A 56,651-nucleotide genomic window follows, 5' to 3' on the forward strand; every position below is an offset into this window, starting at 1 on the left:
CTCAGTGTGACGAATGCGCTGACGCTCGTGAGACGAGCAGCGGAGTCAGCCACGGGTAGGTGAGCTCCTCGGGCGCGGGCAGCTGCCTGAACCACCGAGCCTCGGCGATCTCGGAGGCGGGAAGGGCGTCCTGGCGCTCGGGCGCGGCCGCGTAGAGCCGTCCCCAGGCGCCGGGCCGGTCGCCGTCGACCCACACGTCGCAGACGGGGGCGAGGTCGCGGACAACGACGCCGGACTCCTCGTAGAGCTCCCGCGCCGCCGCGGCGCGCGTGGTCTCCCCGGGCTCGACGTGCCCGCCCTGCGTCTCCCAGGTGCTCCGGTCCCGGTGGCGGCTGAGGAGCAGACGGCCCTCGTGCACGGTGACGACCATGACGAAGGCGCAGGCGTGCGCGGCGTCGACGGCGCGGGTCGTGACCCGGGGCCCGGTCACGGCAGCGAGTCCGCGTCCGGGCCGGTAACGGGCCCGGCGCGCAGCGCGTCGAGGCCGCCCGGGTGGACGGCCATGAGTGAGACCGGGACGTCGCCGCCGTAGACGTGGGGGAAGCGCTCGGAGGCGGGGTCGCCCGGGTCGCCGGGTTCGGGGCGGACGGTGAGCCCGGCGTCCGCGAGCGCGTCGACGTCGAGCTCGGTGACGATGACGTCCGGCCTGTCGGAGTAGACGACGGAGTGGACGCGCAGCGCCTGGTCCGCGTCGAAGGAGGTGTGCATGAAACCCTGCTGGGCGATGGTGGTTCCCCGCGTGGAGGCGGTGTAGGTGCCGGTCGCGCGAGCGGCCTCCCAGTCCTCGGGCAGAGCCAGGTGCAGGATCGTCGTCATGCTCGGAGCCTGCTGTCCCCGTCTTGACCCTCACGCGACGTGAGCCCCGAGGCTGGCGCCATGAGCAGCACGATCATCGACACCCGCACCATGACCGAGCGGATCCTCTCCGCCCCGCCCACCGACCGCCCCGGGCTCCTCGACCAGCTCTGGGCGCCCGTCGCCGGCATGTACGCCTTCATCCCGGGCGGACCCAGCTGGCCCGAGGTCCACCGGCGCTCGAGCGGCTTCGACCCCGACGGCGACCCCGCGGCCCTGCGCGCCGGGCTCACTGCCCTGGCCGACGCCGACGCCTGGAACCGGGTGGGGCACGCCGCCGACGAGGCGCTGGTGCGCCTGCGAGAGGCGGCACCCGGTGTGAGCGCGCCCGACCCGACGGTCCTCCTCATCCTCGGCGATCCCGAGGACGAGCACTTCATGGACGAGGTCCAGGGGCTGTCGGCCTTCGGCGGCATGAGCGGCTACGTCACGATCACGCTCTGGCCCACCGCGACGGTCCTGGACCGTCTCGAGGCGATCGTCGCCCACGAGCTCCACCACAACGTGCGCTACTCCCCCGGCGGCGTCGTCTGGGACCCGCGAAGCGTGACGGTGGGCGAGCAGGTCGTGGCCGAGGGGCTCGCCGACCTCTTCGCCGTCGAGCGCTACGGCGAGCGCGGCCGGACGCACTTCGTGGACCCGGCGCTGCTCGAGGACGACGCGGTGCTCGCGCGGGTCGTGAGCGGCCTGTCCGAGTCGGACCCCATGCGCTTCCCAGCGTGGGTCCTCGGCGACGCGACGGCACGGGCCGTCGGGGTCGAGCCGGCCGGTGTCCCGACGGGTGCCGGGTACGCCGTCGGTGCGCGGATCGCCGCCGCCTACCTGGCGTCGACCGGGCTCACGGCCGCCGAGGCCGTCGCGGCGCCGTCCCACGAGGTCATCGCCACCGGCCTGTCCGCCCTGGGCGTGGAGCCGCCCCGGCCCTGACGCGGCGTGACGGGCGCGGCCGGACCGCCGCGGCCCGACCACCGCGGCCTGACGCCCTCGGTCACACGCTCGGTCACACCTTGAGCTCGTCGTGCCCGACCTCACCGGCCTCCGCGACGCGCTGGAGGAGATCGCACAGGGTGACGTACTCGGTCTCGCTCAGCGCACCGAAGTACCGCTCGCGGTCCGGGGCGAGGTCGGCCTCCAGGGCGGAGAGCAGGCGGCCGCCCGCGGCCGTGCGGATCAGGAGCTTGGCGCGCGCGTCCCCGGGGTCGCGGCTCGCCGCGAGCAGCCCCTTCTCCACGAGCCCAGCGACGACGGCGCCGGTGTTGCGCGGGTCGATCCCCGCGGCCGAGGCGAGCTCGCGCTGCCTGGCGCCGTCCTCTGTCGGTGCCGCGATGAGGAGGAGGTACTCGTTCTGAGTGAGGCCGTGGCGCCGCAGGAGTGTGGTCCAGTCGCCCTGGATCCGCGTGCCGAGGACCCCGAGGAGGTAGGAGGCCCCGCGCCGGACGTCGTCGGGGGTGCGCCCCGTCGTGATAGACATACCTCATGTCTATCACTATCGAGGCCACCGCCATCGAGCTCGCCGCCGGCAGCCTTCACGTCCTGCGCTCCGGGCCCCGCGACGCTCCCGCCATCGTCCTCCTCCACGGGTGGCCGCAGAGCGCTCGGGCCTGGACGGGGCTCATGGAGGCCGCAGGAGACGACGTCCAGCTCATCGCGCCCGACCTGCCCGGGATCGGAGGGTCCCGCGTCGAGCGGCCGTGCGCGACGACCGGTGCCGTCGCGGACGTCGTCGGCGACCTCGTCACCGCACTGGGGCTCGAGCAGCCCGTCGTCGTGGGCCACGACGTCGGAGGCATGGTCGCCTACTCCTGCCTGCGGCACGTCCCCGGACTCCGCGCCGTCGCGATCCTCGGCACCGTCGTCCCCGGCGTCGCGCCCTGGCACGAGGTCCTCGCCAACCCGTGGCTCTGGCACTTCGCCTTCCACACCATCCCGGGCCTTCCCGAGCAGCTCGCCTCAGGGCGTGAGGAGGTCTACTTCGACTACTTCTACGAGGCGATCGCCCACCACCCCGAGCGGATCGGCCGCGAGCGCAGACGGGCTCACGCCGACGCCTACCGCGCACCCGGAGCACTGACCGCGGGCTTCGACCTCTACCGGGCTCTGTGGGACGACGCGAGAGTCAATGAGGAGGAGCGCTCTGCCGTGAGCACGCCCGTGCTCTACGCGCGCGGTGAGCACGAGGGCGGCAGCATCGGGGCCTACGCGGATGGGCTCCGGGAGGCGGGCCTGACGAACGTGAGGACCGCCGTCGTCCCCGACTCCGGGCACTTCACGCCCGAGGAGAGCCCGGTCGGGCTGTGGGAGGTCCTGCGGACAGGCCTGCCGGCCGCCTGAGGCTCCTGCCGAGGGCCCAGGGAAGCCGGCCAACGGCGTCCGCTCCGAGGTCCACGGGCGGCCTGCTCCCCGCGCCCTCAGACCTCCCGGCTGAGCACGCCGCCGCCGGGCGCGAAGCCGACCCTGGCGAAGTACCCGGGGTCCGCGACGGTGGCCGGGTCGACGACGAGCCGCCGCGCGCCGGTGGCCGCGAGCGCGGGGTGGGCGTAGAGGACCCGACCGGGCTTGAGGTCGCGGAAGCGGTCGGTCACCCAGTCGACGAGCACGCGGGCGGTCCCCGGGGCGCCCGCGGCGACGTCGTCGGCGGTCTCCATCGCGAAGAGGCCGACGACCTCGTCGTCGCACAGGGTCAGGAAGCAGGTGAGCCCGCCGCTGCGGCCGAGCCGGCCGAGGGCTCCCGGGTACGCCTGCTCGATCCCCGCGCGGTGACGCTCGACGAAGCCGGCGACGACGGCGTCGTCGGGGCGCGCCGGGCACACGCTGTAGCGCCGCTCCCCCGCCCGGCGCAGGCGCAGGCGCAGGAGCCAGTACAGGTCGATGATCGTGATCGCCGCGTTCATCGCCGCGTAGGGCCAGATGCCGAAGACGGCGTTGTAGACGGTGGCGATGAGGCTGCCGGCGAGGTTGAGCCGCCGGAAGCGCCGCACGCTCGGCACGACGAGCGAGAGGACGACGAGCGCCGAGCCCGTCCACCCGATGATCTCCCACCACGGGATGCCTGCCACGGCGGTCTCCTCCGCTGGTCCCTGGGCCGGTCGACGACGTCGCCGGCCACCGGAGCGCCCTCGTCCCGGTGGCCGGTGAGCCTATCGGGCGCACGCCCCCGATGCCCTCAGCGCCGCTCGCGGCTCCTCGCCACCAGGACGAGCAGCCCCCAGAAGACGATCCCGGACAGGGCGGTGCCGCGCAGCACCTCGGCGACGGCGCCCCAGCCGAGCGCCCCGGCGGTCGCCAGCGCCGAGGTCCCCAGGCTCAGGGCGCGGGTGACGAGGGCGGTGGGCCACACGGTCACGAGCGGGCCGCCCGCGTAGGACAGGCCGAGCCCGACCATCGTGCCCAGCAGCCCGAGGGCGACCGGCGCGCCGAAGGAGGCGAGGACCATCGCGAGGAGGGACTGGAGCGCGATGAGCGGCAGCGCGGCGAGGACGCCGAGGGCGCCGTCGACGAGCACCGCGGCGGGCATGGCGCCGTCGAGGTGCAGGACGAGCGCTCCGCTCGCCCAGGCGAGCGCCGTGAGCACCAGCTGCATGACGGCGACGGGCAGGACGCTCACGAGGGTCTTGACGACGGCGACGCGGACGGCGCCGGCGGGCGTCGTGCGCATCGCGTTCCACGAGCTCCCGCGGTGCTCGGGCCGCCACACGGCGGCGCAGACGAGGGCGACCCCGATGGAGTAGAAGAACAGGCCGTAGAAGACGGTCACCTGCCCCATGAAGGCCTCCCATCCGCTGGTGAGGACGCCCTGGTTGCCGCGGTAGTTGACCGTCCCCGTGACGACGGCGAGCAGGGGCAGCAGGACCGCGAAGGCCCAGACCATCGAGCGCCGCAGCTTGATCGTCTCCGCGGCGAGGAGCGCGAGCAGGGAGGCGGGGCGCTGAGCAGGCTGCTCGGTAGAGTGCTGGACGGTGGAGGACACGGGGATCACCTCTCGATCCGGTCAAGTCGGGCGGTGAGCGCGAGCAGGCCGGCTGTCGCGAGGACGAGGAAGCCGACGACCCAGCCCAACGGTGGGGTCGTGTAGGCGACGCTCGCGCCGTCGGGCCCGGCCTGGGCCGCAGGTGTCACGAGAGCCCAGTAGCCCCACGGGACGAGCCGGCACAGCCACGGCGGCATGAGCAGGCAGAACAGGGAGACGAAGGAGCCGAGGAAGCCGACGCCGACGGTGACGATCTGGTTCTCCACGCGGGCCGCGAGGAGCACGTGCCAGCCGCAGGAGACGACGTCGACGGCGAGGAGGGCCAGGACGTACCCGCCCCAGTGGGCGGCGCTGACGGGGGCGGTGGCGCCGAGCGCGCGGGAGGCGAGAAGGACGCCCCCGACCTGGAGGGCGACGACGGCCGCCAGCGGGGCGCTCAGGGCGAGGGTCTTGGCCCGGCACAGCCGGCCCGGCGTGAGCCCGGAGGCGGCGGCCATCGTCCAGCCGCCCCCTGTGTGCTCGACGTCGGTGAGGCGGCTGGCGAGGACGGCGGTGAGCAGCGGGGAGACGAGGGCGGCGGCCATCGAGGTCCCCAGGAGGAGCTGCGGCCACGGGTCGGCGGGGCCGGTGAGCGCGGCGCGGGCCGAGGTCCCGATCGGAACGGACAGGCCGAGGGCCACGAGCAGCAGCGCGGCGGCGATGAGCGGGATGCGCAGGCGGCGGGACTTGGCGAGCTCGAGGCCGACCGCCGTCGTGGCCGGCACGCCGCGGCCGCAGGCGGCGGTGACGACGGGCGCCGGTGCGCGCCCGGAGGCCGTGGAGGCGGTCGACATCAGAGCACCCCCGCCCCGCCGGTGAGGTCCATGAAGACGTCCTCGAGGCTCTGGGCCTCGCGGCGCAGCTCGTGGACGGGGACCCCGGCGGCGACGAGCCGCCGGCACAGCTCGGCGACGGCGTCGGGCGTGAGGCCGGGCAGCCGCAGGCCGTCGGGGGTCCGTTCGGGGGCGGGCCCCGGCTGCGGCACGAGGCCGTCGAGCACCGCGGCGCCCACGCGCCCGGGCTCCGGGGTGACGAGCTCGACCGGCGGCAGCGATCGGGCCATGAGCTCGGTGCGACTGCCCTGGAAGACGAGGCGCCCGGCCGCGAGGATGCCCAGGACGGTGGCCATCCGGTCGATCTCGTCGAGGAGGTGGCTGGAGACCATGACGGTGACGCCCTCGCCGGCGAGGCCGACGAGGAGGTGGCGCACCTCCTCGATGCCGGCGGGGTCGAGACCGTTGGTGGGCTCGTCGAGGATGAGGAGCTCGGGGTCGCGGGCCAGGGCGAGCGCGATGCCGAGGCGCTGCTTCATGCCGAGGGAGTACTCCCGTACGAGCCTGTCCTTGTGCTCGGTGAGGCGGACCAGCGCGAGCGCCCGGTCCACCTGCGCGTCGGCGAGCCCGAGCATCCGCTGCATGATCCGCATGTTCTCGGCCCCGGTGAGGTGGCCGTAGCCGGGCGGCTGCTCGATCATGGAGCCGGTGCGGGCCATGAGCGGTCCGCGGGTGCGGGGCGAGAGCGGCGTGCCGAGGAGGCTCACCCCACCGCTGGTGGGGGCCAGCAGCCCGAGCAGCATCTTCATGGTGGTGGACTTGCCGGCGCCGTTGGGGCCGAGGAAGCCGTAGACGCAGCCGCGCGGGACCTCGAGGGAGAGGCGGTCGACGACGGTGCGGGCCCGGGTCCCGGTCCCGAAGGTGCGTGTGAGCTCGTGTGTCCGGATCGCCGGGCCGGCGCCGGGGCCCGGGGCGTCCCCGGGCGGTGCGGTGAGGGGTTCGTGCTGGCTCATGGGAGGAACGATGCTCGACACCCGCGGGCGCGTCGTCAGCCCCTGGTCCGGTTCCTCGTCGTCGGCCGGGGCCCGGGCTCATACCGGGGTATGACGAGGCGCGGCGGGCGCCGCCGATAGCCTGGCGACCATGACGACGACGGCCGGCCCCGGCACGGGCCCCAGCGCATCCGTCGCATCCGCCCCGTCCGCTCCCCCGGCTCGGGCCGCCCGGGCCGCCGGGGCCACGGAGCCGGCCGAGGCGGAGCAGCCCTCACGGCCCGGTTGGCCCGAGGCCGTCACGGCGCTCGCCCTCCTCCTCGCGGGGGCCGCGAGCGCGCCCGGGACGATGAGCGGCGTCGTCGCCCTCGGGCGCCAGGACGGCGTCCTCGACGCGATCGTCTTCGCGCTGCTCTGCCTGGCAGCAGCGGCGGCGGTCCTCGTCCGCCGCGCCCGTCCCGGAGCCGCCGTCGTCGCCCTCGGCGTGGTGTGCGCCGTCCACTCCCTCGTCTTCACGACGCTCTCGATCATGGCGCTCGGCGCCTGCCTCGCGGCCGTGGAGACCGCCGCCAGCCGCGTGCGCCGTCCGTGGGCCTGGGCCCTCCTGGCGGCGGGCTGCGCGGGCGCCCCGGCGGCCGTCATCGCCGTGGACGCACGGGCGTCGGCGGGCCCCTTGCCGATCGTCGTCGTCCTCCAGGCGGTCGGGCTCAGCTGGCTGTTCATGACGGTGGCGCTGCTGGCCGGGCTCCTGCGGCGCCGCTCGCGCGAGCGGCGCGCGCAGGCCGCCGAGCGCGTCGGGATGCTCCTCGCGCAGCAGGAGATGGAGACCCGGCTGGCCGTGGCCGACGAGCGCAACCGGATCGCGCGGGAGGTCCACGACGTCGTCGGCCACTCCCTGGCCGTCATCGCCATGCAGGCCGAGGGCGCCCGGGCCGTCCTGGCTCGCGAGCCCGAGCGCGCCGACGCCGCCCTGGCCGTCATCGGCGGCACCAGCCGCGCCGCCGTCGAGGAGGTCCGCTCGCTCGTCGACGTCCTGCGCGCCGACGATGACGCGCGCGCCGTCGCGCCGCGCCCGACCGAGCTCGGCGCGGCCGCTGCGGCGCCACCGGACGGACCGGGCCCGGGGCCGGCTCCGGGCGCCGTGGCACCGGCCGGCCTCCTCGACCTCGTAGGCTCGCTCCGGACCGGGGGCGCCCGCGTCGCCCTCGCCGTCGACCTCGCCGCGGACGCCGGCGTGCCCGAGCCCGTCGAGGACTGCCTCCTGGCGGTGGCCCGCGAGGCGACGACGAACGCGCTCCACCACGCCGCCGGGGCTCGGCTCCGCCTCGAGCTGCGGGAGGCGGCCGACGCCGCCGAGGTCGAGGTGCTCAACGGCCCCGGTGGCGCGGACCGCCACCCGTCCACCGAGCGCACCGGGAGCGGTCTGGCGGCCGCCCGCGCCCGCGTCGAGACCCTCGGGGGATCCTTCTGCGCGGGCCCGAGCGCGGACGGAGGGTGGCGCGTCCACGCGCGCGTCCCCGCGACCGGCGATGTCGACGCCCGTGGCGAGGTGGACGCGTGAGCCCGGCGATCCGGGTGGGGCTCACCGATGACGAGCCGCTCCTCACGGCTGGTCTGTCGATGCTGCTCGGGGCCCAGGAGGACGTCGAGGTCATCTGGGAGGCCCCCGACGGCGCGACCGCCCTGGCCCGGTGCGCGACCGACCCGGTCGACGTCCTCCTCCTCGACGTGCAGATGCCCGGGATGGACGGGCTCGAGGTGACGCGCCGGCTCGTCGCGGCCGGGGCGACGTGCCGGGTCGTCATCCTGACGACCTTCGACACCGACGGCTACGTCCTCGGGGCCATCGAGGCCGGGGCGGCGGGCTTCCTCCTCAAGTCGACGCCGCCGGCCGAGCTGCTCGCCGCGATCCGCACGGTGAGCGCCGGCGACTCCGTCATCTCGCCCGGACCGACCCGCCGGCTCCTGAGAGCCGTCCGGGAAGCCGGCGGAGCGGGACCGGGCGCGGCGGTCGGCGTGCGGGGCCCCGCGGCGCAGCCGGACGCCCCGCGGGTCGCACCGCCGAACGACCTCACCGAGCGCGAGCTCGAGGTCCTGCGGCTCATCGCGCTGGGCCTGACGAATCAGGAGCTGTGCGACCGCCTGTGGCTCTCGATGCCGACCGTCAAGACCCACGTCTCGCACCTGCTCGCCAAGACCGGTGCCCGCGACCGCGTCCAGCTCGTCCTCGAGGCGCTGCGCAGCGGCGTCGTCACCATGGACGAGGTCCTCGCCGAGGCCGCCCGCTGACACGCGTTCGGCCCCGCGTGGCGGTGCGCGGCGCGTCCGGGACGGCACGCGGGGGCTCCAGGACGTGACGCGGCCCGCCACCGGCAGGACCGGGTGACGGGCCGCGAGTAGTCGACCGCGCCTCGGGGACGGGCGCCTCAGACGAGGTACCTGAAGACGACCGCGAGGGCCAGGACGAGGAGCAGGGCGCCCCAGACCCACCAGTCGCGACCGCGCGAGACGAAATCCCACAGGCCGTCCGGTGACGGCAGGGCGCCGGTGCGGATGTTGATACGCGTCAGGCCGGCGAAGACGAGCGTCGTCGTCACGGTGATCGTGAGGCACCACGGGCACAGCGCGTGGATGACGAAGAACGACTGCGTGAAGAGCCACAGGGCGAAGAGGATCGCCACCGTGTAGAAGACGTTGATGAGCAGCATGAAGGAGCGCGGCATGCGTGCCCCGAGCAGCAGGGCCACGGTCACGGTGAGGACGACGGCCTCGAAGAGGATGCCGAAGAAGGCGTTGGGGAACCCGAGGAGCGTCGCCTGCCACGAGTGGGCGACGGTCGAGCAGGAGAAGGTCGCATTGAGGTCGCAGGAGAAGGTCTCCCCCGCGTTCTTGGCCCCTTCCCAGGCCTCGATCGACAGGACAAAAGAGGCCGTGAGGCCGATGAGCCCGCACACGAGCATCTCGATGAGCGTGGGGAGCATCCAGCGCCTGTTGAGCGCCTCGACGTCGACCTGCGCCTCGGGGGCGGTCGTCTCCTGGGTTGTCACGTGCTGTCCTCGTGCCGGGGTCGTGGGTGTCCCGAGCGATGACCTTGGTGCGACCCGGGGCATGGGCAGTGTACCGATCGGCTGGGCGCGCTCGGAGGACGGGAGTCACACGCGGGGCAGACGGTTCGGTTCCGACGGCTCGCGCCGTCCCTCCGCGTCACGCCGTCGGCCTGGTGAGCGCCTCGAGCCGGTCGCGCCCCACGGGCTCGTCGACCTGGGTCGGGATGACCGCCAGGCGGCGGGCCCGCGCGCGCACCCGCTCGATCTGCGGGCCCTCCGCCGCGGCCCGGCGGGCGAGCAGCGGGGAGGTCGGCCGGGCTGCGGCGAGTGAGCCGTTAACGACCCAGGCCCACGGGGTGATCCCGGCGCGTGCGAGGTCGTCGCTGAGGGCCTCGGCCTCGGTGACCGGCGTCGTCTCGGGCAGGGTGACCACCACGACCCGCGTGTGCTCCGGGTCCTGGAGCCGCATGAGCGGCGTCGTCGCGGTCCCTCGACGCTCGGGGTCGAGGTGTCGCAGGACGTCGCGGTGGTAGGAGCCGGTCGCGTCCATGAGGAGGAGCGTGTGCCCGGTGGGGGCGGTGTCCATGACGACGAACTGGTGCCTGGCCTGGTTGACGGCACGGCTGAACTGCTGGAAGACGGCGATCTCCTCGGTGCACGGGCTCATGAGGTCCTCGCGCAGCGCCTCCCGCCCCGCCTGGTCGAGGTGGGCGCCCTTGGAGGCCATCACGGAGTCGCGGTAGGCGCGTGTAGCCTCCTCCGGGTCGATGGCGTCGACGGTGAGGTGCTCGAGCTCGTCGTCGAGGGTCTGGGTGAGATGGGCGGCGGGGTCGGTCGTCGTGAGGCGGACGTCGTGACCGCGCTCGGCGAGGGCGACGGCGATCGCGGCGGCCACGGTCGTCTTGCCGACGCCGCCCTTGCCGACGGTCATGACGAGTCCGTGCCCGGCCTCCTCGAGCTCGTCGACGAGGGTACCGAGTCCGGGGGCAGGCAGGTCCGGGAGCAGGACGTCGGGCTCCGTCGTTCCCGTGGCCACTGCCGGTACCGAGCCCTCCTCGGAGAGGAGCTCATCGAGGGCGTCGAGTCCCACGAGGCTCGAGGCGCGCAGCGGCACGAGGTCCGTCTCAAGCTCGCGCAGGGGCTCGGGCACGGCCGCGAGCGCCTTCTGCTCGCGCGCGCGGACGGCACGGTGCAGGGGGTCGTCGCTCCCATCGTCGGACGCCTCGGGCAGGACGGCGTTGACGACGAGGTTGCTCGCGCGGACGCCGATCTCGGCGAGCTCCGCCTGTGTGCGGGCGACCTCGCGCAGGGCGCCGCGCTGAGCCCGGGCGACGAGGACGAGGCGGGTGACGGCGGGGTCGGTGAGCGCCTCGACGGCGGCCCGGTACGTGGCGCGGTTGCGGTCGAGGCCGCTCATGGGACCGAGGCAGGAGGCGTCGCCCTTGCCCTTGTCGAGGAACTCGGTCCAGCTGCCGGGCAGCTCGAGCAGACGGATGGTGTGCCCGGTGGGGGCCGTGTCGAAGACGACGTGGTCGAAGCCGGCCGTCTCCTCCGGGTCCGCGAGCAGTCCCGCGAACTCGTTGAAGGAGGCGATCTCCGTCGTGCAGGACCCCGAGAGCTGCTCCGTGATCGTGGCGATCTCAGTGGCGGGCAGGAGGCGGCGCACGGGGGCGAGGATCCGCTCGCGGTAGGTCTCGGCCGCCGCGGCCGGGTCGATCTCGATAGCCGACAGGCCAGGGACTGCCGTGACGGGGGTGATCCTGTTGCCGGCCGGCGTCCCGAGGACCTGGGCGACGTTGCTCGCGGGGTCCGTCGAGACGAGGAGGACGCGCCGTCCGGCCCGGGCCAGGGCGACGGCCCCGGCGCAGGCGAGCGACGTCTTGCCGACGCCGCCCTTCCCGGTGAGGAAGAGGTGGCGAGGAGGGTCGGTGAGGAAGCGGAGCACAGCGGGTCCTTCGTCGTGAGGCGTGGCGGGGTGGCTCAGCAGCAGCCCTCGGAGCCGCAGCAGCCGCCGCTGGACCGGGTGACGTCGGTGACGGCGAGGAGCAGGGTGCCCGTCCCGGCCACTGCGGGTGCGGGGGCGGCGTCGAGGCCGGCCCACCGGGAGAGCTCCTCGCGGCTGGGGTACCGGCCCGTGAGGACCGTGACGCCGTCGACGACGGTGAGTGGCAGGCCCTGAGAGCCCGCGGTCTGCAGGAAGGCGAGGGCCGTCGGGTCCGCGGTAAAGGCGGCGGGGTCCGAGGCGAGGTTGGCGCGCTCGACGTCGCCTCCGGCGTCCCGAACGGCTCCGAGCGCGGCGGTGAAGTCGATGAGCGACTGGTCGACGTCGGGGCCGCACACCCCGGTGTTGCAGCACAGGGCGGGCTCGAAGACGCGGACGGCGGGCATGGGGACCTCCTGGACGAGCGCCCTGACGCCTCATGGGAGGCAGGCGCCCGAGATCGACGCTGATCGATATCGACTGACGGCACAACGCTAGAAGTCATATCGACGTTCGTCAATATGCGTTAGCCTCGCCCCGTGACAAGCACCCCCCTCGCGCTCGCCGAGGCCCCTCGAACCGCCCGGGTCACCCCCTCGGTGACCCCCGACGCGGACGCGCTCCTCCCCGCCCTCAAGGCGCTCGCGGACCCCGTCCGCCTGCGGATCGTGCTCCACATCGCCGGCACCTCGACGACGGTGTGCGCCTGCTCCATGCCGCAGACCTTCGGCGTCAGCCAGCCGACGATGTCCCACCACCTCAAGCGCCTCGTCGAGGCGGGGCTCCTCGACCGGGAGATGCGCGGGAGCTGGGCCCACTTCTCGATCCGACCCGAGGGCTTCGCCGCGCTCTCCGCGCTCACCGGGGCGCTCACGAGCGCCCAGCCGCAGGAGTGCTGCGATGCGTGCTGAGTCCAGCGCGACCGGCGCCGCCGGCTCCCCGAGGACCGTTGACGAGACACGTCGTCCCTCCGTCCTCTTCGTGTGCGTCCACAACGCCGGGCGCTCCCAGATGGGCGCCGCCTACGCGCGCGTCCTGTCCGGCGGACGGGTCGAGGTCCGTTCCGGCGGCACGGCGCCCGCCAACGCCGTCAACCCGGCCGTCGTCGCCGCGATGGCGGAGGAGGGCATCGACCTCACCGCGGAGCGCCCCAAGGTGCTCACGGACGAGGCGGTCGACGCCTCGGACGTCGTCATCACGATGGGCTGCGGGGACGCGTGCCCCGCCTACCCCGGCACGCGGTACCTGGACTGGGTGCTCGAGGACCCCGCCGGCCGGCCGCTGGAGGACGTTCGTCCCATCCGCGACGAGATCCGCCGGCGCGTCACGGAGCTCCTCGAGGAGCTCCTCGGTCACTGACCGCTCGTACCCGCAGCTGCTGTGGGCCTTCACCGGCCACGTCGGGGCGACGACGCTGCGGGCGCCGCAGCTCCCCTGAAGTGGACCCGGCCGGGTTCGAACCGACGACCGACGCGGTGTAAACGCGTTGCTCTACCAGCTGAGCTACAGGTCCTGACCGGCTCCGCTACGTGAGCCGGACGCGATCGGCGGGGCAGCCGGCGCGGGCTCACCGCCCGCCCGCGACCTCCGCGCCCGACCTCAGTGCCGCTTGGAGACCACCCGGGTCCCGGCCCAGGACGAGCCCATCGCCGCGGCGGAGGTGGCGTGCATGCCGGCCGTCCGGGCCGCCTCCTCGATCTCGAAGGCGTCGACGGCGCCCGCGGTGCGGGCCTTGGGGGTGAGCACCCAGATGAGCCCGTCTCCATCCAGGTTGGCCTGCGCGTCCACGAGGAGGTCGGTGAGGGCGTCGACGTCGCCGTCGTCAGCCCGCCACCACACGATCGCGGAGTCCGCGACGTCCTCGTAGTCCTCGTCGACGAGCTCCGTCCCCGTCTCCGCGGTCGCGGCGGAGCGCAGCGTCTCGTCGACGTCGTCGTCGTAGCCGAACTCCTGGATGATGAGGCCGGAGGCGAAGCCGAAGGCCGCGCCCGGTGTGCTCGTCACTGTGTCCACTCCGTCCCTGGGACCATCGCCCCTATCTTCCGCGCGTGCGCGCGCACCGACCCCTGCGGGCCGACTGGCACTACCCCACCCCAAGGCGGCCGCCCTGCGCAAGCGAACACGCGTAACGCTGCGCGAACGTCACCTCGACCGCAATCCGGTCCGATGACGGTGAGGCGGCCCCGGTGCCCCACCTCACAGACCAGATGGGACTTTCCTCCCCTCTGAGGAAGACTCCGGGCCCGGTGAGCCCGTAGATTGGAGGGGTCAGATCCAGGTGGCCCCGGCGCCGTCAGAGCCGCGGAGCCCGACCACCAGTCCCGGCACCGCCGGCCACCACCGCACAGACGCGAGGAAGAAGGAATCCGTGAGCCCCACAAGCGACTCGGCGCCGCTCATCGACGGCCTCCTGACCAAGGTCAACGACAACGACCCTGAGGAGACCAAGGAGTGGCACGACTCCCTCGACGCGCTCATCCAGGAGAAGGGCGGCCCTCGCGCCCGCTTCATCCTCCTGTCGATGCTCGCCGAGGCCCGCAAGAAGAACGTCACGCTCCCGGCCCAGACGACCACCCCCTACGTCAACACGATCGACGTCGAGGACGAGCCCTACTTCCCCGGCGACGAGGACGCGGAGCGCACGTACCGCCGCTGGCTGCGCTGGAACGCCGCGGTCCAGGTGACCCGCGCGCAGCGCCCCGGCATCGGCGTCGGCGGCCACATCTCGTCCTACGCCTCGACGGCCACCATGTACGAGGTCGGCCTCAACCACTTCTTCCGCGGCAAGGACCACCCGGGCGGCGGCGACCACGTCTTCTTCCAGGGCCACTCCGCGCCGGGCAACTACGCCCGCGCCTTCATCGAGGGCCGTCTCACCGAGGACGACATGGACGGCTTCCGTCAGGAGTACTCCCACCCCGCCGCCACCGGCGGCCGCGGCCTGCCGTCGTACCCGCACCCGCGCCGCATGGACGACTTCTGGGAGTACCCCACCGTCTCCATGGGCCTTGGCCCCTCCGAGGCCATCTACCAGGCCTGGTTCGACCGCTACCTCCAGGGTGCCGGCCTCAAGGACACCTCGCAGCAGCACACCTGGGCCTTCCTCGGCGACGGCGAGATGGACGAGCCCGAGTCCCGCGGCATGCTCCAGCTCGCGGCGAACCAGCAGCTCGACAACCTCACCTTCGTCGTCAACTGCAACCTCCAGCGCCTCGACGGCCCGGTCCGCGGCAACGGCAAGATCGTCCAGGAACTCGAGGCGAGCTTCAAGGGCGCCGGCTGGAACGTCATCAAGGTCCTGTGGGGCCGCGGCTGGGACCAGCTCCTCGCGGCGGACAAGGACCACGCCCTCGAGCACCTCATGATGGAGACCCTCGACGGCGACTACCAGACCATGAAGGCGAACGACGGCGCCTACGTCCGCGAGCACTTCTTCAACAAGGACCCGCGCACGGCCGCCCTCGTCAAGGACTGGACCGACGACGAGATCTGGGCCCTCCATCGCGGCGGCAACGACTACCGCAAGATGTACGCCGCCTACAAGGCCGCGATGGAGCACAAGGGTCAGCCGACCGTCATCCTGGCGCAGACCGTCAAGGGCTACCTGCTCGGCTCCCACTTCGCGGGCCGCAACGGCACGCACCAGATGAAGAAGCTCAAGCTCGACGACCTCAAGGGCCTGCGCGACCGTCTGCACATCCCGTTCACGGACGAGCAGCTCGAGGCCGACCCGTACAAGCCGCCGTACTACAAGCCCGCGGACGACGACCCGGCCCTGCTCTACATGCTCGAGCGCCGCAAGCAGCTCGGCGGCTTCATCCCGGAGCGTCGCGACGTCGGCGCCGAGCTCGAGCTCCCCGGCGACAAGACCTACGTCGGCCTGGCCAAGGGCTCGGGCAAGCGCGAGGTCGCCAGCACGATGGCCTTCGTCCAGCTCCTCAAGGAGCTCATCAAGGACAAGAACATCGGTCGCCGCTTCGTCCCGATCGTCCCCGACGAGTCGCGCACCTTCGGTCTGGAGTCCCTCTTCCCGACGAAGAAGATCTTCAACACGCTCGGCCAGAACTACACGCCGGTCGACGCCGACATGATGCTCTCGTACCGCGAGTCCGAGCACGGCCAGGTCATGCACACCGGCATCAACGAGGCCGGTTCCGCCTCGCTGTTCCAGGTCGCGGGCACCAGCTACGCCACGCACGGCGTGCCGATGATCCCCGTCTACATCTTCTACTCGATGTTCGGCTTCCAGCGCACGGGCGACCAGTTCTGGGCCGCCGGTGACCAGCTGACCCGCGGCTTCGTCATCGGCGCCACCGCCGGCCGCACGACGCTCACCGGTGAGGGCACCCAGCACATGGACGGCCACTCACCGCTCCTGGCCTGGACGAACGACGCCTTCGTCTCCTACGACCCCTGCTACGCCTACGAGATCCGCCACATCGTGCGCGACGCCCTCGAGCGCTGGTACGGCCCCGACTCCGGTCGTGACCGCAACAAGATGTACTACCTCACGGTCTACAACGAGCCGATCATCCAGCCGGCCGAGCCGGACGACGTCGACGTCGAGGGCATCCTCAAGGGCATCCACAAGATCGCCGACGCCCCCGCCGGTGACGGCCCCGAGGTCCAGCTCCTCGCCTCCGGCGTCGGTGTCCCGTGGGTCATCGAGGCCCAGCACCTCCTCTCCGAGGAGTGGGGCGTGCGCGCCTCCGTGTGGTCCGTGACCTCCTGGTCCGAGCTGCGCCGCGAGGCCCTCGAGGTCGAGCAGGCGAACTTCCTCCACCCGGAGGAGAGCCGCACGCCGTACCTCGTCGACAAGCTCGCCGGCGCGGAGGGCCCCTTCGTCGCCACGAGCGACTACGACCACGCGGTGCCCGACCTCATCCGCAAGTGGGTCCCGGGCGACTACCACGTGCTCGGTGCCGACGGCTTCGGCTTCTCCGACACCCGCGCCTCGGCGCGCCGCCACTACCTCATCGACGCCGAGTCGGTGACGGTCAAGGCGCTCCAGGCCCTCGTCGAGCAGGGCAGGCTGAACCGCTCCGTCCTCTCCGAGGCCGTCACGAAGTACGACCTCGAGAACGTCAACGCCGGCACCTCCGGCGACCAGGGCGGCGAGGCCTGAGCCACGGCTCGGACGACCGCACCGGGCCGGGTGACCGGCTGAAGCGACGAGGGGCGGGCCCCGGAGGATCTCTCCTCCGGGGCCCGCCCCTCGTCGTACGCGCCGTCACCGGACGCTCCCCTGGAGCCGTCCGTGCGGCGGGGCCTCACTCCAGGATCGGCGGGCCCCGCCATGAGCGTCAGTCGTCGGCCGCCGCACCACCGGCCGCGGCGGTCACCTCCTCGGCGGCGTCAGGGGTCGTGCCCGTGCGCACCGTCGGGTCGGCGCCCGAGTAGTAGGACATGTCGCGGTAGCGCGGCCGCAGGAGGTTCTCCGGGCTGAGCAGGTCATCGAGGGTCTCCTCGTCCAGGAGGCCCATCTCGAGGACGACCTCGCGCACGTTCCGCCCCGAGCGGGCGCACTCGCGCCCCACGAGGTCGCCGTTGTGGTGGCCGATGACCTCGTTGAGGTAGGTGACGATGCCGATGGAGGACAGGACGTTGTTGCGGCAGACCTCCTCGTTGGCCTCGATGCCGATGACGCAGAGCTCTCGCAGCGTCCGCATGGCGTTGATGAGCAGGCTGATCGACTCGAAGGAGGTCTGCGCGATGACGGGCTCCATGACGTTGAGCTGGAGCTGGCCGGCCTCGGCCGCGAAGGTGAGGGCGACGTCGTTCCCGATGACCTTGAAGCAGACCTGGTTGACGACCTCCGGGATGACGGGGTTGACCTTGGCCGGCATGATCGAGGAGCCCGCGGCGCGCTCAGGCAGGCGGATCTCGCCCAGGCCCGCGCGGGGACCGGAGGACAGCAGTCGCAGGTCGTTGCAGATCTTGGAGAGCTTGACCGCGAGGCGCTTGATGGCCGCGTGCATCGAGACGTAGGCGCCGGTGTCGCTCGTCGCCTCGAGGAGGTTGGTGGCCCCCTTGACGTCGAGCCCGGTGATCTCGCTCAGGTGCCGCACGACCGTGGCCTGGTAGGCGGGCGGGGTGTTGAGCCCGGTGCCGATGGCGGTGGCGCCGAGGTTCACCTCGAGGAGCAGGCCGGAGTTGGCGCGCAGGCGCGGGATCTCCTCGCCGAGGAGCACGGCGAAGGCCTCGAACTCCTGGCCGAGGCTCATCGGGACGGCGTCCTGGAGCTGGGTGCGTCCCATCTTGAGGACGTCCTTGAACTGGACGCCCTTGGAGGACAGGGAGTCGATGAGCCGCTCGAGCTCGGCGATGAGGGCCTCGACGAGCTGGTGCAGGCTGATGCGAAACCCCGTCGGGTAGGCGTCGTTGGTCGACTGGGACTTGTTGACGTGGTCGTTGGGGTTGATGACGTCGTAGCGGCCCTTGGCGCAGCCGAGGTGCTCGAGGGCGAGGTTGGCGACGACCTCGTTCGTGTTCATGTTGACGCTCGTCCCGGCTCCGCCCTGGAAGACGTCGATCGGGAACTGGTCCATGCAGCGGCCGTCCTCGAGGATCTGGTCGCAGGCCCAGACGATCGCGTCGGCCTTCTTCTCCTCGAGCGCGCCGAGCTCCTTGTTCGCCAGGGCGGCGGCCTTCTTGACCTGGACCATGCCTCGCACGAAGGCGGGCTCGTCGCCGATCGTGGCGCGCGAGATGCGGTAGTTCTCCCGAGCTCGCAGCGTGTGAACGCCCCAGTACGCCTCGAGCGGGACCTGACGGGCACCGAGGAGGTCCTCCTCGCTGCGGGTGGCCTGTGTCATCGTGGATCCTCCGTGGATCGGTCGCGTGAACCGTGGTGCGGCGCCGCCTCCTCGTCGAGGCGGGCCGGGCTCGGCCGGACGCGACGGCGTCGGCGCGTGCCCGCCGCTCAGGTTACAGGCATGTTTCGCGTTCGGGGAGTCCCCAGCCCACCGCGAGTCGGACCGACGCGTGCCGCGACCGGGTGACCTTCCCACACCGTCTGAGAGCCCTCCGTGGATAGGCGCGGACTGCCCCGATCACCCACACCGCGGTCACTCGGCATGCCGATACGATGCCGGACATGGACGAGCTGAGCACCCCCGCGGTGGAGGCCCTGCGCCGCGCGCAGACCTCGATCATCGAGCACTCCCTGGACCGCATCAGCGCCAGCCACTCGTGGTACCGGACCCTCCCGGTCGAGCCCCGGAACCAGATCGAGGCAGTCGCCTCGCTCGGCGTCACCATGTTCGTGGACTCCGTCGCCGACCCGAGCGCCGACGTCTCTCCCGGCCGGATCTTCTCCGTCGCCCCCGAGAGGCTGACCGGCACGATCACCCTGGGGCAGACCCTCGCTCTCGTGCGCTCCGTCCTCGACGTCATCGTCGAGGAGGCCCCCGAGGCCGTGCCCGAGGAGGACCACGACCGCGTCGCCATCGCCGCCCTGTCCTTCGGCCGGGACATCGGCTTCACGGCCGCGGAGGTCTACGCCCGTGCCGCCGAGGCCCGCGGCGCCTGGGACGCCCGTCTCGAGTCCGTCGCCGTCGACGCCATGCTCCACGACGCCCCCGAGGACGCCGCGACCCGCGCGGGCACCGCCGGCTGGAACGGCACCGGCCCCGTCGTCACCATCGCCGCGAGGACGCCCGGCCTCGACGCGCTCGGGACGTCCCGGCTGCGCCACGAGTGCCGGCAGGCGACCGCCGACGTCCTCGTCTCCGTGCGCGGGGACTCGGTCATCATCGTCATCGGAGCCGCCTCCCCCGAGGACACCGACTGCGAGCGGGAAGTCGACCAGGCCGCCCTCACCATCGCGAAGCGCCTCGGCGGCCCCGCCGTCATCGGCCCGGTCGTGCCGACGGTCGCTCAGGCGGGCCGTTCGCTGCGCGCCGCCATCGCCGGTCTGCGGGCCCTGCCCGGGTGGCACGAGGCACCGAACCCCGTCCACGCCGACGACCTGCTCCCCGAGCGGCTCCTCGCGGGAGACGAGCTCGCCACGGAGCGCATCCTCGCCCTCGTCACGCGGCCCCTCCACGAGATGGGCGACCCCTTCGAGGAGACCGTGGCCACCTACCTGGCCCTCGGCGGCTCGCTCGAGGCCACGGCGCGCACGCTCTTCGTCCACGCCAACACCGTCCGCTACCGCCTCGGGCGCGTGAGCGAGCAGGTGGGCTGGGACGCGACCGACCCTCGCGACGGCCTCATGCTGCACCTCGCGATCATCGCGGGCCGCCTCGCCGAGGGACGGGAGGCCTGAAGTGCGCGCGGTGTTGTGCCCCGGACAGGGCGCCCAGAAGCCCGCGATGCTCGGGCCCTGGCTCGTCGACGAGGGCGCTCGCGAGCTGCTCGACGCTCTGTCGGAGGCGGCGGGCCTCGATCTCCTGCGGCTCGGGACCGAGGCCGACGCCGACGCGATCAGGCCGACGCAGGTCACCCAGCCTCTCGTCGTCGTCACGGGCCTCCTGTCCGCCCGCGCCGCCGAGCTGCTCTCCGACGAGGGCAGCGACCGGCCGAGCGGCACCGACTCCCCCGACGTCGTCGTCGCCGGGCACTCCCTGGGCTCGCTCACGGCCCTGGCGCTCGCCGGTGCGCTGACCCCCGTCGAGGCGGTCCGGCTCGCCGCCACCCGCGGCCGCGCGATGGCCCGCTGCGCCGCTGAGACCAGCGGCGGCATGGTGGCGCTCGTCGGCGGCGACCGCGACGCCGTCCTCGACGCCGTCCGCGCCGCGGGCCTCACGGCGGCCAACGTCAACGGCTCGACGCAGGTCGTCGCCGCGGGCTCGACGCCGGCGCTCGAGGCGCTCGTCGCACCGGCCGGCGTGCGCCACCTCCCGCTGGCCGTCGCAGGAGCCTTCCACTCCCCTCTCATGGCGGGTGCCGCCCCCGAGATCGCCGACGCCGTCGCCGCGCTCCCGGTCCGGGCTCTCAGCCGACCGTTCATCGACGACGCCGACGGCGTGCTCCACCCCGCTGGAGAGGACTCGGACGGGCTCCTCGAGGGGCTCGCTGACAAGGTGACTCGTCCGGTGCGATGGGACCTCGTCCAGGCTCGGCTCCTGGAGACCGGTACCGAGGCCGGCGTCGAGCTCGCCCCGGCGGGGGCGCTCGCGGGCATGGCACGACGCGACCTTCCTGGCATCGCGGTGACGCGCCTGCGCTCCGCCGAGGACGCCGCTCGTCTGGCCGCCTGAGCCGTCCTGCTCGCCCGCCGCGGACGACTGCTCCGCTGACCGCGCGCACGCCCCTGCGTGCGCCACAATGGGCTCCAGCCGGCGGCGCCCGCCGCCCACACCCCGGACCCAAGGAGCACACCATGGCCGACGAGACCACCGAGGTCCTCACCGCCATCGCAGACATCACCGCCGAGGAGGCCGGCACGGACGCCGCCTCCATCACGCGGGAGACCCGCTTCGCCGACGACCTCGACATCGACTCCCTCGGCCTGCTCACCATCGCCACCCAGGTCGAGGAGCGCTTCGGCGTCGTCCTCGACGACTCCCTCATCCCGACCCTGCCGACGGTCGGGGCCCTCGTCGACCTCGTCACCGAGCAGAAGCAGGCCTGACGTGGGCGCTGCGCCTGACGCGGCCGCCCTGCCGCGCCGCGCCGTCGTCGTCACCGGCCTCGGCACCACGAACCCGCTCGGCGGGGACACGGCCTCCACCTGGGCCGCGCTGCGCGAGGGCCGCTGCGCCGTCACGGCGCTCGACGAGCCGTGGGTCGAGGAGCACGGGCTCCCAGTCCGCGTAGCGGCCCCGCTCGCCGTCGACCCGGCCGGGATGCTCACCCCGAAGGAGCGACGGCGCCTCGATCGTGCCAGCCAGGTCGCCCTCCTCGCCGCGCGCGAGGCGTGGGCGCAGGCCGGCTCCCCCGAGGTCGACCACGAGCGTCTCGCCGTCTCCGTCTCGCCCGGCATGGGCCCGGTCCTCTCCGTCATGGAGGCCTGGGACGCCCTGAGGGAGAAGGGCCCGCGCCGGGTCCTGCCCACGGCCGTGCCCGCGCTCATGCCCAACGCCCCGGCCGCCACCGTCGGCATCGAGCTCGGCGCCATGGCCGGGATCCACGCGCCCGTGTCGGCCTGCGCCTCGGGCGCCGAGGCGATCGCCTACGGCGCGGACCTCATCGCGCTCGACCGTGCCGACGTCGTCGTCGCCGGCGGCACCGACGCTGCTCTGCACCCCATGACGGTCGCCGCCTTCGGCTCCATGCGCGCTCTGTCGACGCGCAACGACGACCCCACGACGGCCTCGCGCCCCTTCGCACCGGACCGGGACGGCTTCGTCCTCGGCGAGGGCGCCGGGGTCCTCGTCCTCGAGTCGGCCGCGCACGCGGCCGCCAGGGGCGTCGAGGTCCTCGCCGTCCTGGCCGGGGCCGCCGTCACGGCGGACGCCTACGACGTCGCCCGTCCTGAGCCGAGCGGCGAGCAGCAGGAGCGGGCGCTCCGCCTCGCCCTCGAGCGGGCTGGGATCGCTCCCGAGGAGCTCGGGCACGTCAACGCCCACGCCACCTCCACCCCGGCCGGCGACGTCGTCGAGGCCCGCGTCCTCGCACGCACCGTGCCCGGCGCGGCCGTCAGCGCGACGAAGTCGGCCACCGGCCACCTGCTCGGCGGTGCCGGCGGGCTCGAGGCCGTGCTCACCACGATGGCGCTGGCCGACGGCTGGCTGCCGCCGACGCTTCTGCCCGGTGGCCTCGATCCCGAGATCGTCAGGACGGGCCTCGACGTCGTCGGCCCCAAGGGCCGTGAGGCGCCCCGGCTGCGGGCAGCCGCCTCGACCTCCTTCGGCTTCGGCGGCCATGACGCCGTTCTCGTCCTCACCCGCTGACGGACCATGGGCCGGGACCACCCTCGCGCACAGCGGAGCGGGGCCCCACCCTCCCGGGTGGGGCCCCGCTCCGCCGCCCCTCGCACCCGGCACCTCGCGGGCACCGGGCTGAGGACCGCTCAGGCGCGCTCGGGCACCTCAGCGACGATCGCCGCAGCGAAGTCCTCGAGGTCACCGGGGGTGCGCGAGGTGATGAGCGTCCAGCCGTTCGCGGGGCTCACCTTGACCGACTGGTCCACCCACGTGGCGCCGGCGTTCTCAAGGTCGGGGCGGATCGACACGTACGAGGTGAGGGTCTTGCCCCTCACGACGCCGGAGTCGATGAGGATCCACGGGCCGTGGCAGACGGCGGCGACGGTCTTGCCCGCGTCAGCGAAGTCCTTGACCAGGCGACGCGCCGTGTCGTCGGTGCGGAGCGTGTCGGAGTTGACCGTGCCACCGGGGATGACGAGGACGTCGTAGTCGTCGGCGGACACCTCGTCGAGGGCGGTGTCGACGCCCTGGACGGACGCCCAGTCCTTGTCAGAGGTGACGGTCTGGGCGGGCTCACCCGTCGTGGACGCGACGGTCACGTCGAAGCCCGCCTCGCGAAGGGCGTCGCGCGGAGCGACGAGCTCGGGCTCCTCGATTCCGAAGTCGGTGACGGCGAAGAGTGCCTTGCGTGCCATAGGTACTGCCTTTCCGGGGGGGGGTGGTGCTGTCGCCGGTGCCAACAGCATCCGGCCGGGAGGATATTCCGACGCGGGCCCCGTGGGCACGATGAGCCGACACCAGCAGCCCGCCTGCGCCCCGGTCGGGGCCGCGGCACGGTGCGGGCGGGGCCCGTCCTCACGGCGAGGCCCACCGGCCACGACGATCCGTCCGGTGGCGCGAGCGGCCGCGGCGTGGTGGAGCCGACGACGGCCGCTCAGCCGACCCTGTGGAGCCAGCGCACGGGAGCGCCGGCACCGGCGTAGCGGAAGGGCTCGAGCTCGTCGTCCCACGCCTGCCCGAGGGCCAGGTCGAGCTCGCGGCGCATGACGGCGGGCTCGCTCGCGTGGAGCAGCGCGGCGCGGACGCGGTCCTCCGGCACGACGACGTTGCCGTGGACGTCCGTCTGCGCGTGGAAGATCCCGAGGTCGGGGGTGTGGGACCACCGTCCGCCGTCGGAGCCGGCGGAGGCCTCCTCAGTCACCTCGTAGCGGAGGTTGGCCCAGCCGCGCAGGGCGGAGGTGAGCATGGCGCCGGTCCCCACGGGGCCGACCCAGCTCGTCTCGGCTCGCATCATCCCGGGGGCCGCCGGCTGCTCGGTCCAGTCGAGGTGGACGCGACTGCACAGCACCTCGGCGGCGGCCCACTCGATGTGCGGGCACAGGGCACGGGGTGCGGAGTGCACGAAAAGGACACCGCGGGTGTAGGCACCGTTCACGATGAATCGCCTCCTGGTCGGTTCGAGATTCGCCTTCCCCAACGGTCTCGACCCGTACCGGGCTGTCACGTGACGCACGCGGCGTGCGGGGACATGGTTGCACCCGTCCCCGGGATGGTCCAGACGGCGCGCCGATGAGCGCACGGCCTGATCCCCAGGCGCGGCAGGGAGACGAGCCCAGCACCGCCGCCGACCGGCCGGCGCCACCCTCAGTGGTGCGGCGCCGTCGGTCTCACAGGCCCTGGGCCCGCAGCTCCTTCATCGCCTTCGAGCGGACCTTGCGCTCGAGGCGGTCGAGGTACAGGTGCCCCTCGAGGTGGTCGCACTCGTGCTGGATGCAGCGCCCCATGAGCTCCTCGCCCTCGACGACGACCTCCTTGCCATCCAGGTCGATCCCTCGGGCGCGGGCGTACCAGGCGCGCTTCGTCGGGAAGAAGAGGTCGGGGACGGACAGGCAGCCCTCGTCGCCGTCCTGGTACTCGTCCCAGTTGAGCTCGTCGAGGCGGGGGTTGAGGACGTAGCCGATCTCCCCGTCGATGTTCCAGGAGAAGGCGCGCAGGCCCACCCCGATCTGGTTGGCCGCGAGACCGGCGCGACCATCGTCGTCGACCGTCTCGAGGAGGTCCTCGACGAGGGCCTTGACGGAGTCGTCGATGTCGGTGATCCACTCGCACTCGGTGCGCAGGATCGGGTCGCCGATGATGCGGATGTCGCGGTAAGCCATGTTCCCATCCTCGCACGTCCGGGCGCACCGTCCCGTCCGCGCGGCGGCTACCCTGCCGCCATGTCCTCGTTCTCACGGCGCCTCGCGCGCCTCGTGCGCCTCGTGCCCGGCTCCTCCCGACGACGCCGCGTACCCGACGCCGAGCTGCCGTCCCGGATGTCGGCCCTCCTCCCCGACGGGGAGCGAGCCCTCGGCGCGGTCCCCATCGAGGAGGACGGGTCGCGGTGGGCAGTCGCCGGCGACCACCGCCTCATCGTTCTCAATGCCGACAGTGTCGAGGACATCCTCGGCTGGGACGAGGTCTCCCACGGCTCGTGGGACCAGGACACCCGGGTCTTCACGCTCGGCCTGCTGCGGCGCGATCCGCAGACGCGCCCGGCCGATCAGGAGGAGCTGCTGCTCACGGTTCCCAGGTCCCTGCGCTACATCGAGGCCGACGGCTCCAACCGCGCCCGCGCGGTCGCAGAGGAGCCCTTCGCGCGCGCCCTGCGCCACGGCGTCGACGGGGCGATCGTCCACCACGTCTCGGGGACCCTCCCCTCGGGGGTGCGGGCGACGGCAAGCGTCCGACGCGACCCCGACGGCGCCCTCTACACGGTGACGGACCCGGACGTCTCTGCGGTGACGAGCGAGGAGGACCGGACGGTGCTCGCGGGGCTCATCCGTCGGGTGAGCGATGGTGTGGGGCTGCCCACACGATGACCTTTCGGCGTCATCCCCGTCGCGGCACGGCGTGCGCCGATTCGACGGCAGCGCGGGGACCTTGCTAAGGTTCTACCCGCGCCGAGCGCGATTCCCGCGTAGCTCAATGGCAGAGCATCCGACTGTTAATCGGACGGTTACTGGTTCGAGTCCAGTCGCGGGAGCCACGGAAGCCTCCGGACCTCAGGGTCCGGGGGCTTCGTCGCGCGCGCGGCCGGGCCGCGCGCCGGCGCTCGGCGGGATCCGCTGTCTCAGACCTCGCGGGCCATCTGCTGGCGGCGGTTCTCGAGGCCCACGATCTCCTCGAAGACCTCGCGGTAGCCCTCGTCGTCGGGGCTCATGCGGCGGTGCCGGGCGCGCAGCTCAGCCAGACGACGGTTGACCCCGGTGCGCGCGAGCGCCCGCAGGACCCCGGAGGCGTAGCGGCGTGCCGCGTCGGGATCGGGCTGCCCGGACCCGGCGGCGTTGCCTCGCGGCACCGGCAGGGGAAGCGGCGCGACGGCGAGCTCGGTGACGGCGGCGCTCACCGGGCCGATGGCTCCGGCACGCACCTCCTCGATCCAGTGGATCGTGGCGCGCTGCGTCGCCTCTGCGGGAGCGATGCCGGCGGCCTGTGCGCGATCGACGAGCCCGGGCACCTCCGCGGCTCCCCCGGCGGCCTCGACGGCCTCGAAGACGGCACGGTGGATGGGCTGCGTGAAGGCGGAGGGGTCGAGGTCGTCCGCCCCGGCCTCGGCCGCGACGACGGGCATCTGGACGAGGACCTCAAGCGCCTGGCGCTCGAGGCGCGCGACCGGGTCGGTGACCGGGGGCAGGCCGGGTCCGGCGGTGGCGCCGTGAGCGCCCTCCTCCTCGTAGAGGTCGCCGCCATAGGGCTCCTCGGCGAGTCCCGGCCGGATGCCGCGGCGCTCAGCGGCGCGCACGGCACCAACCGCCTCGTTCTCCGGCAGGCCGACCCAACCGGCGAGGCGCCGCGTGTACTCGCGTCGCAGGGCGCGGTCCCGGATCCCGGCGACGACGGGGGCGGCGGCGCGCAGGCCCCGCACGCGCCCCTCGGCGGTGTCGAGGTCGATGTGGGCGAGCGAGGTCCTGATGACGAACTCGAAGAGCGGGACGCGCCGCGAGAGCAGCCGCGGGATCGCCTCATTGCCCTCGGCCATGCGCAGGTCGCAGGGGTCCATGCCGTGGGGGTCGACGGCGACGAAGGTCTGGGCGGCGAAGTACTGGTCCTCGCCGTAGGCGCGCAGAGCCGCCTTCTGACCAGCGGCGTCCCCGTCGAAGGTGAAGACGACCTCTCCCCCGCGCGCCCGGTTGCCGGCGATGACGCCGGCCGAGGGGTCCGCGCTGTCACCGAGGAGGCGGCGCACGATCTTGACGTGCTCCTCGCCGAAGGCCGTGCCGCACGTGGCGACGGCGGTGGTGACGCCGGAGAGGTGGGCGGCCATGACGTCCGTGTAGCCCTCGACGACGACGATCGAGCTGCTCCGGGCGATCTCCTTCTTGGCCAGGTCGAGCCCGTAGAGGACCTGGGCCTTGTGGTAGATCGCCGTCTCGGGGGTGTTGAGGTACTTGGGGCCCTTGTCCTCCTCCGAGAGGCGCCGGGCGCCGAAGCCGACCGTGGCCCCGGTGACGTCGCGGATCGGCCAGATGAGACGGTCGCGGAAGCGGTCGTAGACGCGCGAGCCGTTCTGACCGCCCTGGGAGCACAGACCGGACTCCACGAGCTCGCGCTCCGTGTAGCCGTTCGAGCGCAGGTGGTTCGCGAGGTTGTCCCAGCCGGCCGGGGCGTAGCCGCAGCCAAAGTGGGCGGCGGCCCGCCGGTCGAAGCCGCGGCCGGTGAGGAAGTCCCGGGCGGCCTGGGCGGCGGGCGTGGCGATCTGCTGGGTGAACCACTCCTGGGCGAGTCGGTTCGCGTCGAGGAGACGCTGGCGGGTGCCCGGCTCGACGCCACGACGGACCTTGCCCGACCCCTCCTCGTAGTGGAGCTGGACCCCGACGCGTCCGGCGAGGTACTCGACGGCCTCCGTGAAGGACAGGGAGTTGATCTTCTGGACGAAGGAGATGACGTCGCCGCCCTCCCCGCACCCGAAGCAGTGCCAGAGCCCCAGCTGGGGGCGGACGTGGAAGGAGGGGGTCTTCTCGTCGTGGAAGGGGCACAGGCCCTTCATGGACCCGACGCCGCCGCTCTTGAGCGTGACGTGCTCGCCGACGACGTCCTCGATCTTGGCGCGATCGCGCACCGCCTCGATGTCCTCACGCTTGATCAGTCCCGCCATGGCTGCATCCTAAGCGCGCCCCAGGACGTGGACCGACGCCCCGTGACGGCGCCGGCGGCACCGTCGGGACACGTCGTCACAGCGCGGAGAACATGCCGCACAGGCGCGCGTGCCAGGAGGTCGCCGAGGTGTCCGTGAGGGAGGCGATCTGGTCGACGACGGCGCGCTTGCGTCCGGCGCCGTCGGCGGCGTCGCGCCACGCCTGGGCGAAGACGGGCTCGAGGTGGGCGTCGCCCGACTCGAGGAGGGCGTCGGCGAGGTCGAAGATGAGGGTGCGCTGACGCAGGTAGACGGGCTCGTGCTCGCGGGGCGCCATGACGTAGTGCACCGCTGCGCCCTTGAGGACGAGGATCTCGCTGGCCGTCTCCGGCGGGATGACGAGGTCGGCCTCGTACCGGGCGAGGGCGCCGTCGCCGAAGACCTCGCGGGTGGCGGTGGCGACCGAGGAGACGAAGCGTCCGATGAGGCCGCTCGTGAGGTTCTTCAGCGCAGCCGCGGAGGCCATGCCGCCGTCGTAGGAGGTGAGCCAGGCCGGCTGGCGGCGCAGGCGCTCCCAGGCGGCGCCGAGCGCGTCGCGGCTGAGGTCCCCGCCGTACCAGTCGAGGGTCGCGTCGAGGATCGCGTCGACCTCGCCGTCGGCGTCAAGGACCGCGGGGTCCATCCTCCGGAGCGCCACGGCGTCCTCGACGTCGTGGACCGAGTAGCCGACGTCGTCCGAGAGGTCCATGACCTGGGCCTCGAGGCAGCGGCGCCCGGCAGGGGCGCCGGCGCGCATCCACTCGAAGACCTCGCGGTCGTCGTCGTAGCAGCAGTACTTGCGGGCGCTCTTGCCGGTCGGTCCGCCGGGCCCCTCCCCCTTGGCCCAGGGGTACTTGGCGACGGCGTCGAGGCTGGCGCGCGTGAGGTTGAGGCCGACGGAGCGCCCGCCGCCGTCGAGGACCTTGGGCTCGAGGCGGGTGACGAGCCGGAGCGTCTGGGCGTTGCCCTCGAAGCCGCCGATGTCCGCGGCGACGATGTCGAGCGCCTTCTCGCCGTTGTGCCCGTAGGGCGGGTGGCCGAGGTCGTGGGAGAGGCAGGCCGTGTCGGTGACGTCGGGGTCGCAGCCGAGCGCCTGCCCAAGGGCGCGGCCCACCTGGGCGACCTCGAGGGAGTGGGTGAGGCGCGTGCGGACGAAGTCGTCCGAGGAGGGCCCGAGCACCTGGGTCTTGGCACCGAGCCGTCGCAGCGCCGAGGAGTAGAGGACGCGGGCGCGGTCGCGCTCGAAGGGGGTGCGCCGCGAGCTCTTGCCGACCTCCGGGACGAAGCGCTCGACGTCGCGTGCCTCGTAGCCGGGGAGATCGACGGCCGCCTCGCGCCCGAGCACCTGCCCGTCGGGATCCGAGTCCGGCGGGACTGCGCGGGGCGCGGCGTGGACGGCACCCGTCACGCTCTCGTGGCTGATGGACATGGGCCCAAGGTATCGCAGCACCGCGTTAGGATGGCTGGGCAAGACGCCAGGCGGGCGTGCGGGCGATCGGCCCGCCGCGCACCGGGCCGCAGGACCCGGGCCCAGCCCGGTGGAAGGGAGCCGATGCCGTGACCACCACGACGACTCTCGTGCACCGCCCCTACAACGGCCCCCTGGAGTGGTGGCGTGAGGGCCTCGTCTACGAGGTCGGCTCATCCAGCCTCGGGAGCGTCGAGCTCGACGCGCTGCACGGACTCGTCGACCACGTCCTCTCGCTCGGCCTCGGCTCCGTCCTGCTGCGCCCCTCGCTCCTAGACGCCGTCAACGACGTCGACGCCCTGCGCTCCTTCATCGATGACGCCCACGGGAAGGGGCTGCGAGTCCTCCTGCGCGTCTCCGGGGCGCAGGGCCCGGTCACCGGAGCGCGCGCCCTCGAGCACCACCCGATCGTCGTCGGCCACGAGACCGAGGGCGAGGGCATCCTCGAGCGCGCGGAGACCTTCCTCTCCGCCGGCGCCGACGGCGTCGACCTCGGTCTCATCGTCCCGCCGGACGTCGCGAGCGAGACCGACCTGGACCGCCTCAGCGAGTACTTCGCCGTTCTCCAGGGCCTCGTCGCCGAGTACGTCGACGACGGGATCATCGGTGCGGACGTCTCGGCGAACTACCCGGACGCGCTGCGTCACCACCTCCAGGACGACTGGCTCCACCACCTGCGCGACGACTCGCTCACCCTCTCGCGTTGGGACCGCGAGTCCCTCACCCGGCATATCAACCGCTCCCTCGAGGAGCACGACCGCTTCGGCGCCGTCCCCACCTGGCGGTACCTGCCCGACTACCACATCGACGCCGACCGCGACCCGGGCGACGGCCGCCGGTGGTTCGAGATCGACGAGGCTGAGCGCCGGCGCAGGTCACTCGCCCTCCAGGCCCTGGCGCTCGCGCTGCCAGGATCGGTGTACCTGCGCCAGGGCGACGAGGTCGGTCTCCTCGACGCCGACAAGCCGGAGTCCCCCACCGAGCTCGCGCAGACGGTCAACGCTCTCGCTCACGGCCAGGGAATCGAGTTCGGCTCGCCGCTCGCCACGGTCCGGCACGCGACCCTGCAGCGCCGTGAGCACGCGCTCTCGACGGCGCCCCTCGCCTTCGTCGAGGGCATGGAGTGGTGCCCGCAGCAGGCCCTCGCCCTCCTCGCCCGGGACGTGCTCGTCCTCGTGAACACGACGGACGCGCCCATCGCGCTTCCCGAGGGCACGGAGATCATCCTCGCGTCACGCGCCCTCGAGCAGTCCGAGGGCCGGCTCCTCGTCCCGCCGTCGACGACGACCTGGCTCGCCGCCGAGTCCATGCGCTGAGAGGCCCGGCTGGTCGCCGGGGACCGCGACCCACCACTCCCGTGCACTCCTTCCAGCCTCCTCTCCCTCCCACACTGCCAGATGATCCACCTCACCTGAGTGCAACGCTGACCAATTGCTTGCAAACTTTTCACGCGCCGGTTACATTCGTTTGCGCAACGGGTCCATCCCCCATGACGACCCCCTCGATTCGAAGGAGAATCACGGTGACTCTCAACCGCCGGTCTTTCCTGTCCATGACCGCCATCGCCACCACCCTCGCCGCCGCCGCAGCCTGCGGCTCGGACGACTCCAGCTCCTCGACGGCCACCGACGCCGCCTCCGGCGACGCCAGCTCCACCGCGGTCGCCCGCGACGCCAACGCCGACCTCGTCATCTGGGCCGACGAGAAGAAGTCCGACTCGCTCAAGGACGCCGCCAAGAAGTGGGGCGACTCCCAGGGCATCACGGTCGCCGTCCAGACCGTCGCCAACGAGCTTCAGTCCACCTTCGTCACGGCGAACCAGGCCGGCAACGGCCCGGACATCGTCGTCGGCGCGCACGACTGGCTGGGCAACCTCGTCCAGAACGGCGCGATCTCCCCCGTCACCATCGCCGAGGACGCGAAGTCCAACATCTCCAAGGTCGCCCTCGACGCCATGACCTACGACGGCCAGTACTACGGCGTTCCGTACTCCGTCGAGACCCTCGGCCTCTTCGTCAACAAGAAGCTCACGCAGGAGGCCGAGCCGGCCACCATCGAGAAGCTCGTCGAGGCCGGCAAGGCCGCGGGCACCGAGGCGATCCTCTCGCTCCCCGTCGGCGAGGCGGGCGACGCCTACCACATGGAGCCCATCTACACCTCTGCGGGCGGCTACCTCTTCGGGAAGAACTCCGACGGCACGCTCAACGCCAAGGACTGCGGCGTCGGCGCCGAGGGATCCCTCAAGGCAGCTGAGAAGATGGGCGAGCTCGGCAAGGAGGGCGTCCTCAAGACCTCCATCACCGGCGACAACGCGATCTCCCTGTTCACCGACGGCAAGGCGCCGTACCTCGTCTCGGGCCCGTGGGCCATCTCGGACGTCGAGAAGGCCGGCATCGACTACGCCCTGGTCAAGATCCCTGGCTTCGACGGCATGGAGGGCGCCCGCCCCTTCGCCGGCGTCAACGGCTTCTACATCGCCTCCAAGGGCAAGAACGCCGCCTTCGCGCAGACCTTCGTCGCCGACGTCATCAAGGACACGACGATCACCAGGGCCATGTTCGACATCAACCAGCTCCCGCCGGTGCAGACCGACCTCGCCGACGAGCTCAAGGACGAGTACCCGAACATGGTGACCTTCTCCCAGCTGGCCACCGACAACGCGGACCCGATGCCGTCCATCCCGGAGATGGCCGAGGTCTGGACGCCGCTGGGCAAGGCCGAGGCCAACATCATCAAGGGCGCGGACGCCGACTCCACGATGAAGTCTGCGGGCGACGCCATCAAGCAGGCCATCGGCGCCTGATGTCAGCCGCGACGGGGCCGGTGGGACGGCTCCCCCGCCGTCCCACCGGCCCCGTCGCGCACCCCGGGCACCGCCGCCCGTCCCTCCCCGCCCACCACGTCTCCCCAGCCTCTGCCCTCATGCCCCGACGCCCGCGCAGCGCGGCGCGCTGAAAGGATCCGACCATGTCGTCCGCCCTCACGAACGCGAGCGGCCCGAAGGAGAGGACCACGACCATCCGCTCGGTCATCGGTCGCGTCCTCGTCCTCGGCGCCACCCTCGCGGTAGCGATCTACCTCATCCCCCTGCTCATCCAGTTCAAGATGTGGATGTGGCTCGGAGTCGTCGTGCTCAGCGCGCTGGCGATCTTCTTCCTCTACTCGACGAAGCGCTTCGTGCCCGCCAAGTACATGTTCCCAGGCACCTTCTTCCTCGCCGTCTTCCTCATCGTCCCGATCATCCTCACGATCCAGACGGCCTTCACGAACTTCGGCGACGGATTCCGCGGGACGAAGGAGGACGCGATCACCTCGATCACGAACAACTCCGTCCAGCAGAAGGCGGACTCCCCGATCTACAACATGACGGTGGCGACGACCGGCACGGCCGCTGACGGCCCGTACACGCTCTTCCTCGTCGACCCCGAGAGCGGCTCCGTCCTCTACGGAGCCGACGGTGAGAAGGTCCAGAAGGCCAAGAGCTCCGACGTCACCGTCAAGGGCGGCTTCGTCACCGACGCGAAGGGCTACACGGTCCTCACGCCCAAGGAGATCAACACGTCCTACAAGACGATCTCCGCGCTCACGCTCTCCGTCGACGAGAACACCGCGATCAAGGTCCAGGGCGTGCGCAACGCCTTCCAGGGCACGAAGACGATGGTCTACGACGAGAAGACCGACTCAATCACGAACACGACTACCAACACGACCTACACGGTCCAGAAGGTCGGCAAGTCGGAGTACTTCGTCGACTCGCACGGCAACAAGCTCGCCCAGTCCTGGAAGCAGAACGTCGGCCTCGCCAACTTCCAGGAGCTGTTCTCGAACACCTCCCTGGTCAAGCAGCTCGCCGGAGCCTTCTGGTGGACGCTCATCTTCGCGGCCGGCTCGATGCTCCTGACCTTCGTCCTGGGCTACTTCCTCGCCCTCACCCTCAATGACGACCGCGTCCGCGGGAAGAAGCTCTACCGCTCCTTCCTCCTCCTGCCCTACGCCGTCCCGGGATTCATCTCCCTGCTCATCTGGTCGAACTTCTACAACAAGGACTTCGGCCTCATCAACCAGACGCTGCACCTGAGCATCGACTGGCTCGGTGACCCGACGTGGGCCAAGGTCGCGGTCCTCCTCACCAACACCTGGATGGGCTTCCCGTACATGTTCATCGTGTGCACTGGCGCCCTCCAGTCCATCTCGGGCGACCTCAAGGAGGCGTCGAAGATCGACGGCGCCTCCGGCTGGCAGACGACGACCCGCATCACGACGCCGCTCCTGCTCGTCTCCGTCGCCCCGCTGCTCGTGAGCACCTTCGCGTTCAACTTCAACAACTTCAACGCGATCCAGCTGCTCACCAAGGGCGGCCCCTTCGGCGCCGGCGAGTACACGCGCGGCGGCACCGACATCCTCATCTCGATGATCTACCGCATCGCCTTCGGCGGGAACGGCGCCGACTACGGCTTCGCCTCCGCGGTCTCCGTCATCCTCTTCGTCATCACCGGCGTTCTCGCCGCCATCCAGTTCCGGGCCACCGCGCGCCTGGAAGACGTCAACTGAGCGCGGAAAGGACCCACCACCATGGCACAGACCCAGCCCGTCGCCCCCACGCCCGCCCTCGACGCGGACAACCTCGAGGTCGTCAACCCGGACGACCCGGACGCTCCCCGCGAGAACAACAGGATGCCCTTCGGGCGCTGGTTCCAGGAGATCGGGTGGCGCCACCTCGTCGGCGTCCTCGCACTCATCTTCGCGGCCTTCCCGGTGCTGTACGTCATCAGCGCCTCACTCAACCCGCTCGGCACCGTCGCCTCGACGTCGATCATCCCGAAGCAGGTCTCGCTGGCGAACTACCAGACCCTGCTCTCCGGCGCCCGGGGCCCCTTCCTCCGCTGGTACGGCAACACGATCATCGTGTGCCTCGTCGTCGCTGCCTTCCAGATCTTCTTCTCGGTCCTGGCCGCCTACGCCTTCAGCCGCTTCCGCTTCAAGGGCCGCCGCGGCGGCCTCCTGACGCTGCTGCTCATCATGATGTTCCCGACGACCCTGTCGATGATCGCCATCTACAACATGATGTCCGACATCGGCCAGGTCATCCCCGCCATCGGCCTCAACACGCTCGCCGGCTACTGCCTGGCCCTCATGGGTGGCGCGCTCGGCCAGGTCTGGCTCATCAAGGGCACCTTCGACACCATCCCGAAGGAGCTCGACGAGGCCGCCATCCTCGACGGCTGCTCGCACTGGCAGGTCTTCTACAAGATCCTCCTGCCCTCCCTCAAGCCGATCCTCGCGACGACCTTCCTCCTCGCCTTCGTCGGCATCATCTCCGAGTTCCTCATCGGCTCGATCTTCCTCACCGACGACTCGAAGAAGACCCTCGCCGTCGGCCTGTACGGCATGCTCTCCGGCGACCGCTCGAACAACCTCGGTCTCTTCGCCGCGGGCGCCGTCATGACGATGGTGCCGGTCATCGCCCTGTTCCAGTACCTGCAGAAGTACATCGTCGGCGGCGCCACCGCCGGCGCGGTCAAGGGCTGACAGGGCGCGCACCAGCGACCACCCGTGCCGACGGGCGGGGCCCCGACCCGGAGCCCCGCCCGTCGCCGGTTCACCGGCCACGCACCGCGGCCTCGCCCCCCTCATGCCCCCTCTCCCCCATCCCCCCCCAGCTCTGACGACGATGACGACGAAGGACCTGCCCGTGACCTCACCGACGACGGCGGAGCTCCTCACGGAGCCGCACCACGACACCGGTCCCGCGCACCTCGTGGGCGAGCGGCGCGAGGGCGCCGAGCTCACCGCCCGCCTGTGGGTCCCGGCGCCGCGGGCGCCCGAGCGCGTCGTCCTGCGGCAGGTCGTCGACGGCGAGCCCGCCGTCACCGACATGGAGCGCGTCTCCATCGAGCCCGGTGGCTCCTGGTGGGAGGGACCCGTCCGCCTCGTCAATCAGGTGAACCGCTACCGCTTCCTCCTCCTCGAGTCCGGGGCGGACCGGCCCTGGCTCTGGTACCAGCGCGACGGCCTGGCCGCCCACGACGTCCCCGACGCCACCGACTTCCAGATCTCCCCCGAGGACGGTCTGCCCCAGTGGGTCCCCGACGCCGTCGCCTACCAGGTCTTCCCCGACCGCTACGCCGTCGGCGCCGCTAGCGCGCGGGTGCCTGAGGCCCCCGAGGAGGCGTTCACGCGTGCGGACGCCGACGGGCCCCGGACCGCAGAAGAGGCGGCGAGCACGCGCACTCCCCCGTCGTGGGCCGAGCCCCGTCCCTGGCTCGCCGAGCCTCCCGTCCACGGCCGCGTCACGGGCCGTGTCTGGTACGGCGGGGACCTCGACGGCGTCGCCGAGCACCTCAGCTGGATCCAGGACCTCGGCGCCGACACGGTCTACCTCACACCCGTCTTCCCGGCCGACTCCACCCACCGCTACGACGCGAGCAGCTTCGAGCGGGTCGACGAGCTCCTCGGCGGCGACGAGGCGCTCGCCCGCCTCGCGGCCGCCCTCCACGAGCGCGGCATGCACCTCGTCCTCGACCTCACGACGAACCACACGGGCGCCACCCACGACTGGTTCCGGGCCGCCGTCACCGACCCCGACTCGACCGAGGCGCGCTTCTACTCCTTCGAGCACCACCCCGACGTCTACGCCACGTGGCTCGGCGTCCCGTCGCTGCCCAAGCTCGACCACTCCTCGCCCGAGCTGCGCGACCGGCTCGTGCGCGGAGAGGGCTCCGTGACCGCCCGCTGGCTGCTGCCTCCCTACGAGGCCGACGGCTGGCGCACCGACGTCGCCAACATGACCGGCCGGCACGGCATGACGGACCTGGCCCACCAGGCCGCAGCCGACATGCGCGCCACCATGGCGCAGGTCGAGCGCCGCACAGGCCGCGAGACCTGGCTCGTCGCCGAGCACTTCCACGACGCCTCCGCCGACCTCACCGGACCCGGCTGGCACGGCGCCATGAACTACATGGGTCTGACGCGCCCGCTGTGGGCGTGGCTCTCGGCCACCGAGGGCGAGGCGGCCCACCTCTTCGACCGTTGGCCCACGCCCGTTCCCCACCTGCCCGGGGACGAGGTCGTCGCCGGGGCGCGCCGCTACGCGGGCACGATCCCGCCGACCGCCCTCCAGCGCTCGATGAACCTCCTCGGCTCCCACGACACGCCCCGTGTGCGCAGCGTCGTCGGCTCGCACGAGCTGCAGATGGTGGCGGCCACCGCCCTGTTCACGGTGCCGGGCGTCCCCACCGTCTTCTCCGGCGACGAGCTCGGCGCGACGGGCACGACCGGAGAGCACTCGCGCACGACGATCCCCTGGGTGACGGGCGCCGACGGCGTCCAGGGCGACGAGGTCGCGGACCACGGCGCCTGGGGCGAGGTCGACCGCGAGGTCCTCGCCCACTACCGCGGACTGGCCCGACGACGTCGTGAGACGCCCGCCCTGCGCCGAGGAGGTCTACGCTGGGTCCACGCCGGGGCCGATCTGCTCGTCTGGCAGCGCACGCACCCGGACGGGGACGTCATCGTCGCCGTCGCCCGCGACGCCGCGGCCCAGGTGACCGTCCCCCTGGTCGCCCTGCCGGCCGAGGCCGTCGGCCGGGTCGAGAGCTTCGGCGCGGTGGGAGCGGTCGTCGAGGGCGAGGGCACCGACGCGACACTGGTCGTCAGCGCCGACGGGCCCGGATCGGTCCTCATCGACCTCGCCCGCACGACGCCCCCGACTCTGTGACGCCGACGGCGGCGTCCTATCATCAGCAACGGCCCAGCGCAGAACCAAGGAGATCACGTGCAGCAGCGCATCACTCTGGCCGACATCGCCGATCAGGCGGGTGTCTCCACGGCCACCGTCTCACGCGTGCTCAACGGCAAGACGAACGTCGCCGAGGCGACCCGGCGCCAGGTGCTCGTGGCCCTCGACCTCCTCGGCTACGAGCGCCCGGAGAGCCTTCACCAGACCTCGCGCGGTCTCGTCGGACTCATCGTCCCCGAGCTGAGCAACCCGATCTTCCCGCTGTACGCCCAGGAGATCGAGCAGCTCCTGGCCCCCGGCGGGCACACCCCGCTCCTGTGCACCCAGACGCCCGGCGGCACGAGCGAGGACGAGTACATCGAGATGCTCGTCGATCGCGGGGTCGCCGGCATCATCTTCGTCTCGGGGCGTCACTCTGACACGGGCGGCGACGTCACCCGGTACCAGCGGCTGCGCGAGCGCGGCGTCCCGGTCGTCACCATCAACGGCAACGCCCCGACGATCAAGGCTCCCAACTTCACCACGGACGACCGCACGGCGGCCCACATGGCGGTGGACCACCTCATCAGTCTCGGCCACCGGCGCATCGGCCTCGCGATCGGCCCGACCCGCTACGTACCCGCCGAGCGCAAGCGCGCCGGCTACGAGGACGGGATGCGGGCGGCGCTGCCGGGCGAGCCGCTGCGCGTCGTCGAGACGCTCTACACCTACGAGGGCGGCGCGGCGGCGGCCCGGAGCCTCATCGAGCAGGAGTGCACGGGCATCGTGTGCGGCTCGGACATCATGGCGCTCGGCGTCATCCAGGGGGCGCGCTCCATGGGGCGCTCGGTGCCGCAGGACGTCAGCGTCATCGGCTACGACGACTCCCCCATGATCCCCATGACGAACCCGCCCCTGACGACAGTCCGCCAGCCGGTCGCGGCGATCAGCCGCGCGGCCGTCCAGACCCTCCTCGCGGCGATCAACGGCGAGGAGCAGTCGGACGCGGAGATGTTCTTCACCCCGGACCTCATCGTGCGCGGCTCGACGGCACCGGCGCCGAGCGCCGCGGCTCCGCTGCCCGGGGCCTGAGACGACCTGGCACGCGCCCATCCAGCACCATCCGGAACGGCCTCGTCGACCGGTAGTGCCTGCGGGAGACGGGCCGCGCCCCGTCGTCCTCGCTCACGGCCGGGCGCCGAGCGTCGGGCCGGGACCGCGAGGCCGGTCGGGGCCCTCTCAGCGGGACCAGGTCCGGGCGAGCCTGCCTCCCAGCTCGGTGAGCCGCTGCCGGACGGCGTCGGGGCCGCCGTCGTCCCAGGACGAGCCGAGCCCGACACCCATCTCCTCCAGCGCGTAGGAGGAGACGATCCCGGCCTCGGCGAGCTCCCCGCGCGGGACGACGCTGCGCCCGGCCACGAGCACCGTCGGAAGGGCGAGAGCGGAGGCGGCGCTCCCGACGACGGCGGGCACGCAGTCGGCGAGGACGTCGTACACCTCCCCAGAGGAGGTGACGACGAGGTCGGCCTCGGCGACGGCGGCGTCGAGACCGAGCAGGTGCGCCATGACGCGGGCGCCCGGGAAGGCGCCGGCGCCGAGGGCCCGCAGGATGAGCGCGCTGCCGCCGGCCGCCCCGGTGCCCCAGGAGGACACGGAGAGGCGCTCGGCGAGGCTCGGCTGCCCGCCGAGGACCGGCAGTGATCCGGCCCTGGGGGTGGCGAGGTCCGTGAGGGCGCGGGAGGCACGGGCGCAGGCCTCCCGGTCGAGCTCCTGAGCCGTCTCCGGGGCGATGCCGGTGAGCGCGGGCAGGGCCTGCCCGGCACCGGACATGCCACCGAGCGGGGCGTCGTCGGCGAGGGCGAGGAGGAGGTCGCGGCCGTCGAGCAGCTCCCGGGCGCGCACGGCACCCCCGAGGCCCTCGAGCGCGCCGGCCCCGCCGTCGTGGACCGCGGAGCGGGACAGGCCGACGACGAGGGTGTCGCCGGTGTCGATGACGCCGAGCGCCTCGGCGATGACCTCGCCGAGGCCCGTGGAGGTCCCCTCCGCGGCCTCGCGGGCGGCCTGCGCGTGGTCCGCGGGCAGGGCGAGGAGCCGGGCGGCGTCGAGGAACCAGCTGCGCGCACCCTCGGGCGCCGCGCCCGGGCGGGGCACGCCCGGGGCGGCGAGGCGCAGCAGGTCGACCTCGCGGACGTCACCGAGGGGGCCGCGCGCGTGGAGGGCGGAGCGGGCGTCGACGGCGTCGGCGGGCACGGCCTGAGCGGCGCCCGGTCCGCCGTCCGGCACGGGCAGGGCCGTGACGAGGTCATCGGGGCGCGCCGCCGCCCAGCCGGTGGCGAGAGCCTGCGCGACGGTCCCTGCGCCGAGCCCCGTCGCGGGGTCGACGAGGGGTACGCCGCCGGGCTCGGGGTGCATGGCGCCGGTGGCCAGCAGGATCCTCATGCGGTCGCGGCCCTCGTCACTCAGAGGTCTCGGGGACGGCGCCGGCCAGGCGGGCCAGCAGGAGCGCCTCGGCCGTGACGATGTGCTCGAGGTCGCCCAGGTGCATCGACTCGTCCTCGCTGTGGGCGCGGGTGTCGGGGTCCTCGATGCCGGTGACGAGGACCTGCGCGTCAGGGAAGGTCTTCTGCAGGGTGGCGATGAAGGGGATGGAGCCGCCCTGGCCGATGTCGACGCAGTCCTCGCCGAAGGCCTCGGTGAGGGCCCAGTGGGCGGCCTGGCCGGCGGGGCTCTCGGAGGAGCCGTCGAAGGCGGGGCCCTCCTCGCCCTGGGAGACGGTGACGCGCGCACCGAAGGGGGCGTTGTCGACGAGGTGCTGCTTGAGGGCGGCGGCGGCCGCCGGGTCCTGCCCGGGCGCGATGCGCATCGAGAGGCGCGCGGTGCACGAGGGGGCCAGCACGTTGCCGGCCAGGTCGAGCGGGGTGACGTCCATGCCGATGACGGTGAGGGTCGGCTTGGTCCACAGGCGGGCCGTGAGGTCGCCGGTCCCGGCGAGGCGGACGCCGTCGAGCACGCCGGCGTCGGCGCGGAAGGCCTCCTCGGGGTACTGGGGGAAGTCGGGGGCCGCGGTGGGCTCGGAGACCAGGCCGGGGACGGCGACGTCGCCGTTCTCGTCGTGGAGGGTGGCGATGAGGCGGGCCATCGAGGTCACCGCGTCGAGGACGGGGCCGCCGTACTGGCCGGAGTGGAGGGCGTGGTCGAGGACGTCGAGGCGGACGTCGACCTGGACGACGCCGCGCAGGGAGGTGGTGAGGGCCGGGGTGCCGACCTTCCAGTTGGAGGAGTCGGCGACGACGATGACGTCGGAGGCGAGGCGGTCCTCGTAGGTGGACAGGAAGCTCTCGAAGGAGGGCGAGCCGACCTCCTCCTCCCCCTCGATGTACACCGTGACGGAGCAGGGCAGCTCGCCGTCGTTGAGCGCGGCGAGGGTGCGCAGGGAGTGGACGTGGCTGATGACGCCGGCGCCGTCGTCGGCGGCCCCGCGCCCGAAGAGGCGGTCGCCGCGCCGTTCGGCGGCGAAGGGGTCGGCCTGCTGCCACTTGCCGGGGTCGCCGACGGGCTGCACGTCGTGGTGGGAGTACAGGAGGACGCGCGGGGAGCCGGCGGGGCCCTCCTTGTGGGCGACGACGGCGGGGCGGCCCGGGGCGCCGTCGGGGCCGGGCGCGGTGAGGACCTCGGCCTCGAGGCCCGAGTCGCGCAGGAGGGCGGCGACGTGCTCGGCGGACCGCGCCACCTGGGCCTGGTCGTGGCTGGCGGCGGAGACGGACGGGATGGCGACGAGCTCGACGAGGTCGGACACGATTCCCTCGAAGGAGTCGTGGACCGCGGAGCGCACGGAGTCAACGGTGATCATGGTTTTCAGGGTATCGCGGCTCAGCGGCTACCCTGTCACCGTGAAGCTCTTCAACAAGTCGGACAGGGTCGGCGACGACGCCGCGCAGGCCGCCGGGGCGACGGCGTACACCCAGGCTCCCGGCAAGCAGGGTGGCAAGGGCCGCGCCACCCCGAAGCGCCGCGACGCCCAGGCACGGGGCCTGCACCCCGTGGTCCCGGCGGACCGCAAGGCCGCCAAGCGGGAGGCTCGCGCCAAGCAGGACGCGGCCTGGGAGCGTCAGCGCCGCGCCATGGTCACCGGCGACGACCGCTACCTGCCCGCGCGCGACAAGGGCCCCATCAAGCGCTACATCCGCGACTACGTCGACGCGCGCTGGTCGATCGGCGAGCTCTTCCTGCCGCTGAGCATCCTCATGCTCGTGCTCGTCCTCGTGCTCTCGCGCAGCCAGAGCCTGTGGAACATCTACCTGCTCTTCGGCCTGTACGCCGTCCTGCTCCTCGCGCTCATCGACACCATCGTGTGCTGGCTCATCCTGCGCCGTCGCCTGTACAAGAAGTTCGGCGAGGAGGAGGTCAAGAAGGGCGGCACGATCTTCTGGTACATCTTCAGCCGCTGCTTCAACCTGCGCCGCTGGCGCCAGCCGTCGCCGCAGAACCGTCGCGGCGAGTACCCGGCCTGACCCGGGGTGCCTGCCCGGGGCCCGACGGCGGCCCGGGAGCACCCCCACCCACGACGTCCCAGCGGGGCGGGCGGATCCGGTGATCCGCCCGCCCCGCTGCCGGCCGCGCCCTAGGCTGGGCGCATGGTCGCGTACCGTCATCTCGGCAGCTCCGGTCTCAAGGTCACGGAGATCACCTACGGCAACTGGCTCACCCACGGCTCCCAGGTGGAGGCGGACACCGCCATCGAGTGCGTCCGCACGGCCCTGGACCTGGGCATCACGAGCTTCGACACGGCGGACACCTACGCCAACACGAAGGCCGAGGAGGTGCTCGGCCGCGCGCTCAAGGGCGAGCGCCGGGACGGCCTCGAGATCTTCACGAAGGTCTACTTCCCCATCGACGCCAAGGGCGCCAACGACTCCGGCCTCTCCCGCAAGCACATCCTCCGCGGCGTCGAGGGCTCCCTGAGGCGCCTCGGCACCGACTACGTCGACCTGCTCCAGGCGCACCGATTCGACGACGCCACCCCGCTGGAGGAGACGATGCAGGCCTTCGCCGACGTCGTCCGCTCCGGCAAGGCCCTCTACGTGGGGGTCTCTGAGTGGAACGCCGAGCAGATCCGCGCCGGCCAGGAGCTCGCCACCCAGATGGGTTTCCGCCTCGTCTCCAACCAGCCCCAGTACTCGATGCTGTGGCGGGTCATCGAGGATCAGGTCGTCCCGACCTCGAAGGAGCTCGGCATGGGGCAGGTCGTCTGGTCGCCCATGGCCGAGGGCGTCCTGTCCGGCAAGTACCTGCCCGGGTCCCAGCCGCCCGCCGGCTCGCGCGCCACGGACGAGAAGGGCGGGCGGGAGATGATCGCCCGCTGGATGACGGATCCGGTGCTCACCGCGGTCCAGCGCCTGCGCCCGATCGCCGAGGATGCCGGCCTGACCATGGCTCAGCTCGCCGTCGCCTGGGTCCTGCAGAACGACAACGTGTCCGCGGCCCTCGTGGGAGCCTCGCGGCCCGAGCAGCTCGTCGAGAACGTCAAGGCCTCCGGGGTGCGCCTCGAGCAGGACGTGCTCGACGCGATCGACGAGGCGCTCGGCGACGTCGTCGAGCGGGATCCCTCGCTCACGCGCTCCCCGAGCCGGCTCGAGGACTGATCAGGCGTGGACCGAGGCCGCGGCGTGCGGCTCAGCGGTGCGCCGCGGCCTCCGCGGCGTCCGCGACCTCGTCGTCGATGACGCCGTCCGCGCAGGCCCGCCACCCGGCCCAGGCCATGGGGAGGGCCGAGGCGATGAGGAGGGCCAGGGGGACTCTCCAGCCTCCGGTCAGGCCGTGGACCCAACCGACGACGAAGGGCCCGGCCGAGGCCAGGGCGTAGCCCACGGACTGGGTGAAGCCGGACAGGGCCGCGGTCACGCGGTAGTCGCGGGTGCGGTGGGTGACGAGGACGAGCGCGACCTGGAAGCAGAAGCCCGACACGCCCAGGGCGCAGGGCCACAGCCAGGCGACCGTGAGCGGCGCGACGAGGAGCCCCGTGTAGCCGACGACGAGCATGGAGACGAAGAGGATGACCCAGGTCTGAAGGTGCCGCGAGCGGGTGACCAGCGGCGGGATGATGAAGCCGCCCGGCACGCCCCACACGGAGAAGGCCGCCAGGAGCAGCGAGGCCCGGTCCAGCGGCGCGCCGGCGTCGCGGAAGATCTGGGGCAACCAGCCGAAGGCGACGTAGGCCTGCATGGACTGGAGCCCGAAGAAGAGCGCCATCGCGCGGGCTCGGGGGCTGCGCGCGACGTCCACGAGGCCGACGGCGCGGCTCGCAGCGCGTGCCGCCGTCGCGTCGGCGGTCGTTGGCGCGTTCTCGACAAGCCGGGCCGCACCGAGCTCCCCGTCCTCGTCGCCTGCCCCCATGGACTCGTTGCGCACCGGGTCGTGCGAGCCCCGCCGACCACCGAGCGCCCGCGCGACGAGGATCCCGGCCCACGGCAGGACGGCCAGCGCGGAGACCCAGCCCCACAGACCGAGGCTCCCGCGCCACCCGGAGGCGGACGCGACCATCGCCGGGGCGACCAGCTGCGGCAGGAGCGAGCCGACCGGCAGCACCGTGACGTACACGGCGGTCCAGATCCCCGAGTGCAGCGGGAAGCGCTGCTTGATCGCCATCGGGAGGAGCACGTTGCCGAGGCCGGCGCCGAAGAGCGCGAGGAGGGTCATGAGCAGGAAGACGGCTGTGGTGCCGGACGCGGCGCGGGCCAGGAGGCCGACCGCCGCGAGGAGGGCAGCGAGGGCGAGGCCACCGACGGCGCCGAGCCTGTGGCCGAGGCGTGCGGCGACCGCCCCGGAGGCCGCGAAGGACAACCCGGGCAGCGCGGACAGGAGCGCGGCGCTCGTCGTCCCCATCCCGATGCCGGCACGGATCTCCTCGAGGACGGGGCCGGTGCTCGTGGCGCCCGGCCGGAGGACGAGCGAGACGAGGACGATGCCCGTGCCGACGGCCCAGGCGGCGGGCAGGGCGGCCTGCGCGGCGGAGCGGGCGCCGGAGGTGCCGTGCCGCGGCCCCGAGGCGCGGGCCTCCCCCGTCATCAGCGGGTACGGCGGGTCGCGGCGAGCGCGCGGTTGAGGCGCCCGGGCCAGGCGGGGCCGTTGTAGATGAAGGCGGAGTAGGCCTGGAGGAGGTCGGCGCCGGCGTCGAGCATGAGCTCGGCGTCCCAGATGGACGAGATGCCGCCCACCCCGATGATGGTGGGCTCGTCCCCGAGGCGGTCGCGCAGTCGGCGCACGACGGCGAGCGCCCGGGGCAGGAGCGGGGCGCCGGAGACGCCGCCCGCGCCGAGCTCGTGGTCGATCGTCGTGTTCGTGGCGACGACGCCGTCCAGGCCCATGTCGAGGACGAGGTCGGCGACGGCGTCGACGTCCTCGTCGGCGAGGTCGGGGGCGATCTTGACCAGGAGCGGCACGTGGCGGCCGGCGGCGGCGTCCCCGGCCTCGCGGACGGCCTCGAGGATGGGGCGCAGGGACTCGACGGACTGGAGGTCGCGCAGCCCGGGCGTGTTGGGGCTGGAGACGTTGACGACGAGGTAGTCGGCCCAGCGGGCCACCCGGGAGGCGGAGTAGCGGTAGTCCTCGACGGCGTCCTCGTTCGGGACGGCCTTCGTCTTGCCGATGTTCGCGCCGACGACGATGCTGCGGCCCCGCTTGGTGGAGCGCAGGGCGCGCAGCCGGCGCGCAGCCTCGTCGGCGCCGTCGTTCGGGAAGCCCATGGCGTTGCGCAGGGAGCGCGTGGACGGGTACCGCCACACGCGGGGCTTGGGGTTGCCGGGCTGGGGCCAGGCGGTGAAGGTGCCCACCTCGACGAAGCCGAAGCCGAGCATGTCCATGCCCTCGATGGCCTGCCCCTCCTTGTCCATGCCGGCGGCGAGGCCGAGGACGCCGGGCACGGGCCGGGCGAAGGGGCCGCCCTGGCCGGCGGCGGGGACGGGTGCGGCGGGGCGGCGTCCCCAGGCCTGGCGGACGGCGTCGCGGACGAGGGGCACGCGGCTCGTGACCTCGATGGCCTGGACGCACACGTCGTGGATGACCTCGGGGTCGATGCGGGACAGGACGGACTTGTACAGGAGGTCGTAGAGCACGTGCCAAGGTTACCCGGCGGTCACGGCGCGGCCGTGCGCGGTGCGGTCCGCGGGACGGATCGGGTGACGCCGGTTACGCTGGGCCCGCTCCCCCTCCTCCCGAGCCCACGAGGTGCCCGTCATGTCCTTCAACAAGGGAATCCAGGTCGACCCCAACCGCGTCTCGACGCGCTCGACGGGAGGCGGCGGCCGTGGGGTGGCCATCGGCGGCGGATCGGTCTTCACCGTCATCGCCCTCGTCATCCTGTCCCAGCTCACGGGTGTCGACCTCACGGGCATGCTCGCGGGAGACGGCTCCTCCAGTCAGGCCGGCTTCTCCTCGACCTCCTCGACCATCGACATGTCGGTGTGCGGCACCGGGTCGGACGCGAACGGCGACGCGGCCAACACCTACACGCAGTGCCGCATGGCCGCGACGGCTGAGTCCCTCGACGCCGTGTGGGGAGAGCAGCTGCCTGCCCAGGCCAAGGTCGACTACGTCAAGCCCGAGTTCCTCCTCTGGGACGGCAGCTCGGTCTCCACGGCGTGCGGCTCGGCAACCTCCTCCGTCGGCCCGTTCTACTGCCCGGGCGACTCCACCGTGTACCTCGACATGAGCTTCTTCCAGGAGATGGAAGGCGGCGTCATCGGCGCCGCGGACACCCCGCTCGCTGAGGAGTACATCGTCGCGCACGAGTTCGGGCACCACATCCAGAACGAGCTCGGCCTCATGAACAGCACGGATCGCTCCGGCACCGGCGCCACCTCGGACTCGGTGCGCACCGAGCTCCAGGCCGACTGCTACGCCGGCGTGTGGGTCCACTACGCCTCGACGACGAAGGACCCGGAGACCGGCCAGACCTTCCTCACCGAGCCGACGCAGGACGAGATCCAGTCGGCGCTCGACGCCGCAGCCGCCGTCGGCGACGACCACATCCAGCAGCGCTCCTCGGGGACGGTCGACGCCGACTCCTGGACGCACGGCTCCTCGGCGCAGCGACAGAAGTGGTTCACGACGGGCCTCAAGGGCGGGCAGATCGGCCAGTGCGACACCTTCTCCGTGTCGGGCTCGCAGCTCTGAGGCGCTGACGCAAGGAGTCGAGCCGGCCCGCTGCAGGCTCATCGGGGCCCGTTGGGTGAGCGACGGGCCCGCGGCGAGCCTACGGTGGTCGCATGAGCACCGACCTCCCCTCCGCTGACAGCATTACCCTCGCCTACGTCCGCGACGGCGCCGGCGACGACGACGGCTACCGCGTCCTCATCGACAGGCTCTGGCCGCGGGGCGTCTCGAAGGAGAAGGCGGCGATCGACGAGTGGTGCAAGGAGGTCGCGCCCTCGGACGGGCTCCGCAAGGCCTTCCACCACGACGGACTGTCCTGGGAGGCCTTCGAGGAGCGCTACCGCGAGGAGCTCAAGGAGGACGAGCGCCACGAGGCGATGCTGGCGCTGCGCGAGCGGGCGCGCTCCGGGCGCGTCACGCTCGTCTACGGCACGAAGGGAGGCGACGAGCGCTCACAGGCGCCGGTCCTGCGTGCCGTTATGCTGGGACGCTGACGCCCGCCGCCGCGCACAAGACCGACGTCCACGACGACCCCCGTCCGCCCATCCCACGGAGGGGAGGGCGGACCGGGGTCGGAGCGTCTGGCTGACTGGGCTCTGCGAGGCGCTCTGGGGTCAGACGTTGAAGCCGAGGGCGCGCAGCTGCTCACGACCCTCGGGCGTGATCTTGTCCGGGCCCCACGGCGGCAGCCACACCCACTGGATGCGGACCTTGTCGGCGATGAGGCCGAGGGCCTGCTGCGCCTGCTCCTCGATGACGTCGGTCAGCGGGCAGGCCGCAGTCGTGAGCGTCATGTCGAGGACGACGGTGCCGTCGGGCTCGATCGACAGCCCGTAGAGGAGGCCGAGGTCGACGACGTTGATGCCGAGCTCGGGGTCGATGACGTCGCGGAGGGCCTCCTCGATGGCGGCCACGTCGACGTCGGCCAGGGCGGTCGGGTCGTGCTGGGCGGCCATGGGGTTGTCCGCCGCGGCGGACGGGCTCGTCCCGCCGGGGGCGCCCGGCGAGGAGGTGGTGGGCTCGCTCATGGGTTCTCCTTGTGTTGAGGTCTGGTGGTCTGCGGCGGTGCTCAGGCGCCGGTGGTCCCGGCGTCGTCGGCCGGCCAGGCCGTGCCGGTCTGGACGACGGCGTCCTTGAGGGCCTTCCAGCCCAGGAGGGCGCACTTGACGCGGTTGGGGTACTTCGAGGTGCCCTCGAAGGCGGCGCCGTCCTCGAGGTCGTCGAGGAGCTCGTCCGGCACGCCCTTGCCACGGGAGTGCATCATCTCGTCGAACTCGCGCTCGAGACGCGCCACGGTGGCGAGGTCGGCGCCGTCGACGAGGTCGTGCATGACGGAGACGGACGCCTGGGAGATGGAGCAGCCGTCACCCTCCCATCCGACGGCCTGGACCTTGCCGTCCTGGACGCGGACGCTGAGGGTCACCTCGTCGCCGCAGGTGGGGTTCACCTGGTGCGACTCGGCGTCGGCGGCGCTGAGGGCGCCCTCCCCATGGCGCTCCTTGGAGTGGTCGAGGATGACCTGCTGGTAGAGCTGGTCGAGGTCGTTCATGCTCACCTCTGGAAGTAGGTGCGGACGGAGCCGACGGCCTCGAGGAAGCGGTCGACCTCCTCCGGGGTGGTCGTGGGGCCGAAGGTCGCGCGCGAGGATGAGGGGATCCCGAAGTGCGCGTGGATCGGCTGGGCGCAGTGGTGCCCGGTGCGGACGGCGACGCCGGCGGCGTCGAGCACCTGGCCGACGTCGTGCGGGTGGACGCCCTCGATGACGAAGGCGACGACGCCGGTGCGGTCCTCGGCGTCGTGCGGACCGACGATGCGCACGCCCGGCAGGGTCTCGAGCCCGGCGAGGGCGCGCTCGGTGAGGAGCCTCTCCCCCGCGTGGAGGCGGTCGAGGCCGAAGCCCGCGAGGTAGCTGGCGGCGACCTTCCATCCGGCGGCCTGCGCGAGCGGCTGGCTGCCGGCCTCGAAGCGGGCAGGGCCCTCCATGTAGGTCGAGGACTCCATGGTGACGACCTCGATCATGGAGCCGCCGGTGAGGACGGCCGGCATGGAGGCCAGGAGCTCCTCGGTGGCGACGAGGGCGCCGATGCCGGTGGGGCCGAGCATCTTGTGGCTCGACAGGACGATCGCGTCGACGCCCTTGCGGGTCAGGTCCGCGAAGTCGATCGGCAGGTGAGCGCTCGACTGGCAGGTGTCGAGGACGACGAGCGCGCCGACTGTCTGAGCGGCCGGCAGGATGGCGTCGAGCGGGCTGATGGCACCGGTGACGTTGGAGGCGTGGGTGAGGGCGAGGACCTTGGTGCGCTCGGTGATGACGTCGAGGGTGCCCAGGTCGATGCGGCCCTCGGCGTCGAGGTCGAGCCAGCGCAGGGTGGCGCCGGTGCGGGCGCACAGCTCCTGCCAGGGCACGAGGTTGGCGTGGTGCTCAGCGCGTGTGACCACGACCTCGTCGCCCTCGCCGATGACGAGCCGGCGGGACGGGTCAGAGGCGTCAGCCGGGGCGCCCCCGCGCTGCGCGGGACGGCCGAGGCTCGCGTGGCCGATGGCCATGGGGACCAGGTTGAGGGCCTCGGTCGCGTTCTTCGTGAAGACGAGGTTCTCGGCGCGGGCACCGACGAGCCCGGCCACGGCGTCACGAGCGTCCTCCCAGACGGCGGTGGCCTCGTCGGCGATCTGGTAGGTGGAGCGGCCGGCGGCGCCGTTGTGCAGCCGGAGGAACTCGGCCTCCGCCTCGATGACGGCAGCGGGCTTCTGGCTGGTCGCACCCCAGTCGAGGTAGGCCAGCTGTCCGCCGTTGCGGGCGGGACGGGCCAGGTACGGGAAGTCGGCGCGGACGGCGTCGACCTCCTCCGCGGTGAGCGGGAGGGCCGGGGTGGCGGTCATGGGCGAGGTGCCTCCGAAGGGTGGTGCTGGTGTTCAGGGAAGGTGCGCGTGTCGGGGTCGGCGTGGGGCGGTTGCCGGGGCGGGCGGCGGCGTGCGGCGCCCGCCCCGGGGCGGCCGCGGGCCTCAGGCCTGCAGGAAGCGGTCGTAGCCCTCGTTCTCGAGGCGGTCGGCGAGGTCCGGGCCGCCCTCCTCGGCCACGCGGCCCTTGACGAGGACGTGGACGTGGCTGGGCTGGATGTAGCGCAGGATGCGCGTGTAGTGCGTGATGAGGAGGAAGCCGGCGTCGGAGGAGTCGTGGAGGCGGTTGACGCCCTCGGAGACGATGCGCAGGGCGTCGACGTCGAGGCCGGAGTCGGTCTCGTCGAGGATCGCGAAGCGGGGCTTGAGGAGCTCCATCTGGAGGATCTCGAAGCGCTTCTTCTCACCGCCGGAGAAGCCGGCGTTGACGTCGCGCTGGGCGAAGGCCGGGTCCATGCGGAGCTTCTCCATGGCGGCGTTGACCTCGGCGACCCACTGTCGGACCTTCGGGGCCTGGCCGTCGACGGCCGTCTTGGCGCTGCGCAGGAAGTTGGAGACGGAGACGCCGGGGACCTCGACCGGGTACTGCATGGCGAGGAAGAGGCCGGCGCGGGCGCGCTCGTCGACGGTCATGTCGAGGAGGTTGTCGCCGTCGAGGAGGACCTCGCCCTCGGTGACCTCATAGTCGGGGTGGCCGGCGATCGAGTAGGCAAGGGTGGACTTGCCGGAGCCGTTGGGACCCATGATGGCGTGGACCTCGTTGGAGTCGACGGTGAGGTCGACGCCGCGGAGGATCTGCTTGGGGCCGTCGTTGGTGGCGACCTGGACGTGGAGGTTCTTGATCTCGAGGGTGCTCATGAGTGCTCTTCTCTGGAAGTCAGTTCGGTGGGTTCGTCGTGGGGTGGCCGCTCAGGCCTGCGCGTCGGTGTCGCTCGCAGTGTCGGGGGCGCCGAGGAGGCCGGTGAGGGCGAGCTCCTGCTCGATGGCGCCCATGAGGGTCTCCTCGACCTCGGGGACACCGATCTCGGCGACGATCTCGTTGAAGAAGCCGAGGACGACGAGGCGGCGGGCCTCGGTCTCCGGGATGCCGCGGGCCTCGAGGTAGAACAGCTGCTCGTCGTCGAAGCGGCCGGTCGCGGAGGCGTGGCCGGCGCCGGCGATGTTGCCGTTCTTGATCTCCAGGTTCGGGATCGAGTCGGCCTTGGCGCCCTCGGTGAGGACGAGGTTGCGGTTGAGCTCGTAGGTGTCGGTGCCGCGGGCGTGCTCGCCGATGTAGCAGTCGCCGACCCACACGGCGTGGGCGTTCTTGCCCTGGAGGGCGCCCTTGTAGGTGACTCGGGAGTAGCAGCTCGCCTCGGTGTGGGCGACGTACGGGCGGTGCTCCTGGTGCTGGCCGGCGTCGGTGAAGTAGACGCCGAAGGCGTCGATGTGGCCGCCCTCGCCGGAGAATCCGAGGTCCGGGGAGACGCGGACGTCTCCGCCGAGGCTGACGACGACGTGCTTGAGCGTGCCGCGGCCCTCGACGCGCACGCGGTGGTTGGAGGCGTGGACGGCCTCGTCCTCCCAGCCCTGGACGGTGACGAGGGTGAGCTCGGCGCCGTCGGCGACGACGACCTCGACGGTCTCGGTGAGGGCGGCGGTGCCGGTGTGGTCGATGACGACGGTGCCCTTGGAGCCGGCCTCGGCGGTGACGAGGAGGCCGAGGGCGCTGGGGTTCGCGAGGCCGGAGTCGGAGCCGGCCACGGTGACGCGGACGGCGGAGGCGAGCTCGGTGCCGGCCGTGACGGTGACGGCGGTGGCCTGGGAGACGGCGTTCCACGCGACGACGGCGGTGCGGTCGGAGGGAGCGCCGACCGTGCCGAGCCGGGGGTCGCCGGCGGCGAGGGTCTCGACTGTGACGCCCTCAGGGGCGTCTACGGAGAGGGCGACAGCGTCGGTGGCGGTGCCCGCGGTGACGGCGTCGAGATCGAAGAGGGGCTTGAAGCGCTTCATGGGGGTGAAGCGCCACTCCTCCTCGCGGCCGCCGGGCGCGGGGATCTCGGCGGGGTCGAAGGAGGCGGGGCGGTCGGCTCGTGAGGAGACGTATCGGCGGGCGGGCCCGTGGGAGTGGGCGCCCTCGAGCGTCGCCTTCGAGTGGTCGGTCGGGAGGTCGGGCATGAGGTTCTCCTGTGCCGGCGCGCGCCGGCGGGTGGGTCGTGGTGGTGACGAGAAGGTGGAGGGGGGCCGGACCGCCGCGCGTCCCTGCGCCGCGGCGCCCGGTCGAGCCCGGGCCGGCTCAGCCGACCGAGTTCTCCATCTGCAGCTCGATGAGGCGGTTGAGCTCGAGCGCGTACTCCATGGGCAGCTCGCGGGCGATGGGCTCGACGAAGCCGCGCACGATGGTCGCCATGGCCTCGGTCTCGGACAGGCCGCGCTGCATGAGGTAGAAGAGCTGGTCCGCGCTCACCTTGGAGACGGTGGCCTCGTGCCCCATCTCGACGTCGTCGGTGCGCACGTCGACGTAGGGGTAGGTGTCGGAGCGGGAGATCTCGTCGACGAGCAGCGCGTCGCACAGGACGTTCGACTTCGAGTGGCGCGCGTTCTTCATGATCTGGACGAGCCCGCGGTAGCCGGAGCGGCCGCCGTGGCGGGAGATCGACTTCGAGACGATGTGGCTCGAGGTGTACGGGGCCATGTGGACCATCTTGGCGCCCGTGTCCTGGTGCTGGCCCTCGCCGGCGAAGGCGATGGAGAGGGCCTCGCCGCGGGCGTGGGGACCCATGAGGTAGACGGCGGGGTACTTCATGTTCTTCTTGGAGCCGATGTTGCCGTCGACCCACTCCATCGTGGCGCCCTCCTCGCAGGTGGCGCGCTGGGTGACGAGGTTCCACACGTTGTTGGACCAGTTCTGGATCGTCGTGTAGCGGACGCGGGCGTTCTTCTTGACGACGATCTCGACGATCGCGGAGTGGAGGGAGTCCGTGGAGTAGATCGGGGCGGTGCAGCCCTCGACGTAGTGCACGTAGGAGTCCTCGTCGGCGACGATGAGGGTGCGCTCGAACTGGCCCATGTTCTCCGTGTTGATGCGGAAGTAGGCCTGGAGCGGGATCTCGACGTGGACGCCCTTGGGGACGTAGATGAAGGAGCCGCCGGACCACACGGCGGTGTTGAGCGCCGCGAACTTGTTGTCGCCGGCGGGGACGACGGAGCCGAAGTACTCCTGGACGAGCTCGGGGTAGTCGCGCACCGCGGTGTCGGTGTCAACGAAGATGACGCCCTGCTCCTCGAGGTCGGAGCGGATCTGGTTGTAGACGACCTCGGACTCGTACTGTGCGGCGACGCCGGCGACGAGGCGCTCGTGCTCGGCCTCGGGGATGCCGATCCGGTCGTAGGTGTTCTTGATGTCCTCCGGCAGCTCGTCCCAGGAGCTCGTGGGGCGGTCCGTGGAGCGCACGTAGTACTTGACCTGGTCCATGTCGAGGTCGGACATGTCGACGCCCCAGGTCGGCATGGGCTTGCGGAGGAAGGTCTCGTAGGCCTTCAGCCGCTTGGCGAGCATCCACTCGGGCTCACCCTTGATCGCGGAGATCTCCCTGACGACCTCCTCCGACAGGCCTCGCTTGGCGATGGAGCCGGCGGCGTCGGAGTCGTGCCACCCGAAGTCGTACTGGGTCGAGATGGAGTCGATGATCTCGTCGTCGCTGTTGCGCGGCGTCTCGTTCATGGTCTCCGTCACGGGCTGTGTCATCGGGTTCCTTCCGTTCGCTGGGGCCGGCGGCCCCGCGGGTCTGTTGCGGCTCGCACGGCGCGCTTGCGCAGTGCGGGCATGGCGATGGGGACGTGGGTCGTGCAGACGTGGTCGCCGCCGGCGAGGGTGGCGAGGCGCTGGACGGGGACGCCGAGGAGTCGGGCGAAGGCGTGCGTCTCGGCCTCGCAGAGCTCGTGGAACTGGCCCGCGACGTCGCGCACGGGGCAGTGCCCCTGGCAGAGCTGGACGGCGTAGGTGCCGTCGCCGACGTCGCGGACGGTGGCCGCGTAGCCGTCGAGCGTGAGGGCGTCCGCGAGCGCGGAGGCTCGGTCCGCGGGGTCCTTGCCGGCAGCCTCGACGACGGGCATGTAACGGCGCTCGAGGTCGCGGCCGCGGGCCGCGGCGAAGGAGTCGACGGCCTTGTCGCCGGCGACCTGCTGGAGGTAGGTGAGGGCGCGCCCGGCGAGCTCGGAGTAGCCCTCGGCGAAGGTGGTGCGCGCGTCGGGGGTGGCGACGTAGTGGCGTGCCGGGCGGCCGCGGCCGCGCTTGCCGCCGGCCGCGGGGGTGTGGACCTGGATATCCCCGGTCTCCTCGAGGGCCGTGATGTGACGCCGCACCGCGGCGGGCGTGAGGTCGAGGACGCGGGCGAGCTGTGCCGCTGAGACGGGGCCCTTCTCGACGATGAGATCGAGGACGCGGGCCCGGGTGGAGTCGTCGTCGGCCTGGTTCATGGCATCTCCTCTCGGTCTCATCGGTGAGCCCGGTCGGCGGAGGCCGGCTGGGCGGGGTGGGTGCGAGGCTCGCGCGGGGCGGGCTCCGGATCCACGACCAACTTTAACCAAGATCTTTGTTCCCATATTCAACGCTGGCAAGTGCGGCGGCGCCGAGAGGGAGTGGCGTCGGGCACGCTTGTCTTCCATGGGCGACGCCTATGGGCCGCGGTCGTGCTGAGGGGAGTCCGCCCGCCCGCGGGTGAGGACGACCTGCCGCAGGCGCGAGAGCCCGAGACCCGGCGGACCGGGGCGGCGTCGACGACGCGACCGCTGAGCGCGCCTCAGAGCGCGGGCGGCGCCGTCGACCCTCGCTCGATGAGCTCGCAGGTGAAGACCGTCGGCATCGGGGGCAGGTCGCCTGCTCCCCCGATGAGCCCGCTCGTCACCCACTCGGCCATGTCCCGACGCGGAAGGCGGAGGGTGGTGAGCTGGGGTGCCACGTTCTCCGCGAGGACGGTGAGCTCGTCGAAGCCGATGACGGAGAGGTCCTCGGGCAGGCGCAGCCCGAGGGTGCGGGCCTGGCGATAGACGGCGAGGGCGAGGGCGTCGTCGTAGCAGAAGACGGCGGTCGGCGCGTCAGGACGGGTCAGGAGGCTGCGCGCGGCGCGGTCGGCGCCGGTCGGCGTGCCGTCGCAGGCGACGACGAGTCCGGGATCGACCGTGAGTCCGGCCGAGGCCAGCGCAGCGACGTAACCGGACTGTCGCAGGCGCACGGTGACGTCGTCTTCCCGGTCGAGAGTGAGGTGCGCGATGCGCCGGTGGCCGAGGGCGAGGAGGTGCCCGACGGCCTCGACGGCGCCCGTCTCCTCGTCGGCGACCGCGCCGGGGACGCCAGGCCGGTCGGCGTAGCCGTTGAGGACGGCGGCGTGCTCGAGGGCGCGGTCGACGTGGACCTTCTGGCGGGTGGTGGGGGCGTAGATGACGGCGTCGACGCGACGCTGGCGCAGCTCGCGGACGGCGTCGCGGGCGTCCTTGGCGGTGTGGCCGAGGTCGGTGACGAGCATCGACCAGCCGGTCTCGCGGCACACGGCGAGGACGTCGGCGAGGACGGCACCGGAGGCGTTCGAGCGCTCCGAGACGAGGCCGAGCGTGCGGGTGGACCGGGAGCGCAGCGAGCCGGCGACCGCGTTGCGGACGTACCCGGCCTCGTCCGCGGCTGCCTGGACGCGCTGGGCCGTCGCCTTGGCGACGCGGCCCTCCGCCTTGCCGGACAGGACCAGGGAGACCGTCGCGGTGGAGACGCCTGCGGCCGAGGCGACGTCTGCCAGTGTGACCACCCTCGGCCTCCGTTCCTCGCACGTGCTCGCGGACGCCCTTCCGTGCGCGTCCGGGGGAGATTGTGCGTGCCCCGGGGCGCCGTCGTCAAACGATTAACGCCGGAGCGGGCGCCTACCTCAGAGGTGAACGCCCGCTCCGCCGAGGGAAGGGCGTCGCCGCAGGTCAGTGACGTGCGACGAGCTCGATCTCCTCCCACGGGATCGGGTCCGGCGCGCTCCCCACGAACGCGCCGTCCACGACGTCGTTAAACCCTGAGTAGACCCAGGTGCCGTCGCGCAGCGGCAGCAGCTGGCCCGCGTAGAGGTGCTCCGGCCGGACGTAGCGGGCTCCCGCGATGTCCCAGGGGCCGAGGGGCCCCTCGCCCTCCGCGACCCAGACGCCACCGGGGCCCGGCTCGGCCTGCATGTCCTGCCCACAGGAGAAGATGAGCAGATGGTGCCCGTCCACCTCACGCGACTGAGACACCTCGAGCTGTCCGAAGGGAGCCCCGGGCTCCGTGAGGGGCGGGAGCACCTCCCAGTGGTCGAGGTCGTCGGAGACGGCGTGCCCGATGACACCGGCGCGAAGGCGGTCCACGCCCTTCGCACGCGCGGTGACAAGCATGTGCCAACGGCCCTCGTGCTGGAAGACGAAGGGGTCGCGCCACGGCTCGTCCCACGGGTAGCTGGGGTTCCACTTCTCGTACCAGCGTCCGTCGGCCACGACAGGCTCGCTCGTCGCCCTCTCGAAGGTGATGCCGTCGACGGAGTCGGCCCACCCCACGCGCTGGACCATGCCGGCCTCGGCGTGTGAGATCCCCGTGTAGAAGACGCGTAGCGTCCCGTCCGGCTTGACCACGGTAGAGCCCGTCCAGATCGCCTTGTCGTCGAAGGCCGGACCGTCGGAATGGACCAGCACGTCGGGCATGAGGGTCCACGTCCGGGCGTCGGTCGAGACCGCGTGCCCCATCGAGGCGTTGAAGTGCCTGCGATCGGGGTCGTGGAGCGCGCGGGAGGCGCGCAGGAAGAACAGGTGGTACTGCTCGCCGTCGTCGGCGATCCAGTGGTCCCACAGCCAGTGGTCTGCCAGCTCGAGTGCCATGGTCGCCGCCTCAGCCCTTGACCGCCGTGCCCGCCAGCGAGGCCACGAAGGACCGCTGGAACAGGACGAAGATGATGAGGACCGGCAGAGTGATGAGCGTGCCGTAGGCCATGATCTGTCCCCAGACCGGGTTGAGCTGGAAGAAGTACTGCATGCCGACGCTGGCCGGCCGCATCGACTCTTCTTGGATGACCATGAGCGGCCACAGGTACGAGTTCCACGCCGGGAGCATGGTGATGATGGCGACCGTGGCGAAGGTCGGCCCGGACAGCGGCACGATGATCCGCGAGTAGATCGTCCACCAGGAGGCGCCGTCCACCCGGGCGGCCTCGTCGATCTCCTTCGGGATGTCGCCGAAGTGCTGGGCGAACAGGAAGATCGCGAGCGCGTTGGCGACGAAGGGCAGGATCTGCACCTGATAGGTGTTGAGCATCCCCTGCTTGGCGAGGAAGCCGTCGACCACCCACTGCACGGAGGGCAGCTTGGCGACCCAGTAGACGAGTGGGACTGCGATGGTCTCGAAGGGGACCATGAGCGTCGCGAGCACGAGCGAGAGGACGATGTTCTTGCCCTTCCAGCGCATGCGGGAGATCGCGAAGCCGATCATGGAATTCACGATGAGACCGAGCACCACGATGGCCACGGTGACGACGAGGGAGTTCGTGATGAACCGTGCGGCGGGCACGCGGTCGAAGACGCCCGAGTAGTTGTCCATGGACAGGTGCCCGGTCGGCAGGAACGCCTTGAGCGACCTGAGGTCGGCGAAGATCTGCTGGTCGTCCTTGAAGGAGGAGAAGACCATGAACAGGAGGGGGAAGACGGCGACGCAGGAGGCCAGCACGAGGCCGATGTAGGTCAGGACCTTGCTGCGCTTCTCGGTGGCGGCCCGGCCGCGGCGAGGGGAGTCGTCGGCCTCCTTCAGGGTGTCGACGAGCGCGGT

53 protein-coding genes and 2 tRNA genes (1 of these 55 only partly in view) are annotated in these 56,651 nt (G+C 72.5%); 23 read left to right on the forward strand and 32 right to left on the reverse strand.

The features are described 5' to 3' along the window. Position 1: 1 nt before the first annotated feature. Positions 2–430, reverse strand: a complete 429-nt coding sequence (locus IXW69_RS05275) for an NUDIX hydrolase (protein ID WP_323745185.1) — start codon at positions 428–430, stop codon at positions 2–4. Beyond that, positions 427–816: a DUF952 domain-containing protein gene (locus IXW69_RS05280; RefSeq protein ID WP_194785323.1), complete on the reverse strand. Its 390-nt coding sequence runs from the start codon at positions 814–816 to the stop codon at positions 427–429. Before IXW69_RS05280 ends, IXW69_RS05275 begins: the two co-directional genes overlap by 4 nt. A 60-nt stretch (positions 817–876) precedes the next feature. Between IXW69_RS05280 and IXW69_RS05285 the strand changes: the two genes are divergently transcribed. Further along, positions 877–1,782 (forward strand): DUF2268 domain-containing protein, encoded by a 906-nt coding sequence (locus tag IXW69_RS05285; RefSeq protein ID WP_194785324.1) that lies wholly within the window; start codon positions 877–879, stop codon positions 1,780–1,782. Positions 1,783–1,855: 73 nt separating this feature from the next. Here IXW69_RS05285 and IXW69_RS05290 read toward each other — a convergent pair whose 3' ends face one another. Then, entirely contained in the window at positions 1,856–2,326 is a 471-nt protein-coding gene (locus IXW69_RS05290; protein ID WP_194785325.1) for a MarR family winged helix-turn-helix transcriptional regulator, read from the reverse strand. Between the two features lie 5 nt (positions 2,327–2,331). Here IXW69_RS05290 and IXW69_RS05295 point away from each other — a divergent pair, with 5 nt between their 5' ends. After that, positions 2,332–3,186 (forward strand): alpha/beta fold hydrolase, encoded by an 855-nt coding sequence (locus IXW69_RS05295; RefSeq protein ID WP_194785326.1) that lies wholly within the window; start codon positions 2,332–2,334, stop codon positions 3,184–3,186. A gap of 77 nt (positions 3,187–3,263) precedes the next feature. Here the strand turns inward: IXW69_RS05295 and IXW69_RS05300 are convergent, their stop codons facing one another. The 4 genes from IXW69_RS05300 to IXW69_RS05315 form a co-directional block, all read right to left on the reverse strand. After that, complete coding sequence (locus IXW69_RS05300; protein ID WP_228524830.1) at positions 3,264–3,911, reverse strand: hypothetical protein; 648 nt, start codon at positions 3,909–3,911, stop codon at positions 3,264–3,266. A 107-nt stretch (positions 3,912–4,018) separates the two neighbouring features. Continuing rightward, complete coding sequence (locus tag IXW69_RS05305; RefSeq protein WP_323745187.1) at positions 4,019–4,822, reverse strand: ABC transporter permease; 804 nt, start codon at positions 4,820–4,822, stop codon at positions 4,019–4,021. 5 nt (positions 4,823–4,827) lie between these two features. Then, entirely contained in the window at positions 4,828–5,655 is an 828-nt protein-coding gene (locus IXW69_RS05310; protein ID WP_194785327.1) for an ABC-2 family transporter permease, read from the reverse strand. After that, a complete protein-coding gene (locus tag IXW69_RS05315) occupies positions 5,655–6,647 on the reverse strand; it encodes an ABC transporter ATP-binding protein (RefSeq protein ID WP_194785328.1) in 993 nt (330 codons plus the stop codon). Before IXW69_RS05315 ends, IXW69_RS05310 begins: the two co-directional genes overlap by 1 nt. Positions 6,648–6,777: 130 nt before the next feature. On the opposite strand from IXW69_RS05315, the gene IXW69_RS05320 reads away from it, so the two are divergent. Next, on the forward strand, positions 6,778–8,187 hold the full coding sequence (locus IXW69_RS05320; RefSeq protein WP_194785329.1) for a sensor histidine kinase: 1,410 nt from the start codon (positions 6,778–6,780) through the stop codon (positions 8,185–8,187). 59 nt (positions 8,188–8,246) lie between these two features. Beyond that, a complete protein-coding gene (locus tag IXW69_RS05325; RefSeq protein ID WP_407646532.1) occupies positions 8,247–8,915 on the forward strand; it encodes a response regulator in 669 nt (222 codons plus the stop codon). A 137-nt stretch (positions 8,916–9,052) separates the two neighbouring features. On the opposite strand, the gene IXW69_RS05330 is transcribed toward IXW69_RS05325, so the two are convergent. From IXW69_RS05330 to arsD, 3 genes are all read right to left on the reverse strand, one after another. Beyond that, a complete protein-coding gene (locus IXW69_RS05330; RefSeq protein WP_323745188.1) occupies positions 9,053–9,673 on the reverse strand; it encodes a vitamin K epoxide reductase family protein in 621 nt (206 codons plus the stop codon). A 157-nt stretch (positions 9,674–9,830) separates the two neighbouring features. Then, the gene (gene arsA / locus IXW69_RS05335) at positions 9,831–11,618 is read right to left on the reverse strand and encodes an arsenical pump-driving ATPase (RefSeq protein WP_194785331.1); all 1,788 of its coding nucleotides are present in this window, start codon (positions 11,616–11,618) and stop codon (positions 9,831–9,833) included. A gap of 35 nt (positions 11,619–11,653) precedes the next feature. Next, positions 11,654–12,061, reverse strand: a complete 408-nt coding sequence (arsD, locus tag IXW69_RS05340) for an arsenite efflux transporter metallochaperone ArsD (RefSeq protein ID WP_194785332.1) — start codon at positions 12,059–12,061, stop codon at positions 11,654–11,656. A gap of 132 nt (positions 12,062–12,193) precedes the next feature. On the opposite strand from arsD, the gene IXW69_RS05345 reads away from it, so the two are divergent. Both IXW69_RS05345 and IXW69_RS05350 read left to right on the forward strand, forming a co-directional pair. After that, positions 12,194–12,565, forward strand: a complete 372-nt coding sequence (locus tag IXW69_RS05345) for an ArsR/SmtB family transcription factor (RefSeq protein ID WP_194785333.1) — start codon at positions 12,194–12,196, stop codon at positions 12,563–12,565. Continuing rightward, the gene (locus IXW69_RS05350) at positions 12,555–13,013 is read left to right on the forward strand and encodes an arsenate reductase ArsC (protein WP_194785334.1); all 459 of its coding nucleotides are present in this window, start codon (positions 12,555–12,557) and stop codon (positions 13,011–13,013) included. Before IXW69_RS05345 ends, IXW69_RS05350 begins: the two co-directional genes overlap by 11 nt. 81 nt (positions 13,014–13,094) lie before the next feature. On the opposite strand, the gene IXW69_RS05355 is transcribed toward IXW69_RS05350, so the two are convergent. Beyond that, positions 13,095–13,167 (reverse strand) — tRNA-Val (locus tag IXW69_RS05355). A gap of 86 nt (positions 13,168–13,253) precedes the next feature. Continuing rightward, positions 13,254–13,658, reverse strand: coding sequence for a DUF3052 domain-containing protein (locus tag IXW69_RS05360; RefSeq protein WP_194785335.1), 405 nt, complete (start codon positions 13,656–13,658; stop codon positions 13,254–13,256). Between the two features lie 364 nt (positions 13,659–14,022). Between IXW69_RS05360 and aceE the strand changes: the two genes are divergently transcribed. Beyond that, the gene (gene aceE, locus IXW69_RS05365; RefSeq protein WP_194785336.1) at positions 14,023–16,779 is read left to right on the forward strand and encodes a pyruvate dehydrogenase (acetyl-transferring), homodimeric type; all 2,757 of its coding nucleotides are present in this window, start codon (positions 14,023–14,025) and stop codon (positions 16,777–16,779) included. Between the two features lie 178 nt (positions 16,780–16,957). Here aceE and aspA read toward each other — a convergent pair whose 3' ends face one another. Then, on the reverse strand, positions 16,958–18,469 hold the full coding sequence (gene aspA / locus IXW69_RS05370; protein ID WP_194785337.1) for an aspartate ammonia-lyase: 1,512 nt from the start codon (positions 18,467–18,469) through the stop codon (positions 16,958–16,960). A gap of 281 nt (positions 18,470–18,750) precedes the next feature. Between aspA and IXW69_RS05375 the strand changes: the two genes are divergently transcribed. The 4 genes from IXW69_RS05375 (at position 18,751) to IXW69_RS05390 (ending at position 22,492) form a co-directional block, all read left to right on the forward strand. After that, positions 18,751–19,923, forward strand: coding sequence for a PucR family transcriptional regulator (locus IXW69_RS05375; protein ID WP_194785338.1), 1,173 nt, complete (start codon positions 18,751–18,753; stop codon positions 19,921–19,923). Between the two features lie 10 nt (positions 19,924–19,933). Beyond that, positions 19,934–20,857, forward strand: a complete 924-nt coding sequence (locus tag IXW69_RS05380; protein WP_323745193.1) for an ACP S-malonyltransferase — start codon at positions 19,934–19,936, stop codon at positions 20,855–20,857. Between the two features lie 122 nt (positions 20,858–20,979). Then, positions 20,980–21,231, forward strand: a complete 252-nt coding sequence (locus IXW69_RS05385; RefSeq protein ID WP_194785340.1) for an acyl carrier protein — start codon at positions 20,980–20,982, stop codon at positions 21,229–21,231. 1 nt (position 21,232) lies between these two features. After that, positions 21,233–22,492 carry a beta-ketoacyl-[acyl-carrier-protein] synthase family protein gene (locus IXW69_RS05390; protein WP_323745189.1) on the forward strand — a complete coding sequence of 420 codons (1,260 nt, stop codon included), beginning with the start codon at positions 21,233–21,235 and terminating at the stop codon, positions 22,490–22,492. 119 nt (positions 22,493–22,611) lie between these two features. On the opposite strand, the gene IXW69_RS05395 is transcribed toward IXW69_RS05390, so the two are convergent. The 3 genes from IXW69_RS05395 to IXW69_RS05405 all read right to left on the reverse strand — a co-directional run bounded on the left by IXW69_RS05395 (position 22,612) and on the right by IXW69_RS05405 (position 24,624). Beyond that, entirely contained in the window at positions 22,612–23,160 is a 549-nt protein-coding gene (locus IXW69_RS05395; protein ID WP_194785341.1) for a type 1 glutamine amidotransferase domain-containing protein, read from the reverse strand. 239 nt (positions 23,161–23,399) lie between these two features. After that, positions 23,400–23,900, reverse strand: coding sequence for a DUF3145 domain-containing protein (locus IXW69_RS05400; protein WP_194785342.1), 501 nt, complete (start codon positions 23,898–23,900; stop codon positions 23,400–23,402). 232 nt (positions 23,901–24,132) lie between these two features. Next, a complete protein-coding gene (locus IXW69_RS05405; protein WP_194785343.1) occupies positions 24,133–24,624 on the reverse strand; it encodes a peptide deformylase in 492 nt (163 codons plus the stop codon). Positions 24,625–24,684: 60 nt separating this feature from the next. On the opposite strand from IXW69_RS05405, the gene IXW69_RS05410 reads away from it, so the two are divergent. Continuing rightward, positions 24,685–25,326, forward strand: coding sequence for a hypothetical protein (locus IXW69_RS05410; protein ID WP_228524834.1), 642 nt, complete (start codon positions 24,685–24,687; stop codon positions 25,324–25,326). 92 nt (positions 25,327–25,418) lie between these two features. Next, positions 25,419–25,493: transfer RNA gene (locus IXW69_RS05415), tRNA-Asn, on the forward strand. An 84-nt stretch (positions 25,494–25,577) separates the two neighbouring features. Here IXW69_RS05415 and dnaG read toward each other — a convergent pair. Beyond that, the gene (gene dnaG / locus IXW69_RS05420; protein ID WP_194785344.1) at positions 25,578–27,602 is read right to left on the reverse strand and encodes a DNA primase; all 2,025 of its coding nucleotides are present in this window, start codon (positions 27,600–27,602) and stop codon (positions 25,578–25,580) included. 76 nt (positions 27,603–27,678) lie between these two features. Then, positions 27,679–29,049 (reverse strand): deoxyguanosinetriphosphate triphosphohydrolase, encoded by a 1,371-nt coding sequence (locus tag IXW69_RS05425; protein WP_194785345.1) that lies wholly within the window; start codon positions 29,047–29,049, stop codon positions 27,679–27,681. A gap of 128 nt (positions 29,050–29,177) precedes the next feature. On the opposite strand from IXW69_RS05425, the gene IXW69_RS05430 reads away from it, so the two are divergent. From IXW69_RS05430 to IXW69_RS05455, 6 genes are all read left to right on the forward strand, one after another. Then, positions 29,178–30,404, forward strand: coding sequence for an alpha-amylase family protein (locus IXW69_RS05430; RefSeq protein WP_194785346.1), 1,227 nt, complete (start codon positions 29,178–29,180; stop codon positions 30,402–30,404). A gap of 236 nt (positions 30,405–30,640) precedes the next feature. Further along, positions 30,641–31,891, forward strand: coding sequence for a sugar ABC transporter substrate-binding protein (locus tag IXW69_RS05435; RefSeq protein ID WP_228524836.1), 1,251 nt, complete (start codon positions 30,641–30,643; stop codon positions 31,889–31,891). 164 nt (positions 31,892–32,055) lie between these two features. Continuing rightward, positions 32,056–33,639 carry an ABC transporter permease subunit gene (locus IXW69_RS05440; RefSeq protein WP_194785348.1) on the forward strand — a complete coding sequence of 528 codons (1,584 nt, stop codon included), beginning with the start codon at positions 32,056–32,058 and terminating at the stop codon, positions 33,637–33,639. A gap of 21 nt (positions 33,640–33,660) precedes the next feature. Then, entirely contained in the window at positions 33,661–34,617 is a 957-nt protein-coding gene (locus IXW69_RS05445; RefSeq protein ID WP_194785349.1) for a sugar ABC transporter permease, read from the forward strand. 163 nt (positions 34,618–34,780) lie between these two features. Next, positions 34,781–36,805 (forward strand): alpha-amylase family glycosyl hydrolase, encoded by a 2,025-nt coding sequence (locus IXW69_RS05450; RefSeq protein WP_323745190.1) that lies wholly within the window; start codon positions 34,781–34,783, stop codon positions 36,803–36,805. A gap of 57 nt (positions 36,806–36,862) precedes the next feature. Continuing rightward, on the forward strand, positions 36,863–37,897 hold the full coding sequence (locus tag IXW69_RS05455) for a LacI family DNA-binding transcriptional regulator (RefSeq protein ID WP_194785351.1): 1,035 nt from the start codon (positions 36,863–36,865) through the stop codon (positions 37,895–37,897). A 147-nt stretch (positions 37,898–38,044) separates the two neighbouring features. Here the strand turns inward: IXW69_RS05455 and IXW69_RS05460 are convergent, their stop codons facing one another. Then, positions 38,045–39,244 carry a glycerate kinase gene (locus tag IXW69_RS05460; protein WP_194785352.1) on the reverse strand — a complete coding sequence of 400 codons (1,200 nt, stop codon included), beginning with the start codon at positions 39,242–39,244 and terminating at the stop codon, positions 38,045–38,047. A gap of 16 nt (positions 39,245–39,260) precedes the next feature. Beyond that, positions 39,261–40,655 carry a M20/M25/M40 family metallo-hydrolase gene (locus tag IXW69_RS05465; protein WP_194785353.1) on the reverse strand — a complete coding sequence of 465 codons (1,395 nt, stop codon included), beginning with the start codon at positions 40,653–40,655 and terminating at the stop codon, positions 39,261–39,263. Between the two features lie 40 nt (positions 40,656–40,695). On the opposite strand from IXW69_RS05465, the gene IXW69_RS05470 reads away from it, so the two are divergent. Next, complete coding sequence (locus IXW69_RS05470) at positions 40,696–41,316, forward strand: DUF3043 domain-containing protein (RefSeq protein WP_323745191.1); 621 nt, start codon at positions 40,696–40,698, stop codon at positions 41,314–41,316. A 123-nt stretch (positions 41,317–41,439) separates the two neighbouring features. Next, entirely contained in the window at positions 41,440–42,447 is a 1,008-nt protein-coding gene (locus IXW69_RS05475) for an aldo/keto reductase family protein (RefSeq protein ID WP_194785355.1), read from the forward strand. A gap of 31 nt (positions 42,448–42,478) precedes the next feature. Here IXW69_RS05475 and IXW69_RS05480 read toward each other — a convergent pair whose 3' ends face one another. Continuing rightward, complete coding sequence (locus tag IXW69_RS05480; protein WP_194785356.1) at positions 42,479–43,870, reverse strand: MFS transporter; 1,392 nt, start codon at positions 43,868–43,870, stop codon at positions 42,479–42,481. Then, positions 43,870–44,916, reverse strand: a complete 1,047-nt coding sequence (locus IXW69_RS05485; protein WP_194785357.1) for a quinone-dependent dihydroorotate dehydrogenase — start codon at positions 44,914–44,916, stop codon at positions 43,870–43,872. The genes IXW69_RS05480 and IXW69_RS05485 overlap by 1 nt, the downstream gene beginning before the upstream one ends. 121 nt (positions 44,917–45,037) lie before the next feature. Here IXW69_RS05485 and ypfJ point away from each other — a divergent pair, with 121 nt between their 5' ends. Together ypfJ and IXW69_RS05495 are read left to right on the forward strand one after the other, a co-directional pair. Continuing rightward, the gene (gene ypfJ / locus IXW69_RS05490; protein ID WP_194785358.1) at positions 45,038–45,976 is read left to right on the forward strand and encodes a KPN_02809 family neutral zinc metallopeptidase; all 939 of its coding nucleotides are present in this window, start codon (positions 45,038–45,040) and stop codon (positions 45,974–45,976) included. A gap of 92 nt (positions 45,977–46,068) precedes the next feature. After that, positions 46,069–46,449 carry a DUF488 domain-containing protein gene (locus IXW69_RS05495; protein ID WP_194785359.1) on the forward strand — a complete coding sequence of 127 codons (381 nt, stop codon included), beginning with the start codon at positions 46,069–46,071 and terminating at the stop codon, positions 46,447–46,449. A 120-nt stretch (positions 46,450–46,569) separates the two neighbouring features. Here IXW69_RS05495 and IXW69_RS05500 read toward each other — a convergent pair whose 3' ends face one another. The 10 genes from IXW69_RS05500 to IXW69_RS05545 all read right to left on the reverse strand — a co-directional run. Then, the gene (locus IXW69_RS05500; RefSeq protein ID WP_194785360.1) at positions 46,570–46,983 is read right to left on the reverse strand and encodes a metal-sulfur cluster assembly factor; all 414 of its coding nucleotides are present in this window, start codon (positions 46,981–46,983) and stop codon (positions 46,570–46,572) included. A gap of 41 nt (positions 46,984–47,024) precedes the next feature. Beyond that, positions 47,025–47,504 carry a Fe-S cluster assembly sulfur transfer protein SufU gene (sufU, locus tag IXW69_RS05505; protein ID WP_194785361.1) on the reverse strand — a complete coding sequence of 160 codons (480 nt, stop codon included), beginning with the start codon at positions 47,502–47,504 and terminating at the stop codon, positions 47,025–47,027. Between the two features lie 2 nt (positions 47,505–47,506). Beyond that, positions 47,507–48,835: an aminotransferase class V-fold PLP-dependent enzyme gene (locus tag IXW69_RS05510; protein ID WP_194785362.1), complete on the reverse strand. Its 1,329-nt coding sequence runs from the start codon at positions 48,833–48,835 to the stop codon at positions 47,507–47,509. Positions 48,836–48,958: 123 nt separating this feature from the next. After that, entirely contained in the window at positions 48,959–49,711 is a 753-nt protein-coding gene (sufC, locus tag IXW69_RS05515) for a Fe-S cluster assembly ATPase SufC (protein ID WP_194785363.1), read from the reverse strand. Between the two features lie 51 nt (positions 49,712–49,762). Then, positions 49,763–51,010, reverse strand: coding sequence for a Fe-S cluster assembly protein SufD (sufD, locus tag IXW69_RS05520; protein WP_194785364.1), 1,248 nt, complete (start codon positions 51,008–51,010; stop codon positions 49,763–49,765). 118 nt (positions 51,011–51,128) lie between these two features. Next, complete coding sequence (gene sufB / locus IXW69_RS05525; protein WP_194785389.1) at positions 51,129–52,556, reverse strand: Fe-S cluster assembly protein SufB; 1,428 nt, start codon at positions 52,554–52,556, stop codon at positions 51,129–51,131. A 20-nt stretch (positions 52,557–52,576) separates the two neighbouring features. Then, positions 52,577–53,311: a helix-turn-helix transcriptional regulator gene (locus IXW69_RS05530; protein WP_194785365.1), complete on the reverse strand. Its 735-nt coding sequence runs from the start codon at positions 53,309–53,311 to the stop codon at positions 52,577–52,579. Positions 53,312–53,634: 323 nt separating this feature from the next. Beyond that, a complete protein-coding gene (locus tag IXW69_RS05535) occupies positions 53,635–54,630 on the reverse strand; it encodes a LacI family DNA-binding transcriptional regulator (protein ID WP_194785366.1) in 996 nt (331 codons plus the stop codon). Positions 54,631–54,793: 163 nt separating this feature from the next. Further along, complete coding sequence (locus tag IXW69_RS05540; protein WP_194785367.1) at positions 54,794–55,711, reverse strand: glycoside hydrolase family protein; 918 nt, start codon at positions 55,709–55,711, stop codon at positions 54,794–54,796. 10 nt (positions 55,712–55,721) lie between these two features. After that, on the reverse strand, positions 55,722–56,651 hold the 3' portion of the coding sequence (locus IXW69_RS05545) for a carbohydrate ABC transporter permease (protein ID WP_194785368.1). It continues 30 nt past the right edge of the window; only the last 930 of its 960 coding nucleotides appear in the window; the start codon falls outside the window, past its right edge; it ends in the stop codon at positions 55,722–55,724.

Origin of the sequence: Actinomyces haliotis, from assembly GCF_015355765.1 — a bacterium.
In the GTDB taxonomy this organism is placed as follows: domain Bacteria; phylum Actinomycetota; class Actinomycetes; order Actinomycetales; family Actinomycetaceae; genus Actinomyces; species Actinomyces haliotis.

Bases quoted from the DNA above. Each gene is read 5' to 3' on its own strand.
- IXW69_RS05315 (WP_194785328.1), bottom strand. From the start codon at position 6,647: ATGAGCCAGCACGAACCCCTCACCGCACCGCCCGGGGACGCCCCGGGC.
- IXW69_RS05480 (WP_194785356.1), bottom strand. From the start codon at position 43,870: ATGACGGGGGAGGCCCGCGCCTCGGGGCCGCGGCACGGCACCTCCGGC.
- sufU (WP_194785361.1), bottom strand. From the start codon at position 47,504: ATGAACGACCTCGACCAGCTCTACCAGCAGGTCATCCTCGACCACTCC.
- IXW69_RS05500 (WP_194785360.1), bottom strand. From the start codon at position 46,983: ATGAGCGAGCCCACCACCTCCTCGCCGGGCGCCCCCGGCGGGACGAGC.
- IXW69_RS05510 (WP_194785362.1), bottom strand. From the start codon at position 48,835: ATGACCGCCACCCCGGCCCTCCCGCTCACCGCGGAGGAGGTCGACGCC.
- IXW69_RS05375 (WP_194785338.1), top strand. From the start codon at position 18,751: ATGGACGAGCTGAGCACCCCCGCGGTGGAGGCCCTGCGCCGCGCGCAG.
- IXW69_RS05310 (WP_194785327.1), bottom strand. From the start codon at position 5,655: ATGTCGACCGCCTCCACGGCCTCCGGGCGCGCACCGGCGCCCGTCGTC.
- ypfJ (WP_194785358.1), top strand. From the start codon at position 45,038: ATGTCCTTCAACAAGGGAATCCAGGTCGACCCCAACCGCGTCTCGACG.
- IXW69_RS05410 (WP_228524834.1), top strand. From the start codon at position 24,685: ATGTCCTCGTTCTCACGGCGCCTCGCGCGCCTCGTGCGCCTCGTGCCC.
- IXW69_RS05540 (WP_194785367.1), bottom strand. From the start codon at position 55,711: ATGGCACTCGAGCTGGCAGACCACTGGCTGTGGGACCACTGGATCGCC.
- IXW69_RS05320 (WP_194785329.1), top strand. From the start codon at position 6,778: ATGACGACGACGGCCGGCCCCGGCACGGGCCCCAGCGCATCCGTCGCA.
- IXW69_RS05280 (WP_194785323.1), bottom strand. From the start codon at position 816: ATGACGACGATCCTGCACCTGGCTCTGCCCGAGGACTGGGAGGCCGCT.
- IXW69_RS05405 (WP_194785343.1), bottom strand. From the start codon at position 24,624: ATGGCTTACCGCGACATCCGCATCATCGGCGACCCGATCCTGCGCACC.
- arsD (WP_194785332.1), bottom strand. From the start codon at position 12,061: ATGCCCGCCGTCCGCGTCTTCGAGCCCGCCCTGTGCTGCAACACCGGG.
- dnaG (WP_194785344.1), bottom strand. From the start codon at position 27,602: ATGGCGGGACTGATCAAGCGTGAGGACATCGAGGCGGTGCGCGATCGC.
- IXW69_RS05285 (WP_194785324.1), top strand. From the start codon at position 877: ATGAGCAGCACGATCATCGACACCCGCACCATGACCGAGCGGATCCTC.
- IXW69_RS05295 (WP_194785326.1), top strand. From the start codon at position 2,332: ATGTCTATCACTATCGAGGCCACCGCCATCGAGCTCGCCGCCGGCAGC.
- IXW69_RS05475 (WP_194785355.1), top strand. From the start codon at position 41,440: ATGGTCGCGTACCGTCATCTCGGCAGCTCCGGTCTCAAGGTCACGGAG.
- sufD (WP_194785364.1), bottom strand. From the start codon at position 51,010: ATGCCCGACCTCCCGACCGACCACTCGAAGGCGACGCTCGAGGGCGCC.
- IXW69_RS05460 (WP_194785352.1), bottom strand. From the start codon at position 39,244: ATGAGGATCCTGCTGGCCACCGGCGCCATGCACCCCGAGCCCGGCGGC.
- IXW69_RS05440 (WP_194785348.1), top strand. From the start codon at position 32,056: ATGTCGTCCGCCCTCACGAACGCGAGCGGCCCGAAGGAGAGGACCACG.
- IXW69_RS05350 (WP_194785334.1), top strand. From the start codon at position 12,555: ATGCGTGCTGAGTCCAGCGCGACCGGCGCCGCCGGCTCCCCGAGGACC.
- sufC (WP_194785363.1), bottom strand. From the start codon at position 49,711: ATGAGCACCCTCGAGATCAAGAACCTCCACGTCCAGGTCGCCACCAAC.
- IXW69_RS05325 (WP_407646532.1), top strand. From the start codon at position 8,247: ATGCTGCTCGGGGCCCAGGAGGACGTCGAGGTCATCTGGGAGGCCCCC.
- aspA (WP_194785337.1), bottom strand. From the start codon at position 18,469: ATGACACAGGCCACCCGCAGCGAGGAGGACCTCCTCGGTGCCCGTCAG.
- IXW69_RS05465 (WP_194785353.1), bottom strand. From the start codon at position 40,655: ATGATCACCGTTGACTCCGTGCGCTCCGCGGTCCACGACTCCTTCGAG.
- IXW69_RS05385 (WP_194785340.1), top strand. From the start codon at position 20,980: ATGGCCGACGAGACCACCGAGGTCCTCACCGCCATCGCAGACATCACC.
- IXW69_RS05425 (WP_194785345.1), bottom strand. From the start codon at position 29,049: ATGTCCATCAGCCACGAGAGCGTGACGGGTGCCGTCCACGCCGCGCCC.
- IXW69_RS05435 (WP_228524836.1), top strand. From the start codon at position 30,641: ATGACCGCCATCGCCACCACCCTCGCCGCCGCCGCAGCCTGCGGCTCG.
- IXW69_RS05395 (WP_194785341.1), bottom strand. From the start codon at position 23,160: ATGGCACGCAAGGCACTCTTCGCCGTCACCGACTTCGGAATCGAGGAG.
- IXW69_RS05445 (WP_194785349.1), top strand. From the start codon at position 33,661: ATGGCACAGACCCAGCCCGTCGCCCCCACGCCCGCCCTCGACGCGGAC.
- IXW69_RS05530 (WP_194785365.1), bottom strand. From the start codon at position 53,311: ATGAACCAGGCCGACGACGACTCCACCCGGGCCCGCGTCCTCGATCTC.
- sufB (WP_194785389.1), bottom strand. From the start codon at position 52,556: ATGAACGAGACGCCGCGCAACAGCGACGACGAGATCATCGACTCCATC.
- IXW69_RS05495 (WP_194785359.1), top strand. From the start codon at position 46,069: ATGAGCACCGACCTCCCCTCCGCTGACAGCATTACCCTCGCCTACGTC.
- IXW69_RS05290 (WP_194785325.1), bottom strand. From the start codon at position 2,326: ATGTCTATCACGACGGGGCGCACCCCCGACGACGTCCGGCGCGGGGCC.